At 70.9% G+C, this 41,576-nt stretch carries 42 protein-coding genes and 1 pseudogene (1 of these 43 running past the window's edge); 18 read left to right on the top strand and 25 right to left on the bottom strand.

The features are described from left to right. Nucleotides 1–60: 60 nt before the first annotated feature. The 5 genes from JW592_RS21510 to JW592_RS21490 form a co-directional block, all read right to left on the bottom strand. Nucleotides 61–1,653: a hypothetical protein gene (locus JW592_RS21510; RefSeq protein ID WP_209266825.1), complete on the bottom strand. Its 1,593-nt coding sequence runs from the start codon at nt 1,651–1,653 to the stop codon at nt 61–63. A gap of 52 nt (nt 1,654–1,705) precedes the next feature. Next, nucleotides 1,706–3,151 carry an ATP-binding protein gene (locus tag JW592_RS21505; protein WP_209266824.1) on the bottom strand — a complete coding sequence of 482 codons (1,446 nt, stop codon included), beginning with the start codon at nt 3,149–3,151 and terminating at the stop codon, nt 1,706–1,708. An 84-nt stretch (nt 3,152–3,235) separates the two neighbouring features. Then, the gene (locus JW592_RS21500; RefSeq protein ID WP_209266823.1) at nt 3,236–4,801 is read right to left on the bottom strand and encodes an SCO6880 family protein; all 1,566 of its coding nucleotides are present in this window, start codon (nt 4,799–4,801) and stop codon (nt 3,236–3,238) included. Next, nucleotides 4,798–6,153, bottom strand: coding sequence for a hypothetical protein (locus JW592_RS21495; protein WP_209266822.1), 1,356 nt, complete (start codon nt 6,151–6,153; stop codon nt 4,798–4,800). The genes JW592_RS21500 and JW592_RS21495 overlap by 4 nt, the downstream gene beginning before the upstream one ends. Next, nucleotides 6,143–7,015: a DUF8175 domain-containg protein gene (locus tag JW592_RS21490; RefSeq protein WP_209266818.1), complete on the bottom strand. Its 873-nt coding sequence runs from the start codon at nt 7,013–7,015 to the stop codon at nt 6,143–6,145. Before JW592_RS21490 ends, JW592_RS21495 begins: the two co-directional genes overlap by 11 nt. Nucleotides 7,016–7,356: 341 nt before the next feature. On the opposite strand from JW592_RS21490, the gene JW592_RS21485 reads away from it, so the two are divergent. Beyond that, the gene (locus JW592_RS21485; RefSeq protein ID WP_372446549.1) at nt 7,357–7,617 is read left to right on the top strand and encodes a YiaA/YiaB family inner membrane protein; all 261 of its coding nucleotides are present in this window, start codon (nt 7,357–7,359) and stop codon (nt 7,615–7,617) included. A gap of 349 nt (nt 7,618–7,966) precedes the next feature. Here the strand turns inward: JW592_RS21485 and JW592_RS21480 are convergent, their stop codons facing one another. Both JW592_RS21480 and JW592_RS21475 read right to left on the bottom strand, forming a co-directional pair. Beyond that, entirely contained in the window at nt 7,967–8,617 is a 651-nt protein-coding gene (locus tag JW592_RS21480; protein ID WP_209266815.1) for an O-methyltransferase, read from the bottom strand. A gap of 94 nt (nt 8,618–8,711) precedes the next feature. Then, nucleotides 8,712–9,020: a DUF8827 family protein gene (locus tag JW592_RS21475; protein WP_016472248.1), complete on the bottom strand. Its 309-nt coding sequence runs from the start codon at nt 9,018–9,020 to the stop codon at nt 8,712–8,714. A 364-nt stretch (nt 9,021–9,384) separates the two neighbouring features. Between JW592_RS21475 and JW592_RS21470 the strand changes: the two genes are divergently transcribed. Beyond that, the gene (locus JW592_RS21470) at nt 9,385–10,365 is read left to right on the top strand and encodes a C40 family peptidase (protein WP_307805493.1); all 981 of its coding nucleotides are present in this window, start codon (nt 9,385–9,387) and stop codon (nt 10,363–10,365) included. Between the two features lie 242 nt (nt 10,366–10,607). Continuing rightward, on the top strand, nt 10,608–11,327 hold the full coding sequence (locus JW592_RS21465) for a phosphatase PAP2 family protein (protein WP_209266811.1): 720 nt from the start codon (nt 10,608–10,610) through the stop codon (nt 11,325–11,327). Between the two features lie 16 nt (nt 11,328–11,343). On the opposite strand, the gene JW592_RS21460 is transcribed toward JW592_RS21465, so the two are convergent. Continuing rightward, entirely contained in the window at nt 11,344–11,607 is a 264-nt protein-coding gene (locus JW592_RS21460; RefSeq protein WP_209266834.1) for a hypothetical protein, read from the bottom strand. A 114-nt stretch (nt 11,608–11,721) separates the two neighbouring features. On the opposite strand from JW592_RS21460, the gene JW592_RS21455 reads away from it, so the two are divergent. Then, nucleotides 11,722–12,591 (top strand): SCO4651 family lipoprotein, encoded by an 870-nt coding sequence (locus JW592_RS21455; RefSeq protein WP_209266810.1) that lies wholly within the window; start codon nt 11,722–11,724, stop codon nt 12,589–12,591. A 166-nt stretch (nt 12,592–12,757) separates the two neighbouring features. Next, complete coding sequence (locus JW592_RS21450; protein ID WP_209266833.1) at nt 12,758–12,982, top strand: hypothetical protein; 225 nt, start codon at nt 12,758–12,760, stop codon at nt 12,980–12,982. Between the two features lie 95 nt (nt 12,983–13,077). Here JW592_RS21450 and JW592_RS21445 read toward each other — a convergent pair whose 3' ends face one another. Continuing rightward, nucleotides 13,078–13,446, bottom strand: a complete 369-nt coding sequence (locus tag JW592_RS21445) for a metal-sensitive transcriptional regulator (RefSeq protein WP_209266809.1) — start codon at nt 13,444–13,446, stop codon at nt 13,078–13,080. 207 nt (nt 13,447–13,653) lie between these two features. Here JW592_RS21445 and JW592_RS21440 point away from each other — a divergent pair, with 207 nt between their 5' ends. Continuing rightward, nucleotides 13,654–14,274, top strand: a complete 621-nt coding sequence (locus tag JW592_RS21440) for a DUF47 domain-containing protein (protein ID WP_026004259.1) — start codon at nt 13,654–13,656, stop codon at nt 14,272–14,274. A gap of 6 nt (nt 14,275–14,280) precedes the next feature. After that, complete coding sequence (locus JW592_RS21435; RefSeq protein WP_209266808.1) at nt 14,281–15,276, top strand: inorganic phosphate transporter; 996 nt, start codon at nt 14,281–14,283, stop codon at nt 15,274–15,276. 235 nt (nt 15,277–15,511) lie between these two features. On the opposite strand, the gene pstB is transcribed toward JW592_RS21435, so the two are convergent. The 4 genes from pstB to pstS all read right to left on the bottom strand — a co-directional run bounded on the left by pstB (nt 15,512) and on the right by pstS (nt 19,716). Next, the gene (pstB, locus tag JW592_RS21430; protein WP_209266807.1) at nt 15,512–16,288 is read right to left on the bottom strand and encodes a phosphate ABC transporter ATP-binding protein PstB; all 777 of its coding nucleotides are present in this window, start codon (nt 16,286–16,288) and stop codon (nt 15,512–15,514) included. Nucleotides 16,289–16,301: 13 nt separating this feature from the next. Next, nucleotides 16,302–17,375 (bottom strand): phosphate ABC transporter permease PstA, encoded by a 1,074-nt coding sequence (pstA, locus tag JW592_RS21425; protein ID WP_209266806.1) that lies wholly within the window; start codon nt 17,373–17,375, stop codon nt 16,302–16,304. After that, nucleotides 17,372–18,367, bottom strand: a complete 996-nt coding sequence (pstC, locus tag JW592_RS21420; RefSeq protein ID WP_209266805.1) for a phosphate ABC transporter permease subunit PstC — start codon at nt 18,365–18,367, stop codon at nt 17,372–17,374. The genes pstA and pstC overlap by 4 nt, the downstream gene beginning before the upstream one ends. A gap of 224 nt (nt 18,368–18,591) precedes the next feature. Then, the gene (pstS, locus tag JW592_RS21415) at nt 18,592–19,716 is read right to left on the bottom strand and encodes a phosphate ABC transporter substrate-binding protein PstS (protein WP_209266804.1); all 1,125 of its coding nucleotides are present in this window, start codon (nt 19,714–19,716) and stop codon (nt 18,592–18,594) included. Nucleotides 19,717–20,067: 351 nt separating this feature from the next. Here pstS and JW592_RS21410 point away from each other — a divergent pair, with 351 nt between their 5' ends. Next, the gene (locus JW592_RS21410; RefSeq protein WP_307805494.1) at nt 20,068–21,180 is read left to right on the top strand and encodes a C40 family peptidase; all 1,113 of its coding nucleotides are present in this window, start codon (nt 20,068–20,070) and stop codon (nt 21,178–21,180) included. 375 nt (nt 21,181–21,555) lie between these two features. Next, nucleotides 21,556–23,172 (top strand): fused response regulator/phosphatase, encoded by a 1,617-nt coding sequence (locus JW592_RS21405; protein ID WP_209266803.1) that lies wholly within the window; start codon nt 21,556–21,558, stop codon nt 23,170–23,172. Between the two features lie 64 nt (nt 23,173–23,236). Here JW592_RS21405 and JW592_RS21400 read toward each other — a convergent pair whose 3' ends face one another. From JW592_RS21400 to JW592_RS21385, 4 genes are all read right to left on the bottom strand, one after another. Then, nucleotides 23,237–23,584 (bottom strand): DUF2516 family protein, encoded by a 348-nt coding sequence (locus tag JW592_RS21400; RefSeq protein WP_209266831.1) that lies wholly within the window; start codon nt 23,582–23,584, stop codon nt 23,237–23,239. A gap of 196 nt (nt 23,585–23,780) precedes the next feature. Further along, entirely contained in the window at nt 23,781–24,446 is a 666-nt protein-coding gene (locus JW592_RS21395; RefSeq protein ID WP_209266802.1) for a hypothetical protein, read from the bottom strand. Between the two features lie 123 nt (nt 24,447–24,569). Further along, nucleotides 24,570–24,998, bottom strand: coding sequence for a helix-turn-helix domain-containing protein (locus JW592_RS21390; RefSeq protein WP_209266801.1), 429 nt, complete (start codon nt 24,996–24,998; stop codon nt 24,570–24,572). Nucleotides 24,999–25,230: 232 nt separating this feature from the next. Beyond that, a complete protein-coding gene (locus JW592_RS21385) occupies nt 25,231–25,647 on the bottom strand; it encodes a winged helix-turn-helix transcriptional regulator (RefSeq protein WP_209266800.1) in 417 nt (138 codons plus the stop codon). A 70-nt stretch (nt 25,648–25,717) separates the two neighbouring features. Between JW592_RS21385 and JW592_RS21380 the strand changes: the two genes are divergently transcribed. The 4 genes from JW592_RS21380 (at nt 25,718) to JW592_RS21365 (ending at nt 29,946) form a co-directional block, all read left to right on the top strand. Continuing rightward, entirely contained in the window at nt 25,718–26,656 is a 939-nt protein-coding gene (locus tag JW592_RS21380) for an NAD(P)-dependent oxidoreductase (RefSeq protein WP_209266799.1), read from the top strand. 191 nt (nt 26,657–26,847) lie between these two features. Continuing rightward, complete coding sequence (locus JW592_RS21375) at nt 26,848–28,083, top strand: MerR family transcriptional regulator (protein ID WP_209266798.1); 1,236 nt, start codon at nt 26,848–26,850, stop codon at nt 28,081–28,083. Between the two features lie 96 nt (nt 28,084–28,179). After that, nucleotides 28,180–29,064 carry a helix-turn-helix transcriptional regulator gene (locus tag JW592_RS21370; RefSeq protein WP_209266797.1) on the top strand — a complete coding sequence of 295 codons (885 nt, stop codon included), beginning with the start codon at nt 28,180–28,182 and terminating at the stop codon, nt 29,062–29,064. A gap of 120 nt (nt 29,065–29,184) precedes the next feature. Then, entirely contained in the window at nt 29,185–29,946 is a 762-nt protein-coding gene (locus JW592_RS21365) for an SDR family NAD(P)-dependent oxidoreductase (protein WP_209266796.1), read from the top strand. A gap of 23 nt (nt 29,947–29,969) precedes the next feature. Here the strand turns inward: JW592_RS21365 and JW592_RS21360 are convergent, their stop codons facing one another. Beyond that, nucleotides 29,970–30,689 carry a TetR/AcrR family transcriptional regulator gene (locus JW592_RS21360; RefSeq protein WP_307805491.1) on the bottom strand — a complete coding sequence of 240 codons (720 nt, stop codon included), beginning with the start codon at nt 30,687–30,689 and terminating at the stop codon, nt 29,970–29,972. Between the two features lie 258 nt (nt 30,690–30,947). Between JW592_RS21360 and abc-f the strand changes: the two genes are divergently transcribed. From abc-f to JW592_RS21345, 3 genes and pseudogenes are all read left to right on the top strand, one after another. Continuing rightward, nucleotides 30,948–32,609 carry a ribosomal protection-like ABC-F family protein gene (gene abc-f / locus JW592_RS21355; RefSeq protein ID WP_209266795.1) on the top strand — a complete coding sequence of 554 codons (1,662 nt, stop codon included), beginning with the start codon at nt 30,948–30,950 and terminating at the stop codon, nt 32,607–32,609. An 83-nt stretch (nt 32,610–32,692) separates the two neighbouring features. Continuing rightward, nucleotides 32,693–33,577 (top strand): Vgb family protein, encoded by an 885-nt coding sequence (locus tag JW592_RS21350; protein WP_209266829.1) that lies wholly within the window; start codon nt 32,693–32,695, stop codon nt 33,575–33,577. A gap of 91 nt (nt 33,578–33,668) precedes the next feature. Continuing rightward, nucleotides 33,669–33,806: pseudogene (locus JW592_RS21345) on the top strand (SAM-dependent methyltransferase); the annotation flags it as partial. 45 nt (nt 33,807–33,851) lie between these two features. Here the strand turns inward: JW592_RS21345 and JW592_RS21340 are convergent. The 4 genes from JW592_RS21340 to JW592_RS21325 all read right to left on the bottom strand — a co-directional run bounded on the left by JW592_RS21340 (nt 33,852) and on the right by JW592_RS21325 (nt 37,331). Next, nucleotides 33,852–34,271 (bottom strand): ankyrin repeat domain-containing protein, encoded by a 420-nt coding sequence (locus JW592_RS21340; RefSeq protein WP_209266794.1) that lies wholly within the window; start codon nt 34,269–34,271, stop codon nt 33,852–33,854. A 59-nt stretch (nt 34,272–34,330) separates the two neighbouring features. Beyond that, on the bottom strand, nt 34,331–35,056 hold the full coding sequence (locus JW592_RS21335; RefSeq protein WP_209266793.1) for an HAD family hydrolase: 726 nt from the start codon (nt 35,054–35,056) through the stop codon (nt 34,331–34,333). 112 nt (nt 35,057–35,168) lie between these two features. Then, the gene (locus JW592_RS21330; RefSeq protein WP_209266792.1) at nt 35,169–36,284 is read right to left on the bottom strand and encodes an aminoglycoside phosphotransferase family protein; all 1,116 of its coding nucleotides are present in this window, start codon (nt 36,282–36,284) and stop codon (nt 35,169–35,171) included. A 180-nt stretch (nt 36,285–36,464) separates the two neighbouring features. Continuing rightward, entirely contained in the window at nt 36,465–37,331 is an 867-nt protein-coding gene (locus JW592_RS21325) for a FadR/GntR family transcriptional regulator (protein WP_307805490.1), read from the bottom strand. Between the two features lie 246 nt (nt 37,332–37,577). On the opposite strand from JW592_RS21325, the gene JW592_RS21320 reads away from it, so the two are divergent. Both JW592_RS21320 and JW592_RS21315 read left to right on the top strand, forming a co-directional pair. Then, nucleotides 37,578–37,760 carry a hypothetical protein gene (locus JW592_RS21320; protein ID WP_209266790.1) on the top strand — a complete coding sequence of 61 codons (183 nt, stop codon included), beginning with the start codon at nt 37,578–37,580 and terminating at the stop codon, nt 37,758–37,760. Nucleotides 37,761–38,058: 298 nt separating this feature from the next. Further along, nucleotides 38,059–38,682, top strand: a complete 624-nt coding sequence (locus JW592_RS21315; protein ID WP_209266789.1) for a dihydrofolate reductase family protein — start codon at nt 38,059–38,061, stop codon at nt 38,680–38,682. Nucleotides 38,683–38,731: 49 nt separating this feature from the next. Here the strand turns inward: JW592_RS21315 and JW592_RS21310 are convergent, their stop codons facing one another. The 3 genes from JW592_RS21310 to JW592_RS21300 all read right to left on the bottom strand — a co-directional run. Beyond that, nucleotides 38,732–40,003: a GNAT family N-acetyltransferase gene (locus JW592_RS21310; RefSeq protein ID WP_209266788.1), complete on the bottom strand. Its 1,272-nt coding sequence runs from the start codon at nt 40,001–40,003 to the stop codon at nt 38,732–38,734. 64 nt (nt 40,004–40,067) lie between these two features. Beyond that, on the bottom strand, nt 40,068–41,018 hold the full coding sequence (locus JW592_RS21305) for an asparaginase (protein ID WP_209266787.1): 951 nt from the start codon (nt 41,016–41,018) through the stop codon (nt 40,068–40,070). Nucleotides 41,019–41,196: 178 nt separating this feature from the next. Continuing rightward, nucleotides 41,197–41,576, bottom strand: the 3' portion of a protein-coding gene (locus JW592_RS21300) for an RsiG family protein (RefSeq protein WP_209266786.1). It continues 172 nt past the right edge of the window; 380 of the gene's 552 nt are visible here — the last part of the coding sequence; its start codon lies off the right edge, out of view; it ends in the stop codon at nt 41,197–41,199.

The raw sequence follows: 41,576 nt of genomic DNA, 5'->3' as shown, positions 1-41,576 counted from the left end.
CCCGAAATCGATCATCCCGGATAGCCACTCACCCCTCGGGCCCTGACTCGTCAGGGAGCTTCACAGCTTCGCCGGCAGGTGGAGCACCGTCGTCAGTGGTGGGTCGAGCCGACCGTCAGATGACCGTGCGGCCATGCGGCGGCCGTGCTCGACCACGCTCTGGGTGAGCGCGTTGAGGAGCGGCAGCACATCCGGTTCCTCGCCCACTACATACAGCGTGCCCGCTTCGGCGATGAAGGATTCCAGCGCGAGGCGATCGGCTCGTTCGGCCGAGCACGCGTTGCGCACATGGAGCCGGCCGAGCGGCGCCAGGGCGCCTCGGATCAACGCGACGGCGTCGGCGCGGACCTGGGGATGCCCGGCGAGTGCGGCCTCCAGTTCACCGGCGGCGCCGGAGCTGGACTTGGGGTGCGTACGAAGGATCTGCACGGCGTCAGCCGTCTGGCCCGTGGTGGCGAGCGCCCAGCGGTGGACCTCGCGGAACGGCCGCTTCTCCAGCGCGGCGGCGTGCAGCCAGCAGCGGAGCACGGTCTCGGCCGTCGTATGCACGGTGGCGTCGATGGGACGGGGCGAGCGCAGCGGCGCCAGAAGAGCCGCGGCGCGGGACGCAGCCGTGGCGCGGTCGGCGCAGCCGTGGTGCGGGGACCAGCGCAGCCGGTCCGGGGTGTCGCAGGCGTGCGTCGGGTCGAAGAGGTGGACGGGGCCGAGCTTGGCGCGTGCCGTCTTGGTGGCTGCCCACAGCGCGGGTGTGGGCGCGCTGACGAGCGCGGCGCCCGGAGCCTCCAGAATGTGCGTCACCGGGTCGCCGTCCTCGTCCCGTTCGACCCGACCAGCGTACGTCGTCCCGTCGGCACGCCTATCGCTGCCGTGGTCGGCCATGGCAGCTGCCCCGGCCGCGCCGAGAAAGCCGGGAGCCAGCGGACTGAGGGAACTGGCGGGACCGCCGGGGCCGCGGGAAGTGCCGCTGGTGGGGCCGCCGGAAGTGGTGGGGCCGCCTGGGTTGCTGTTTGGCAGCTGTTCCGCCGGTGCGGGGGCCTCTTCCGGCTCGCCGCGGCCCACTCGCCCCCCGGGCTCCCCGTGCACCGGGCGTCCGGTCTCCGCCCCCGTGTGCTCCCGCAGCGCCTCGCCACGTCCGGCATCCTCCTCCTGACGCCGTTCCCCCTTCCGAAGCCGTTCGCCCTCCCGTCCGCTGTCCCGGCCCCAGCCCCCGTCCCGTTCGCGCAGGATGCGCCTGGCCCTTCGTACGGCCCTGGCGCGGGCGATCGTGCCCATCACAAAGATCGTGAGCACTATCAGGACCATCAGCTGACTGATGAAGATCCCCCAGAACAGGCCGTAGCCGGGCAGCTGTTCCGACGGGGTCGAGGGCCAGGCGCCGGTGATGTCATGGGGCTCGGTGACCAGTTCCCGTACGGCGAGCGGGGTCTTGCCGAAGGTGACATCGTCCGGCCAGGCACCGTGGGTGAGGAGGCCGGCCAGTCCCGTCGCCGTCCAGACGAAGACGGTGAGGCCCAGCAAGAAGGCCAGCACGCCCACCAGGAGGCCGTCGGGGATGCCGCCACCGCCCCCACCGGCGGTGCGGCCCTGCGGGTGCGGTTCACGGCCGGGGTGGTGGCCCGGGTGACGGTGGCGCTCGCTGTCGTCGTATGGCATCGGTACCGGTATTCAACCGACGCCGGGCGGTTGCGGCAAGATCCCCTCCAGGTCAGGCGACGCCCGAGCCGGGCGAGGCAGGGCCGGACGGTGCCCGTTCCATCGCCAGGGCCCGCGCTTCGGTCTCGGCTTCAAGGTCGGCCTCCAGCGCCGCCTCGAACGACGCCGCCTCCGCCATGTCGGCGTCCAAGGAGCTCTCCGTCATGGCGCGGTCGGTGAAGACGAGCGGCCGTTCGGCCTCGGTCACCAGGTGTTTGACGACCTGCACATTCCCGTTGACGTCCCAGACGGCGATGCCGGGGGAGAGGGTGGGGATGATCTCCACCGCCCAGCGTGGCAGGCCCAGGACCTTGCCCGTCGCGCGGGCCTCGTCCGCTTTCTGGGCGTAAATCGTTCTGGTGGAGGCCATCTTGAGGATCGCTGCGGCCTCGCGGGCCGCGGCGCCGTCGACCACGTCGGAGAGGTGGTGGACGACGGCGACGAAGGAGAGGCCGAGGCGGCGGCCGAACTTCAGCAGCCGCTGGAAGAGCTGGGCGACGAACGGGCTGTTGATGATGTGCCACGCCTCTTCCACCAGGAAGATGCGCTTGCGCCGGTCGGGGCGGATCCAGGTGTGCTCGAGCCAGACTCCGACGATCGCCATCAGAATCGGCATGGCGATGGAGTTGCGGTCGATGTGGGAGAGGTCGAAGACGATCAGCGGCGCGTCCAGGTCGATGCCGACCGTGGTGGGGCCGTCGAACATGCCGCGCAGGTCACCGTCGACCAGCCGGTCGAGCACGAGAGCCACGTCCAGGCCCCAGTCGCGTACGTCGTCCAGGGCGACGTTCATCGCCTCCGCCGACTCCGGCTTGGGATGGCGGAGCTGCTCGACGATGTCGGTGAGCTGCGGCTGGCGGTCGGTGATGGTGGAGTTGACGTAGGAGTGCGCGACCTTGAGGGCGAAGCCGGAGCGCTCGTCGAGGCCGTGGCCCATCGCGACCTCGATGATGGTGCGCAGCAGTGCGAGCTGGCCGGTGGTGGTGATGGCCGGGTCCAGCGGGTTGAGGCGGATGCCCTGGTCGAGCGCTGCGGTGGGGTCGAGGCGGATCGGGGTTATGCCCATCTCCTCCGCGATCAGGTTCCACTCGCCGACGCCGTCCTCGCCCTGCGCGTCCAGGACGACGACCTGGCGGTCCCGGAAGCGCAGTTGACGCAGCACATACGTCTTCTCCAGCGCCGACTTGCCGTTCCCGGATTCGCCGAGCACCAGCCAGTGCGGGGCGGGGAGTTGCTGCCCGTAGAGCTGGAAGGGGTCGTAGATGTAGCCCTTCCCGCTGTAGACCTCGCGGCCGATGATGACGCCGGAGTCGCCGAGCCCGGGTGCGGCCGTCGGCAGGTAGACGGCCTGCGCCTGGCCCGTGGACGTACGGACGGGCAGGCGGGTCGTCTCCGTCTTGCCGAACAGGAAGCTGGTGAACGCTTCGGTGATCGCGGACAGGGGGTCGAGCGCGGCCATGCTGGCTACCTCCGGCCTGGAGCGGCAGTGCGGGGGCGGAGCGGCGGAACGGCGACGGAACAGGTGGGGGTCACGGGGATCTCCTCAGTGCCGGATGCCGGTGGCGAAGGGGAGCGTGTTCACGAAGGCGCGGTGGTGCTCCCTGTCGCACCACTCCAGCTTCAGATAGCTCTTGCCCGCCGAGGCGCGGATCGTGCGCTTGTCCCGGGCCAGCGCCTCGGGGGAGCGGGACGACACGGTGAGGTAGCCGACGAGGTTGACGCCCGCAGCGCCGGAGGCCAGGTCCTCGCCGCGCTGGTCGACGCGGCCGTGCGCGGCGATGTCCCGCGGGTCGACGGTGCGGTTCATCTTCGCCGAACGGCTCGCCTCGGCCTCGTCGTTCGTCTTCTCCGTCAGCATCCGCTCGATGGCCAGCTCGGTCGGCTCCAGGTCCATCACCACGGCGACCGTACGGATCACGTCCGGGGTGTGTACCAGCAGCGGCGCCAGGAAGTTGACGCCCACCGGGGTCATCGGCCACTCCTTGACCCACGCCGTGGCGTGACACCAGGGCTCGCGGGTCGTCGACTCGCGGGTCTTGGCCTGGAGATACGTGGGCTCGACCGCGTCCAGCTCGGCCGGCCAGGCGTTGCGCTTGGACATGGCCTGGATGTGGTCGATGGGGTGGTCCGGGTCGTACATCGAGTGGATCAGCGAGGCGAGCCGGGCCTGGCCGAGCGGCTGCCGCACCCGGATGTCGGCCTCGGTGAGCCGGGCGCAGATGTCCGTCAGCTCGCGGGCCATCACTATGGCCAGGCCCTCGTCCCTGGTCAGCTTGCGGCCTGCGGTGCGCCGCGCCGCCTTGGCGATGGTGGAGCCTTCGGTGGCCAGTTCGCGGCCGTAGGGCATACAGGCGACCAGATAGGCGCGGTGCTGCTCGCTGGAGGTGGAGACCATCGACAGCAGCTGGTCGTAGGAGGAGCGCAGCCAGCCGGCGGCCCGCTCGTTGCCGCGCTGGGTCACGTCCTTGGCGTGGGCGTCCGGGTCGGCGGGCAGCGTACGGGCCAGCATCTGCAGCCGCGTCACGTAGCCGTCGCCGTTGGCCACATGCTTCAGCAGGGTGCCGAAGCGCTCGACCAGGGCCTCCTGGTCCTCGCTGTCGCGCAGCCCGACGCCTGGGCCCTCGATCTCGATGGCGGCGGTCACGGTGCGGCGGTCCGCGTGCAGCAGTACCGCGATCTCGTCCGGACCGAACGGCGCCGACAGCCAGTTGATACGGCCCACACCGGGCGGCGGGCCGATCTCCACCTCGCGACCGTCGAGCATGGTGCCCGCCTCGACAGCGTCCGAACGATATGTCGTACCGCGGCGCAGCAGCCGCTTGTAGGAGCGGTTGATCTCGAACCACCTGTAGAACGTCCGGCCCTTGTACGGCACGTAGACGGCGGCCAGCGCGAGCGCCGGGAAGCCGACCAGGGCGGGGATACGGAACGAGAGGACGGGGATGAGCAGGCCGCTCACCATGCCGAGGAAGGCACCGACGACGATCAGGGCGATCTCGCCCGTCTCGCGGTTCTTCCCGACGATGGCGTTGGGCCGGGCCCTGCCGATCATGTACGTACGGCGGGGCGAGCCCATCGAGGACCCTGCTGTGTGGGACGGGGTCGTCATCCGCGGTCACCTCCCGGACTGCCGGGCTGACGGGGTTGGGTCCGGCCCGAACCCGCGCCGGTCCGGCGGGGCGGGCGGGCCGAGTGGGGGGTCGTCGCGGCGGGCGCGGCCGGTGCGGCCTGCCGGGGTGGCGGCGCCTCGTCGGCGCCCCCACCGCCCGCGCGGGAGCTGTGCGCCGCCACGCCGCCGGTCACGGCCGAGCCGGCCGGTTTGCCGCCGCCGCTGTCGCTGGATGAGGCGGTCGCGGCGGCGCCGCCCTGGCCGCCGCCCCCTCGGCCGCCGTGGGTGTTGATGCCCTGGCGGACGAGCGCCGCCGGTGAGGAGACCACAGCGGCGGCGCCGCGGGAGGCCGTACGGGCAGCGTTGCGGTGGGAGGCGATGTCGTCACCGAAGCCCGGAACGAAGCGGTAGATCATCGCGCTGGCGAAGATCGCCAACAGAATGATGGCCAGCCCGGAGACGACCGCCGAGACGGAGTCCGGACCGTCGCCGCCCGCGAGCGCGCCCGCGAGGCCCAGCACGATCACGATCACGGGCTTCACGAGGATCACAGCGATCATGATGCCCGCCCAGCGGCGGACGTGTCCCCACAGATTCTTGTCCACCAGGCCCGCGTAGACGGCGGTGCCGAGGAGTGCCCCGACGTACAGCAGCGCGGCGCGTACCACCAGTTCGAGATAGAGCACGCCCGCCGCGATGATCGACACCAGCGAGACGACGATCAGCATGATCGGCCCGCCGCCGATGTCGTCGCCCTTCTTCAGCGCCTTGGAGAACGTGCCGAAGAACGCGTCGGTCTTGTCGGAGGTGCCCGACGCGATGACTTCCGTGACCTGGTCGGTCGCCGAGACGACCGTGTAGAGGATCAGCGGAGTGAAGGCCGACGCCAGCACCGTCAGCCAGAGGAAACCGATCGCCTCGGTGATCGCCTCCGTGAACGGCACCCCGCGCACGGCGCGTTTCGCCACGGCCAGCAGCCACAGGGTGAGCGTCAGAATCGTCGAAGCGGCGAACACGACGGCGTACTGGCGCAGGAACTCCGGGTTGGTGAAGTCCACCTTCGTGGTCGTATCCACGAGCTTCGCCAACTTCGAAACCGTCCAACTCGCCGCCTCGGCACAGCCTTTGGCCAGGGAGGAGAGGGGGTCGGTGGCGGCGGTCGGGTCATCCAACGGGTTGGAGGGAGATTCGCCGTCGCCTCGGTCGCAGTCCTCCTGCCAGGGGCCGGGAGCGTTGTTGCATTCGTCCTTCGGCTCGGCAAGCGCCCGGCTCGCGAAGAGGACAGCGGAAGTCTGCAGGGCCGCCATGAGCGAACCGACGGCAAGGAGACGGCGCTTGGGGTCAGCGGGCATACGTGAAGCCTCCGAACTTTTTCACGGCGTCGGAGATCTCCTCCGCCCCCGAGGCCCTGTTGTCGCCGTTCACGGGAGCAGGGCCTTGCTTCTGCGTGAAGTCCTGCACCTTCCAGTCCCCGTCGGTCCACGTGAGGTCGAGAGTGAGTGTGAACCAATCATTTCTGACGGGGTTGGTGGACTTCTCACCGGCGTTGCCGAAGACGCCCGTGCACCACACGTCGAGCTTCGCTGTGTTGTCGTCGTACTTGCGGACGTTGGTTCCCACGGGAACGGTGCGGGAGATGAATGTCGCACCCTTCGGGGGGTTGCCGTCCTCGTCGAGTCCCACGCTGGAGAGCAGCTTCGGCGAGTACGCCTTCTTCAGACGTTTGATGGTCGAGTCCACCTGATCCGGTGCGAACAGCTGCCGGACGATCTTCTGGCGTGCAGCGGGCTTCATCATGTCCGCGGACACCAACGCGACGGCGTAGTTGGCTGCGGCGCTTTGGGCGCCCTGCTTGGTGTGGGGGAAGCCGGAGGGGAGGGTGTCGCCGGTGGTCTTCACGGGTTTTTCACCGGTGGGGGCGGTCGGCTGGGCCTGGGCGGCGGCATCGTTCTTGCCGGAGGAGGCGGCGCCGCCACCCCCGCCTCCGCCACCATCACCGTCGCCGCGGTTGGCGAAGGCGATGGCCGCGATGAGGAGGACGACCACGGCGACGACCGTCACCAGGCTCCGGCCGGGCCGGGTGGGTGGACGGTTGCCCCCTTCGCTGCCGGGTAGCCGTGTTCGAGTCGTTGTCCGTGCGCCGTCCTGGGCGCCGGGCACGCCTTCGCTGGTACGAGTACGCGCGTCGTACTCGTCGCCGCCGCCGATGTTCATGCCCGTCTGGCCCCCTCGACCTCTGTCGCTCAACTGCCGTCACTGCATTGTCTCCTCAGATGACGGTAGCGGTGTCACACCGCGCATGTGCCGTGTGCAAGCCAGGTGCCCGGCAGCATTTCGAACGTCGCGCTGGTGCGCCGTCTGTGTTCTTGCCGCTCAGCGCTGGATTACGCGGCCGGGGTGGGCGGCAGCCGCGCACTGGTGCGCCCCCGGTGCTTCTCCCCGTCCCCGTGGGGAGGTTCAGGTATTTGAGTATCCGTACCCATGTGCGGGTGTCCGGGGCGCGGCAGGCTGCGGGTATGACTGATGTGACTCCTTCCGTCCAGAGACCTACCACCATGGCGTTCTTCGTGCAGTCGGCGGTTGCGTTCGGGGTGTCGCTGCTCGCGCTGCTCGTCGGGATCGCCCGGCTGCCGGTGGGCCAGTGGGAGCGCGGATATATCGGGCTCGGGCTCATCTTCGTGGTCTCCTCCGCGTTCACGCTGGCCAAGTGCGTGCGGGACCGGCAGGAGGTGTCGGAGGTGACGAACCGGGTGGACAAGGCACGGATCGACAAGCTGCTGACGGAGGTCGACCCGTTCGGCCAGGGCAAGGCGTGAGCCCGAGCCCGAGCCGGAACCCGAGCCGGGGCCCGAGCGCGGTGGGTCCGTGGCCTCACCGCGCGTCCCTCTGACGGCCTTCCCTTCGCGGGACCGGCCTCCCGGCCGGCCGACGACCGGCCGACGACGGACCTCAGGGGCGCTTCTGCGGCCCTGTGGCGGGCTCTTGAGCCTCCGGGTGGGTTGCGGTGGTTGCCCTGCTTCCTGGGCCTCGTACGGGTCCTCGGCTCTTCCTCGAGCCCCGGGACGGGACCCTGGCTCCGCTGGGCTCCTCTGGCAGACGGACCGCGGCCACGGCGCCACAGAGCCGGGCGGAGGCCATCGTTACCGTCCCGGCGCCGGGCGGAGCCTATTCGCGTTTGCGGGCCAGCGTCACGCCGTCGCGGAGGGGCAGCATGACGGATTGCATGCGGGGGTCCGCGGTGATGGTGTCGTTGATCTGGCGGATGGCGATGTCCGCCTCGTCCTGCGCGGCCGGGTCCACGACGCGGCCGCTGCGCAGCACATTGTCCAGCACGATCAGCCCGCCGGGCCGCAGCCGGGGCACCAGCGCTTCGTAGTACGCCGGGTAGCCGGCCTTGTCCGCGTCGATGAACGCGAAGTCCACGAACTCCTCCTGGGGCAGCTCGCCCAGTGTGGTGAGGGCGGGCGCGAGGCGGAGGTCGATGCGGTCGGTGAGGCCGGCGCGCTGCCAGTAGCGGCGGGCGATGGACGTCCACTCCTCCGAGACGTCGCAGGCGATCAGCCGCCCGTCCGAGGGGAGTCCGCGGGCGATGCAGATGGAGGAGTATCCGGTGAACACGCCGACCTCGACCGCGGTCCTGGCACCCGTCAGTCGGACCAGCATCGTGAGGAACTCGCCCTCGTCGTGCGTGATCTGCATGGTGGGGAATTCCGGCACGCGCTCGTGGGTCTCCTCGACGAGGTCGCGGAGGATCTCGTCGGCCGGCGTGCAGTGGGCCAGCAGATAGTCGTCGAGGGCGGGGTTCACGATGTCCATGGAGCTCCAGGTGAGCGGGCGCGGGTGGACGCGGGTGCGTCCGTGGGTCGACGGCGGGGCGGCAGCCCGTGGTGCGGCCTGCCGTTGCAGGTCGCTAGACCGCCATGCCGTAGACGATGGTGAACAGGGTGCCGAGCGAGCCGATGATGAACACGCCGGTCAGTCCGGCGACGATCAAACCTTTCCCCTGCTCGGCGCTGAAGGTGTCGCGGAGGGCCGTGGCGCCGATCCGCTGTTTGGCAGCGCCCCAGATGGCGATGCCGAGGCACAGCAGGATGGCCACGGCCATGATGACCTCGATCATCACTCTTGCCTCGTGGCCGAGGGAGCCGAACGGGCCCCAGTCCGGCGCGATGCCGCCGATGATGGTGGTGATATCGCCTTTGTCAGCCGCCAGGAACATGGTGAACTCACCGCCTAGTTTCAAGGTTTGTCTCTGACGGATTGTGCCACGGCCCGGTGACAACGGGGGCGTCCAGCTTGCCCGAAGTGGCCCCGGTTGGTGGACGGCCAGGGTGGGTTGATGGGTGTGATGAGGCTGTGTGCGATGAGGCCCCGGGCTTGGAGTCCGTGGGCCGGCGGCGCGGAGCATCCATTGCTCGGTCGTACCTCTGTGCGCCCCTGGTGAGCCTGGTGTGGAGCAGGGTGCGAGGCGGCGTTCACCCCCGCGCCCGCTGTCCGCCGTTCCGCTCCGGGGCGCGGCCTGGAATGATGGTGCCGTGTGGTCGGCGTGACCGAACTGGTGTCCTGTGGGGGAGGGTTGGGGAGTGCGCCGTAGAAGAGCGTGGCTGCTGGCGATCGGCGGCGGGCTGGGAGCCTTCTCCCTGTTCGTCGCGCTGCTCGTGGTGGGCACGTATGTGGCGTCCGCCAGCCTGCTGGGCGTGGGCGGCGGGGCCGTCGCGCTCGCCAAGGGCGCTGTGCCCGCTGCCTACGCGGGACTCATCCAGAAGGCCGGCAACATGTGCAAGGCACTCAACCCCGCGCTGCTGGCCGCACAGCTCAAGCAGGAGAGCGGCTTCAACCCCAAGGCGCAGAGTCCCGCCAAGGCGCAGGGCATAGCCCAGTTCATCCCCGCCACCTGGGCGACGCACGGTCTCGACGCGAACGGCGACGGCAAGAAGGACGTGCACGACCCGGAGGACGCCATTCCGTCCGCCGCGAGCTACGACTGCAAGCTGGCCGAGAACGTCAAGGGCGTGCCGGGCAATCTCACGGACAACATGCTCGCCGCCTACAACGCGGGCCCCTATGCCGTCATCAAGTACGGCGGGGTGCCGCCCTACAGCGAGACGAAGAACTATGTGGCCACCATCCGCAGGATGGAGCAGAGCTTCGCCGCGTCCACCGGGCGGCTGAGCCCGACCAAGCAGGGCGCGGGAGCCATCGCCTTCGCGCAGAGCAAGCTGGGCACCCCGTATCTGTGGGGCGGCAACGGTACGCCGGAGCAGGGTGGCCGGTTCGACTGCTCGGGTCTGACGAAGGCGGCGTACGCGAAGGTGGGCGTCAAGCTGCCGCGGGTGGCCAACGACCAGTACGACACCGGGCCGCATCCCAAGCGCGGTGAACTCCTGCCGGGGGATCTGGTGTTCTTCGCCCACGACCTCACCAACTCCCGGACCATCCACCATGTGGGCATCTATGTCGGGGGTGGCAAAATGATCAACGCTCCCTACACGGGAGCGAAGATCCGCTACGACCCCATCGACAGCCCTGACTACTTCGGGGCGACTCGGCCGTCTGCCAAGTGACCCGGGTGAGCTTGTGCGTGCAGCGCAGGGATTGCGTCAACAATCCGTGAGGCGTAGGCCCTGAGCTGCGGCTACGGGTCACCCTTGGGTAACGTCCTGGTGATCTTTCGGTAAGAACGGAACGGTTCACCTGACGCAGCGCGTTTTTCTCCACGGAATGGGACTTCCGCACCGCGACCACGGGGGGTCGTCAGCGCAGATCCAGCGATGAGCACACAGCCGAAGTGAGGGGCCGCACCGCGATGGCACTCTGGGACAACCCTGATGTCGAACTGCTCTACGAGATCAACGGGCTGGCCAAGGACGCACCCACCTGGGCCGACCGGGCCATGGAGTACATCGGGGAGTACGGCATCGCCGTGGGGCTCGTCGTACTGGCCCTGTGGGCCTGGTGGGGAGTCACCCGTAAGAGGGAGAGCCGGGACGAAGCGCTGAGCGGTTTCGCCGGGCTGGTCTGGGCCCCGCTGGCCGCGCTGATCGCACTGGCCGTCAACATCCCCATCCGGGGCTTTGTGGAGCGGCCGCGCCCCTTCCTGGAACACAAGGGCTTGGAGGTCCTCGTCGCAGGCAAGACGGACTTCTCCTTCGTCAGCGACCACGCCACGCTCACCATGGCCATCGCGGTCGGCATCTTCATGGTCCAGCGCAAGCCGGGGCTCATCGCCATCGGCCTGGCCGTGCTGGAGGGCTTCTGCCGCGTCTACATGGGAGTGCACTACCCCACCGATGTCGTCGGCGGGCTGGCGCTGGGCACCGCGGTGGCGCTGCTGCTGGCCCCCGTCGCGATGTGGGCGCTGACGCCGCTGGTGCGGGCCGTGGCCGGCAACGCACGCCTGGAGGCGCTGCTGTGGGCGGGCGCTGCCGCGGCCGCCGTCGGTGCGGCCGCCGCGGGCGGCGGGGCGAGGAGCGGGCGCGACGGCGGGGCGCGGCGCCGGACCGGGGACCGCGACCTGGCCGCGTGACGGCCGGTTCCGAGAGCTACAGCGCCCCCGCCGTACCCTCCGGCGGGGGCGTCGCCGTGTGGCCGCCGCCGTGCTCGTGCTGGTGATGGGCGTGGCCGTCCTCGCGGGCGCGGTCGCGGGCGCGCCGTGCCGGGCCTCGCCAGCCGCAGGTGCAGATCGCGGAGCAGAAGGAGCCCCGTTCCGTCAACGACGTTCCGGGCGGGGCCACATGAGCCACCTGGGACGGATGGGGCGTCGGGTGCGTCGGGTCCGGCTGGTGTTCGGGAACTCGCTCTCGCACGTGACCACCGTACTCGGGCCGTGACGGCGTTCACAGGGGCCTCGTTGAACCGTCGAATCCGCCACCGGCCCGCTCACCGGCCGGCGGCGACCGGCAGCGAGGGGTCGGCTGGAGATGGCAGTGCGGCGGCAGTCCCGAGGCGGCACGGTGCCCTTCCCACTCGTGGTGGTGACGCTCGGCGCGGTGCTGCTGTCGGTGGCCGGGTGCTCGGCCGAGAGCGGGGTGGTGACCGCACAGCCGCCCGCCGGGTCCGCGGGCCCCGGCCGGGCTGCCGTGCTCGCGGCGGCCGGTGAACTGGCCAGGGCCGGGACCGCGCGGGTGCGTACGGCCATGGAGATGGTCACCGGCCATACGCGGGTCACCATCGAGGGGCGCGGGGCCTTCGATCTGGCGGCCGGCACCGGGCGGCTGCGGGTCACACTGCCGCCCGGTGCCGACGGGACGCCTCCCGGGGAGCGCAGGCTGGTGCGCGAGCTGGTCACGCCGGGCGCGCTGTACATGCGCAACCGCGCGGGCGTGCCGGCCGACAAGTGGGTGCGGGTGGACACCACCGGGCTGCGGGACGGAAACCTGGTGACGGGCGGCGCCACCGACCCGGTCACCGCGGCGCAACTGTTGCGCGGGGCACGGCAGGTGGCGTACGAGGGCGTCACCGAGCTGGACGGCAGCCGGGTGTGGCACTACAGCGGCGTGGTGGACATCGAGCGCGCGGCGGCCGGTGCCCCACCGATGGCCCGGCGGCGGCTGGAGGCCGCGGAGAAAGGGTTCTCCGGGCATACGGTGCCGTTCGACGCCTACCTCGACGGGCAGGGGCGGCTGCGCAAGGTCCAGCACCGCTTCACCTTCGCCGCCGACCCGGACAGCCCGCCCGACGCCGACTACACGGTCTCCTCGACGACGCGGCTGTACGCCTTCGGTACCCGGGTGCGGATCAGGATGCCGGAGCCCGGCGACATCTGGACCGGGGAGATCGCCGCACCGTAGCGCCCCCCGATGCTGCCCTCAACGGCGTTCGACCGCCGTCTCGTGCGGTAAATGATTCGGAAGTGCCGTGCACGCGGGCGGCGGTCTCCCTAGGCTGGGAGGCTGGGCCAGGGCCCGACCGCGGCGCTCCGCCCGGGGGATCCGTGCAGCACGGGAGGTGATACGTGTGCCCGTACCGAAGCGTGACGGCAGGGGCGACGGCCGTGGGGGCCGCTGTCGGCGGCGTTCGCAGATGCAGGACCACGTCGCTCTCGCCGAGATCGAGCTGTGCGGCGAACTGATGATCGCCGCGTCCGCCGCCGAGGGGCCGCTGAGTGCGGCCCGTATCGATGAGGTGCTGCGGCGCGCGGCGGACGAACCGGACGATCTTCCCCGGTCCTCCGCCTGCTGACGTCCCCCGTCCCCCTCCGTCTGCTGACGCCCCGGTCCTCCGCCGTCTGCTGACGTCCCCGGTCCTTCGTCCGCCGAGGGGAGTTCTTGGCCGGGTCAGGTGCGCAGCAGGCGGGCGATGGCGGCGGTGGCCTCCTCGACCTTGGCGTCCATCTCGGCACCGCCGTCCAGCGCGGCGTGGGCCACGCAGTGCCGCAGATGCTCCTCCAGGAGTTGGAGCGCGAAGGACTGGAGGGCCTTGGTGGAAGCAGACACCTGGGTGAGTATGTCGATGCAGTAGACGTCCTCGTCCACCATCCGCTGGAGGCCGCGGATCTGGCCCTCGATCCGGCGCAGTCGCTTGACGTGAGCGTCCTTGTTCTTGGTGTAGCCGTGCTCGCCGGTGGCCGCGTGTGCCGAACAGCACTCCGAAGTGGCCTGGGCCACGGTTTCCGGCGTGTCCGGTGTGGTCTGCGGCGACGTCATGCGGTCCTCCCGGGTGGGTGGTGAGGGGCGGTCGGGGCGGTGGTACCGGGCCTTCGATACCCCTGACGGGTATATGATACCGGACTTCTCGGAGCCCGCTTCAGCAGGCGAGTCTCCATGGGTGACACTGGGGACGCCGGTTCGCTGTGGCCGGATGATGCGCCTAGCATCAACGAGACCGTCATCGATGCACCCCGAGGACCCCCAGTGCGCTTTCGTCTGACCCCCAGGGAGACGAGCTTCTACGACATGTTCGCGGCCTCCGCGGACAACATCGTGACCGGCTCGAAGCTCCTCATGGAACTGCTCGGCGCCGAATCCTCCGCGCGGACCGAGATCGCCGAACGGATGCGCGCGGCCGAGCACGCGGGGGACGACGCGACGCACGCGATCTTCCACCAGCTCAACTCCTCCTTCATCACGCCGTTCGACCGCGAGGACATCTACAACCTGGCGTCCTCCCTCGACGACATCATGGACTTCATGGAAGAGGCCGTCGACCTCGTCGTCCTCTACCAGATCGAGGAGCTCCCCAAGGGAGTGGAGCAGCAGATCGAGGTGCTGTCGCGGGCCGCCGAGCTGACCGCCGAGGCCATGCCGAACCTGCGGACCATGGACAACCTCACCGAGTACTGGATCGAGGTCAACCGGCTGGAGAACCAGGCCGACCAGATCCACCGCAAGCTGCTGGCCCACCTGTTCAACGGCAAGTACGACGCCATCGAGGTCATGAAGCTCAAGCAGGTCGTGGACGTGCTGGAGGAGGCCGCCGACGCGTTCGAGCACGTGGCCAACACCGTCGAGACCATCACGGTCAAGGAGTCCTGACGCTCCGTGGACACCTTCGCGCTGATCGTGACCGTCGGTGTCGCGCTCTTCTTCACGTATACGAACGGCTTCCACGACTCCGCGAACGCCATCGCGACGTCGGTCTCCACCCGGGCGCTGACTCCGCGTGCGGCTCTGGCCATGGCCGCGGTGATGAACCTCGCCGGGGCGTTCCTCGGCAGCGGTGTCGCCAAGACCGTGAGCGAGGGGCTGATCGCCACCCCGCACGGCCAAAGCGGCATGGCCGTCCTGTTCGCCGGGCTGGTCGGTGCCATCGTGTGGAACCTCATCACCTGGTACTTCGGGCTTCCCTCGTCCTCCAGCCACGCCCTCTTCGGCGGCCTGGTGGGCGCGGCGCTGGCCGGTGCCATCGCCGTCCACTGGTGGGGAGTGCTGGAGAAGATCGTCATCCCGATGATCCTCTCGCCGCTGGTGGGGATGCTGCTCGGCTATCTGGTGATGTGCGCCATCATGTGGCTCTTCCGCAGGTCGAACCCGCACCGTGCCAAGCGGGGCTTCCGGATCGCGCAGACCGTCTCGGCGGCCGGAATGGCGCTCGGGCACGGCCTCCAGGACGCGCAGAAGACCATGGGTGTCGTCGTCATGGCGCTGACCATCGCCGATGTGCAGCAGCACAACGAGATCCCCATCTGGGTCAAGGTGGCCAGCGCGGCCATGCTGTCGCTCGGCACCTACGCGGGTGGCTGGCGCATCATGCGCACCCTGGGGCGGCGCATCATCGAACTCGACCCTCCGCAGGGGTTCGCCGCCGAGACGACCGCGGCGTCCGTGATGTACACCACGTCCTTCATGTTCCACGCGCCCATCTCGACCACCCATGTGATCACTTCCGCGATCATGGGCGTCGGAGCCACCAAGCGGGTCAGCGCGGTGCGGTGGGGCGTCGCCAAGAACATCATCCTCGGCTGGTTCATCACCATGCCGGCCGCGGCCGTTATGGCGGCGCTCGTTTACGGGGCCATCAAGCTGGTCTTCGGCTGACGCGTCCCGTCAGGGGCGCGGGGAACCGCTCCCCCAGCCTCCGGCCGGGAGGTGCCCCCACAACCACAAACCAACCCGCAGCCCGCAGAAGTCGGTAAGCGGCACCCCCTCCCCGTAAATGACAGGGGAGGGGGCAACAAGGATGCCCGCGGTGGCACCGCCATGCAGCACCGCGGGCGGTCACAATGGGCCGGCTGTCAAAGGCCGGCCCGGCCCAGGGGTTCGGCCCGAGGGCTCAGCCGAAGCGGCCCGAGATGTAGTCCTCGGTGGCCTGGACCGACGGGTTGGAGAAGATGCGCTCGGTGTCGTCGATCTCGACGAGCTTCCCGGGGGCACCCACCTCGGCGAGGTTGAAGAACGCGGTGCGGTCGGAAACCCGCGCCGCCTGCTGCATGTTGTGCGTCACGATCACAATGGTGAAGCGCGACTTCAGCTCGCCGATCAGGTCCTCGATGGCGAGCGTGGAGATCGGGTCGAGCGCCGAGCAGGGCTCGTCCATCAGCAGCACCTGGGGTTCGACGGCGATGGCCCGGGCGATGCACAGCCGCTGCTGCTGACCGCCGGAGAGGCCGGAACCGGGCCTGTTGAGCCGGTCCTTGACCTCGTTCCACAGGTTGGCGCCCTTGAGGGAGCGCTCGACCACCTCGTCGAGGTCCTTCTTGCGGTGCTCGCCGTTCAGCCGCAGCCCCGCCGCGACGTTGTCGTAGATCGACATGGTCGGGAAGGGGTTGGGCCGCTGGAAGACCATGCCGATGGTGCGGCGTACGGAGACGGGGTCGACACCGGGTCCGTACAGGTCCTCGTCGTCCAGCATCACCTTGCCCTCGACGCGCCCGCCCGCGGTCACCTCGTGCATCCGGTTGAGGGTGCGCAGGAAGGTGGACTTGCCGCAGCCGGAGGGGCCGATGAAGGCGGTCACGGAGCGGGGCTCGACGGTCATGGATATGTCGTCGATGGCGCGGAAGTTGCCGTAGTAGGCGGTCAGGCCGCTGACGTCGATCCGCTTGGCCATGGGAATCACTCCCTTAGTGCTTGGGGGCCTTCCAGCGGGCGATGCCGCGGGCGACCAGGTTGAGGATCATGACGAAGGCGATCAGTACGAGGGCCGCTGCCCAGGCGCGGTCGTAGGACGGCTCGTTGCCGAGGGCCCACTGCTCGTAGATGTAGTACGGCAGCGAGGACTGCGCGCCTTCGAAGGGGTTGTTGTTGATCTCGGCCGAGCCGAAGACCAGCAGCAGGATGGGCGCCGACTCACCGGCGATGCGGGCGACGGCGAGCATGATGCCGGTGGTGATACCGCCGACCGCGGTCGGCAGGACGACCTTGAGGATCGTCTTCCACTTCGGCACGCCCAGCGCCAGCGACGCTTCCCGCAGCTCGTTGGGGACGAGCTTGAGCATCTCCTCCGTCGAGCGCACGACGATCGGCATCATCAGGATCGCCAGCGCCATGGCGCCCGCGAATCCGGAGTAGCCGAAGCCCAGAATGATGATCCAGAACGAGAGGATGAACAGACCGGCGACGATCGAGGGGATGCCGGTCATCACGTCCACGAAGAAGGTGACGGCCTTGGCGAGCCGGCCCCTGCCGTACTCGACCAGGTAGATCGCAGTCAGCAGGCCGATCGGGGCCGCGATCAGGGTGGCCAGGCCGACCTGCTCCAGGGTGCCGATCAGCGCGTGGTAGATACCGCCGCCCGGCTCCATGGTGATCACGCCGCTCATGGAGTGGGTGAGGAAGTAGCCGTCGAGGACCTTGACCCCGCGCGCGGCCGTCTCCCACAGCAGGGAGGCCAGCGGTACGACGGCCAGCAGGAAGCAGACCCAGATGGCACTGGTCGCCAGCCGGTCCTTGGCCTGCCTGGTGCCCTCGACGGAACCGGCGAGCACCGCGGTGATGCCGAGGTAGAGCACGGCGGCGATCAGGCCCCACTGGATACGGCTGTCCAGTCCGGCCACCACACCGATCCCGCTGCCCAGCGCGGCGGAGACGAGGGCCAGGACGAACGGGGCCCAGCGCGGCAGCCGGGGCTGCTTCAGCGACGGAAGGGGCGGCGCCGCGCCCTCGACGGGGGCGTCGGCCACAGCTGTCTGGCTCATGCGTTCGCTCCCGAGTACTCCTTGCGGCGCGCGATGATCAGCCGGGCCGCGCCGTTGACCAGCAGGGTGATGACGAAGAGGACCAGGCCGGAGGCGATCAGCGCGTCCCGGCCCATGCCCCCGGCCTCCTTGAAGCCCGCGGCGATGTTCTGCGCGAACGTGCCGCCGCCCGGCTGCAGCAGGCTGGCCTTGATCAGGAAGCTGGGGGAGAGGACCGTGGCGACGGCCATCGTCTCGCCCAGCGCGCGGCCCAGGCCCAGCATGGAGGCGCTGATGACGCCGGAGCGGCCGAAGGGCAGCACCGACATGCGGATGACCTCCCAGCGGGTGGCGCCCAGTGCGAGGGCCGCCTCCTCCTGCATCTTCGGCGACTGCCGGAAGACCTCGCGGGAGACGTTGGTGACGATCGGCAGAATCATGATTGCGAGCAGGATGCCGACCGTGAACAGGGAGCGAGCGGCGCCGCCCTCGTACCTGAAGATGTGCGTCCAGCCGAGGTATTCGTCCAGCCAGGTGTAGAGCCCGGTCAGGTGCGGGACGAGGAAGAGCGCACCCCACAGGCCGTACACGATGGAGGGGACGGCGGCCAGCAGGTCGATGACGTAGCCGAGCGGGGTCGCCAGCTTGCGCGGCGCGTAGTGCGAGATGAACAGCGCGATACCGACGGCGACCGGCACCGCGAGCACCATCGCGATGATGGAGCTGACGACGGTGCCGAAGGCGAGGACCGCGATGCCGAAACGGGGCGGTGTCGCGTTGGCGTCCCACTCGAAGCTGGTGAGGAAGCTGGCCTCGTCGGCGCTGATGGCGAGCGCTGCTCGCCAGGTGAGGAAGACGGCGATGGCCGCCATGATCACCAGCAGGGTGATCCCGGAACCCCTGGAGAGGCCCAGGAATATTCGGTCACCCTTGCGAGTGGCGCCCTTCGCGGAGGCCGGGGAGGCCGGGGGCCCGGTGGGGCCCGCTGTCGCGGACGGGGTTTCGATAGCCATGGTTTCTCCGGTCTGACGGTGCGGGTCGCCGCGCGCTCGGCGTCGGTGCGCGGGCGGCCCTTTGGCGGTGCACCGGAAGGTTCTGGCAGCCCCTCACTCGGTGAGGTCCGGGGCGCCGTTTACAGATGGGGGTGGGTGGCGGTGCGCTCGGCACCGCCGGCCCACGCCGTCCGGATGTTCGCCGCCGCGGCCGGCATCGTCTGCCTGCCGCGGCGGCGAGAAGATCAGCTCAGGCCGTCGATGGTGGAGCGGACCTTGGTGATGATCTCGTCGGGGATCGGGGCGTAGCCCTTCTCCTTGAGGGCCTTCTGGCCGTCCTCGCTCGCGGTGAACTTCAGGAAGGACTTCGTCGCGGCCAGCGACTCCTTCTTGTTGCCCTTGTCGCAGGCGATCTCGTAGGTGACCAGGACGATCGGGTAGGCACCCGCGGACTTGGTCTTGTAGTTCAGCTCCAGGGAGAGGTCCTTGCCCTGGCCGACGACCTTGGCGTCCGCGATCGCCTTGGAGGCGTTGTCAGCGGTGGCCTCGACCGGCTCCTGGGCACCGGTGTCCAGCTTGACCGTGTCGAGGTCGTTGCCTGTGGCGTAGGAGAGCTCGGCGTAGCCGATGGAGCCGTCGTTCTGCTTGACGTTCGTGGCGATGCCGGAGGAGCCGTCGGCGCCCTGGCCGCCCTTGCCCGCCCATGCCTTCTCCGGCTCGTGCTTCCAGGAGGAGGGCGCGGCGGAGTTGAGGTACTTGGTGAAGTTGTCCGTGGTGCCCGACTCGTCGGAGCGGTGGAACGCCTGGATCTTCTTGCCCGGCAGCTTCGCGTCCGGGTTGAGCTTCTTGATCGCCGGGTCGTTCCACTTGGTGATCTTCGAGTCGAAGATCTTGGCCAGCGTGTCGGCGTCCAGCACCAGGTCGTCGACGCCCTCGAGGTTGTAGGTGACGGCGATCGGGCCGCCGACCATCGGCAGGTCGATGCCCTGACCGCCCTTGCACACCTTCTTGGACTTGGCGACCTCTTCGGGCTTGAGCGCCGAGTCGGAGCCGGCGAAGGCCGTCTTGCCCTGGAGGAACTCCTGGATGCCCGCGCCCGAGCCGGTCGGCTTGTAGTTGATCTTCGTGCTGCCGCAGGCCGACTGGTAGGTCTGCGTCCAGATGTCCATCGCGTTCTTCTGGGCGCTGGAGCCGGAGGCGAGCAGGTTCTCCTCGCCCTCACACTTGATCTTGCTGGCTGCCTTGGACGTGTCGCTGCCCGAACCGCCGGAGTTGTCGTCCGAGCCGCAGGCGCTCAGGGCCAGGGCGCCGCAGATCGTGAGAGCGCCCACAGCTGCGGTGCGGAGCCGGATCGTGCGCTGAAGCTTCACTTTCGTTCAGTTCCTTCCTGGGCCCGGGAGCGACGACCGGCCGGCCGTCGGATTCTCTGGCGTATGGGGCGCAGTCCCTGTCTCGGGGGGTGCCGCGCTCTTCGTAAGGCTGAAATTAGACAGATCAGGTGAAGCGGCCGACGGAGCTGAGTGAACGCGGAGTGAACCTCGGCCGTCAGCCCGGTGCTCCCGGGAGGCGGTGTCCGGTGCTCCCCCAGGGGGAGTGTCCGGGGGAGACTTCCGGGTGGGCGCCGTTGATACTCGTCAGTACGTCCCTCTGTTGTCTTGCGGTCAGGCATGGCACTATCCGCTGCGTCGGCCAAAGTTGACCACAATCAGGGGGTGGCCCGGGTGCGACGGCCGCAGAGCAGCTCGACTCTCCCGTCCGGCAGGCGCGGCACGCTCGTGATGGTCTGCGCCATGGCGCTGCTCGCGGGGCCGGCGCTGGGTACGGCGTACGCCGTCGAGCCGGGAAGGCCGGACCCGGGCGGCACCAGGTCCGGAACCGGCGAGAGCTCCGGAACCCGCAAGCCCGGCCTCGAGCAGATCCGCAAGCAGATCGAGCGGCTGCACGACCGGGCCGGTTCGGCGACGGACGCCTACAACGCGGCCGAGGACGCCGTCAAGAAGCAGCAGAAGCACATCGTCAAGCTCGCCAAGCGTATCGACACCACCCAGGACAAGCTGGACGCGCTCAACAACTCGGCCGGTGCCATGGCCCGTGCGCAGTACCGCAGCGGCGGCATGCCGGACGCGGCCAAGCTGATGCTTGGTGACGACCCGGAGAAGTTCCTGCACGGCGTCTCGCTGGCGCGCAAGGGGCAGCAGGCCACCCGTGGCTTGATCGGTTCCCTCACCAGGACGCGTGCCGAGCTTCGGGGTTACGCCAAGGACGCCACCGCCGAGTGGAAGAAGCTGGAGAAGACCCGCAAGAAGAAGGCCGCGGCGAAGAAGAAGATCACCGCGCAGCTGAAGCAGGCCAAGAAGATCGAATCCGGTCTCAAGGCGGAGGAGCGGGAGCGGCTGCGCGAGCTGCAGGAGCAGGCGGCGAAGGCGCGGCAGGCCAAATGGCTCGAATCCGGCGTACTGAAGGGGCTCAAGGGCAAGGCTTCCCCAGAGGGCCGCCGTGCCATCGAGTGGGCCACCGAGCAGCTCGGCAAGGACTACGTGTGGGGCGCCGAGGGCCCCGAGACCTTCGACTGCTCGGGGCTGACGATGCGCGCCTGGGAGGCGGCTGGATACCACATTCCGCGCACCTCGCAGGAGCAGTGGAAACGGCTGCCGCGTGTTCCGGTCGGGAAGATGCGCCCGGGTGACCTGATCATTTACAAGAAGGACGCCAGCCACGTGGGGATCTACATCGGCGACGGTGCGCTGCTGCACGCCCCGCGTACCGGTCGGCAGATCACGGTCGAGGGCGCGGGAACGATGCCGATTCTGGGGGTCGTACGCCCGGACAAGTAGGCGGCGGGCCCATAGCGGGCACGTCCGCGGGGGCGAGCGAGGGTGCGCGAGGATGATCGGGGGCGATCGGTGGAATCTCGGGCGGATTTCGTCCCGCGTGCGCGCTTTTCCGGTTTCCCGCGCGTGAGCTTGGTCATGTGAAGACCGGAGAAAAGGGCCGTATAACGCCGTGAATTCCCGTTCTGGCGTGGGCATATGACAGGGGCGGATTATCGTCGGCCATTCCGTCCATCCGCACAGGGGCGCTAAGGTCCTTGTCCGAAAGCCCGGGATGACGAGCGCCCGACCACCGCGCGCCGTTCCGGGCTCAGCCATGGTGTCCGCCGCTCGGCGTGCACACCACACCCGCCCTCGGGGGAGGGAGAGGTTTTCAGCATGCCCGTAAGCGCGCCCCTGGCCGGGGCGGCGGCACAGTCCGCCGACGCGCCGGCCCGGCAGGCCGCGCAGGGACCCGGCAGCAGCCTGACCCTGCTGGTCATCGAGGACGATCCGGCCGGTGCGCTGAGCGTGCCCCGCATGCTCGACGCGTACGGCAGGCCGGTGCGGGTCCGTACGGCCCGCAACCTCACCGAGGCCGCACGGCTGCTCACGGACGATGTCCACTGCATCCTGCTGGACCTCGCACTGCCGTACGAGGTGCGGGGGGACAGCGAGGAGGCACCGTCCGAGGGATTTCCCGCGGAGCTGCCGGAGGTCGCGCCCCCGGGTGCGATACCCGGGATCGGCGGCGTCCCGGGCACCGCGGCTGCTGCGGCTCCCGCCGCCGGTGCCGTCCCCCAGCCGGGCTCCGGCGACCTCGCCGGTCCGGGTTCGGGCTCCGGCTCGGGCTCCGGTTCGGCGTCCGGCTCCGGTTCGGGATCGGGCTCCGGTGCCGGCTCGGCTTCGGACGCCGCAGCCGCGCCCGTCCCGGCGCCCGGCTCCGACGAACTGCAGATCCTGCGCCGCGTCCTGCGGATGGCGCCCCGGCACGCCGTGCTGGCGCTCACCGACGGCAGCGACGCCGAGCGCGCCGCGGAAGCCGTACGCGTCGGAGCACAGGACTATCTGTTCCGCGACGAGCTGGACGGAAGGCTGCTGATGCGCGCCATCCGGTACGCCGTCGAGCGAAAACGCGCCGACCTCGCCCAGCGCCAGCTCACCGAGACCCGTCTGCGCGCCCAGGAGAACGCCCGGCTGGAGCGCGGACTTCTGCCCCGGCCCCTGCTGGAGGGCAGCGAGCTGCGGTTCGCCGCGCGGTACCGGCCCGGTCGCTCCCGCGCCCTGCTGGGCGGCGACTTCTACGACACCGTCCGCACCTCGGACGGTGTGGTCCACGCCATGATCGGCGACGTGTGCGGCCACGGCCCCGACGAGGCGGCCCTCGGCGTGGAACTGCGCATCGCCTGGCGCGCCCTGACCTTCGCGGGGCTGAGCGGCGACGCGCTGCTGAGCACGCTGCAGAAGGTGCTGGAGAACGAGCGGGCCAGCGAGGAGATCTTCGCGACGCTGTGCACCGTCGACATCGCCGCCGACGGCCGCAGCGCGGGCGTCTGTCTGGCCGGTCACCCCTCCCCGCTGTTCGCGGGCGACAGGACGGGGACCGAGCCCCGGCTGCTGCCCGAGGACGAGAGCGGCCCCGCGCTGGGTCTGCTGCCGCAGGCACGCTGGCCGCGCCGCCAGGTCACGCTGGGGCCGTCCTGGAGCCTGCTGATGTACACGGACGGGCTGATCGAGGGCCGCGTGGATGAGGGCCGCGTGGATGAGGGCCGGGCCGACGAGGGCCCCGTGGAGAAGGGCCGTAGGCCGAGCCGGGAGCGGCTCGGACAGCAGGGCATGCTCGACATCGTCGCCGCCCGGATGGCCGAGGGCGCTCAGGGCGAGCGGCTGCTGGACGAGACGATGGACGAGGTGCGCCGCCTCAACGGAGGCGAGCTGACCGACGACGTGGCGGTCCTGCTGCTGGACAGGGGCCTGGGCCGGGGCCTGGAGCAGGACCTGGACAGGGACCGCTGAACCGGGCCCACGGGCGGGCCCAGGGGTCCCAGAGGTCACACGGACGAGCCGGGGGAGGAAGCTGTCACCGGCCGTTGAACGGCCCGTACGGACCGTCGCTGCTGCTCCCACCGCGCGGACGGCGGCCGCCGCGGCCGTTGCCCATGATCTCCTTGAGAGCCGGGCGGACGTCCACGATGTAGACGATCGTGGCGATGAGCCCGATGATCTTCAGCAGGAACATCGGCACCAGCAGATTCACCAGCACGGTGATGCCAAGGATGATCAGCCAGAACTGCTTGTTCTGCTTGTCGGTGGCCCGGTAGGCATCCTCCCGCCGCAGGGCGGCGTCCACGAAGGCGAACAGGGCCAGGGCGAGCAGCGCAACGGTGATCAGCCCGATGACTGTGGCCTGAAAGCCCGCGAACAGCATGGTGCTCACACTCCCGGTCGGTGTCGGTCCGTGGCTCGGTCGCCTCGGTTGGTGCCTCGGGTGTCGCCTTGTCGGGTGACGCGGTCTGGCAGGGGCTTTGCCGCAACCGTACCGCAGCACTGGTGGAACGGGCCGGGCCCGCGAAGGGTGCCCGGCCCGTTCCCCGCTCTGCTTCCCCCGTGGCGTCGCACGCGGATCAGGAGTCGGTCTTGGGAGCCGACTTCCGGGTGGAGGAGGTGGAGGAGGTGCTGGTCGACTTCCGCGTGGCGGCCGTCTTCTTGGCGCCGGAGGTGCCGGACGCGCTGGAGGCGGTACGGGAAGTGGCCTTGGTGCCGTTGCCGCCGGCGCTCTTGGTCGTACCGGCGGTCTTACCGGCGGTCTTACCGGCGCCGCTCTTGCCGGCTGCGCCGGTGTCGGCCTTGCCCGTCTCCTCGGCCGGCGGCTCGGCGATCTTCACCGGCTGGGCGGGCTCGCGCTCCACGGTCACCTCGGGGGAGTCGTCGTCGCTCTCGCCGCGCCAGTTCTTGACCGCCTCGCGGCCGCGCACCGCCAGCTCGTCGTACGCCTCCCGGGCCTTGATCGCGTACTCCGCCGCGACGCCGACGCTCTGCAGCGCCAGGTGCTGCGCCTGCTCGCGGAGCTTCTTGATGTCGGTGTCCAGCCCGGTCAGGGTCTCGTTCACCTTGGCCTGGGTCTCCTTGGCCTGCTGGGTGAGCCTCGCCTGGACCTCCTTGGGGTCCGCCTCCCGGACCGCGGCGAGGGCCTGCGGCGCCTCTTCGCGGATCTTGTCGACGACGCCCGCCGCGACGTAGAGGGGCTTGGTGTCGGTGAGGGTCTTGCGCAGGTCGTTCGCGATGGGCATGAGGGTTCGCCTTTCGTGGCTCAACTCGCCTGTCAGGGCCGCCTGTCGCGGCGCGCCGGGCACATCCGGCGCGGTGCGGCGACGCGGTACCGGTGGCGTGGACCGCCGCGGCCCCTGTTGTCCTTACTCCGCTTGTCGTCCTTGCTCCGCCGCCCGGGAGTCCTCGGCCGGCGGGTCCGCCGCGTCGTGGTCGGTCGCCCGCTGCGCGTTGTTCTCCTTGCGGAACGACTCGTAGATCTGGAGCAGCGCCTGCTTCTGCTGCTCGTTGATCGAGGGGTCCGCGAGGATCGCGGCGGGGACCTGCAGCAGGTCCTGCCGGTCCCGCTCGTCGAGAATCCCGGCCTGCACGTAGAGCGTCTCCGCCGAGATCCGCAGCGCCCTTGCCAGCTGCTGCAGGATCTCCGCGCTCGGCTTGCGCAGGCCGCGCTCGATCTGGCTCAGATACGGGTTCGAGACCCCGGCGGCCTCCGCGAGCTGCCGCAGCGACAGCTTCGCGGTCCGCCGTTGTTCCCGCAGGAACTCGCCGAGGTTCCCGACATTGAGCGAGGCCATGCCTCCAGAGTGCACCCGATTGCTAACTATTGCAAGCAACCCGCTTGCAAGTGTGTCCCTCCGGGCGTGTGAGCGTGGGCGACGGCCACTTTTTTGTGGGTACTTGGCAGGGGGCGGGGGCCGGGTGAGTCTGTTGGTGGCCGGTCGGGGGACCGGCCGGGTCGGCCCGGAAGGGGCGGGCAGCGGAAGGTGAGCCGGGGAGGTGGCGGGGGTGCGAAGGGCGGGCGGACAGTCAGTTGACCGGTTCCGGCCGGACGGCTCCCGGTGCCGTCGGTGCCGCCGGTGCCGTCACCGCCACCGTCGCGGACGCCGACGTTCCGGTGAGCCGTTCCAGACGGCGATGGCCCCAGTCCGACAGTGGGGCCAGTGCCTCGGCGAGGTCGCGGCCGAACGGGGTCAGCGAGTACTCGGTCTTCAACGGCAGCACGTCGTACACCTCACGGTGCACCAGGCCGTCCGTCGCCATTTCGCGGAGGGCATGAGTCAGCACCTTCTCGGTGAGGCCCGGCAGGTTTCTGCGGAGTTCGCCGGGGCGGCGCGGGCCTGACTCCAACTGCCAGAGCAGGGCGGTCTTCCACTTGCCGTCGATCACGGCGATCGCGGCGGTCACTCCGCAGACGTTGGTGTCCTGTGCACGGCTGCGCGTCATCGTCGTGCCCCTTTTATCGGCGATTGTCGCTTCATTTTGCTGTTCATCGTATTCACATGGGAGTTGAAGCATGTCCACGTCCACCCAACACGAACACGCCACCGCGCGGCTGTCTTCCGACGGCGGGCCGGAGGCAGAAGCCAATGCCGTCACCGTGCTCGGGCTCGGCCCGATGGGGCAGGAGCTGGCCGGTGCGTTCCTGGCAGCAGGGGTGCGGACGACCGTCTGGAACCGGACCCCGGGCAAGGAGAAGGAACTGGTCGAACGGGGCGCTGTGCGTGCGGCCTCGGCCGAGGAAGCCGTCGCCGCCTCGGAACTGACCGTCGTCTGCGTGGTCAACTACGACGCCTCGGACGCGATCCTGCGCCGCGACGCCGTCACCGACGCGCTCAAGGGCCGGACGGTGGTGAACCTCAGCGCGGACACCCCGGCGCGTGCCCGCGACACCGCGGAGTGGGCGGACCGGCACGGCATCCAGTACCTGGACGGCGCGATCATGACACCCGCCCCGTCCATCGGCACCCCCGACGCCGTCTTTCTGCACAGCGGCCCGCGCGAGCTGTACGAGCGGCACCTGCCCGTGCTCGAGGCGTTGGGCGGAACCCACACCCACGTCGGTTCCGAGATCAATCGCGCGGCGGCCTTCGACGTCGCCCTGCTCGACATCTTCTGGACGGCGATGGCCGGCTACGCGCACGCCGTCGCGCTGGCCCGCGCGGAGGGCATCGGGGCGCGCGAACTGGCGCCGTTCGCCCAGGGGATCGCCGCCATTCTCCCGCCGCTCTTCGAGGAGTGGGCGGGCGACGCGGACGACGGCACCTTCTCGGGCCGGATCAACCCGCTCACCTCGGGCGCCTCTTCCATGGCGCACATCGTGCACGCCTCGGAGGAGCACGGCATCGACGCCGGAGTGATGCGGGCGGTCGAGGGCTGGGCGCGGCGCACCATCGGGCTGGGGCACGGCGCGGAGGGGTTCATCCGTGTCGCGGAGGTACTGGGACGTCACTGAGCACTGCCCTCGGCCCAGCCGGGGCCCGCGCGGTGCCGCCGAGCGTTTGCCGGCCATGCCCCGACGGCACGGTGACCGTGCCGTCGGGGCATGGTGACCGTGCCGTCGGGCCCACGGTTGACCTTCCCCTTCGGGGAAGCCGCAGCATCGGCGGTGCCGTGCGGAGAGCCCGGTGAGGAGGGAGGCCGGGCATGGGTGTGGGCACGAACGCGAGTGCGGACGGCGCGGGTCGGGGTGCCGGCGGCGCGGAAGCCGGTACTCGTACGGGTGACGGCTGGTTGACCATCGGGGCCTTCGCGAAGGCGTCGCGGCTCTCGCCCAAGGCCCTGCGGCTGTACGACGAACTCGGTCTGCTGACGCCCGCCCGCGTCGATCCGGCGAGCGGCTACCGCCACTACGCCCCCGAGCAGCTCGACCGCGCCCGGCTGGTGGCCTGGCTGCGCCGCCTGGGCATGCCGCTCGCCCGCATCCGGCACGTGTGCGACCTCGCGTCGTCGGCGCCGGGCGCGGCGGCCGCCCGGGAAGTGAGGGCGTACTGGGCGGAGGCCGAGGCGGAGGTCGCCGCGCGGCGGGACCTGGTCACCTTCCTCGTCGACCATCTCTCACGGGAGGACGTGGCCCCTGTGTCCCACACTCCGAACGCACCTTTGAGCATCCGTTACGCCGCCCACTCCGACACGGGGCGTATCCGCGAGAACAACCAGGACACCGCGTACGCCGACGCGCGGTTGCTGGCCGTCGCCGACGGGTTCGGGCGCGCGGGAGGCGACGCGAGCGCCGCGGCCGTCGGCGCGCTCCGACGGCTGCGGACCGACGGGATCGCAGCGCTGCCGGCCGGTGAACTCCTCAATGCCCTGGAGAACGCCGTCGAGGAGGCGGGGCGCGCCGTCCGCGGCCTCGCGGACGCGGACGAGGCGGGCACGACCCTCACCGCGCTGCTGTGGACCGGCTCCCGGCTCGCTCTCGTCCACGTCGGGGACTCCCGCGCCTATCTGCTCCGCGACGGCGAACTCTTTCAGCTCACCGACGACCACACGCTGGTGCGCAAGCTGCTCGACGAGGGGCGGCTGAGTCCCGCTGAGGCCGACTCGTACCCGCAGCCCGCGCTGCTGGCCCGCGCGTTGACGGGCAGCGGCGGCACGCGAGCGGGCGGCACGCGAGCGCACGGCAGGCGGGCGGGCACGGCGGCCGGCGGCGCCGCCGATATGAAGCTGCGCGAAGCACGCGCGGGGGACCGGTACCTGCTCTGCTCCGACGGCCTGTCCGCGATCGTGCCGACGGCGGAGATCCGCCGGGCCGTCACCACGGTGGCCAATCCGGCGCAGGCGGTACGGGCGCTGGTCGACCTGGCCAACCAGGCCGGCGGCCCGGACAACGTGAGCTGCGTGGTCGCCGATGTGGTGGGTGCCGACGAAGTCTCACGTTGAACCGCGCCCGCCGCGCGTGCCGGGCCGTATCCGGGAGCCCCGTCCCCCGCTGTCGGCGGGACGGGGCTCCGAGGGCGGCGGTTCTAGCATGGACGGATGGAGATCTCGAAGCTGCCCGCGGAGGCGCGGAAGCGGCGCAGTGCGGAGATTCGGGCGTTCCTGCGGTCGCGGCGGGCCCGGGTGACGCCCGCGGACGTGGGTATGGCGGCCGGGAGCGGGCGGCGTACGCCGGGCCTGCGGCGGGAGGAGGTCGCGGTGCTCGCCGGAGTGGGGGTCTCCTGGTACACGTGGCTGGAGCAGGGGCGGGACATCAACGTCTCGGCCGAGGTGCTGGACGCGATCGCGCGGGTGCTGCGGCTGGACGCCGCCGAGCGCGAGCACCTGTATCTGCTGGCCGGGCTGAATCCGCCGACGGCGCTGCCCGCCGACCGGTCGGTCCCGGCCGGAATCCGCCGGGTCATCGACGGCTGGCTGCCGCGCCCCGCCTACGTCATCGACCGGCACTGGAAGCTGGTGGCCGTCAACCGGGCGGCCGGGTTGGTGTTCGGCTATGGGGAGCGCGACCACAGCTGCCTGGTCAGCTTCTTCACCAACATCCACTTCCGCGCCTCTCTCTGCGGCTGGGAGGACGCGGCACGGCAGATCGTCGGCCTCTTCCGCGCCGACGCGGCGCGCTACCCCGACGACCCGGAGTTCGGCCGGATCGCCGAGGACATGTGCGCCGTCAGCCCCACCTTCGCCACCGTCTGGGCCGAGCACCCGGTGGGGAGCGCGACCGAGGGCGTCAAGTCCCTGGTGCACCCCGCGGCGGGGGAGCTGACCTTCGACTACACGATGCTGCCGGTCGCCGACCTGCCGGGCGCGCGGCTGCTGCTGTACACCCCCGCCGAAGGGACGCCGACGCAGGAGCGGGTGGCCGCGCTGCTGGCCGGGGCACGGGACGAATCGGAGCCCGAACCGGAACCCGAACCGGTGCCGTAGCCGGCGCGGCCGATGTCTTCGGCACGGCCCCGCGCCGGGCCCGACAGCGAGGGTGGTGGTGTCGGACCCAGGCTCAGCCGGCACTGCTGCGCACGCGCGCGCCGGTCGAGGATCGTCGGCATGCAGCGATTCACGAACAGGACAGTCCTGATCACCGGCGGCACCAGCGGCATGGGGTTCGCCGCGGCACGACGACTGCTCGACGAGGGCGCCTATGTCGTCCTCACCGGACGTGACAAGGCGCGTCTGGACGCGGCGGTCGAGCGGCTCGGCGCGGCGGACGGCAGGGTTCTCGCTGTTCCGGCCGACGCCGCCTCGCTCAGCGACACCGACGCGCTGATGCGCCGTGTCGAGACCTGGCGCGGCAGCCTGGACGCGGTCTTCGCCAACGCGGGGATCGGCGTCTTCAAGCCGACCACCGAGATCACCGAGGACGACTTCGACCGGACCGTGGACGTCAACTTCAAGGGCGTCTTCTTCACCGTGCAGAAGGCGCTCCGGCTGATGCCGCAGGGCGGCGCCGTCGTCATCAACGCCTCCTGGACCCTGCACCGCGGGCTGCCCGTCGCGGCCGCCTACTCGGCCAGCAAGGCCGCGGTCCACAACCTGGCCCGGACCCTGGGCTCCGATCTGGCCCCGCGTGGCATCCGCGTCAACTCCGTCAGTCCCGGCTACATCGACACCCGCATGTGGCGGGAGGCCAACACCGACCCGGAGGCCGAGGTCCGCAACTCGGCCGAGGTGGCGCTGGGCACCCTCGGCCACCCGGACGACGTGGCGGCGGCCGTCGCCTTCCTCGCCTCCGACGACGCCGCGTACATCACCGGTCAGGACCTGATCGTGGACGGCGGCCTCGTCGGCTCGGTCCCCTCGGGAGCCTGACGGTCCGTGGCCTGCCGGCCGGGCTACGGCTCGGCTCGCGCGCCGGTGAACGCTCCGGCCCGTGCGGCGAGCGCGGCCGCGCGGGCCGCCTCGGCGGGCAGTTCCGGGTCGGGCTCGGCGTGCAGCAGCACCCGATGGTGGTAGACGGGTGCCGTCGAACTCACCACGAGTTTCCGCGCGTCCACCGGAGGGCTCAGCTCGCCGCGTCGCACCGCCCGGTCCACGACCACCTCGCAGCGCGCGTACCGCTCCTCCCAGAAGCGGCGCAGCGCCCGTGCTGCCTCCTCGGAGCGGAAGGAGGCCGCGATCAGGGCGAGCGCGAGGGACGGCTCCTCCGTCAGCGCCTGCTGCACCTCTTCGTTGAGCGCCAGCAGGTCGCCCTCCAGGGAGCCGGTGTCGGCCGGGCGCCAGTCGTCGTCGCCCGCCGCGTCGAGTACGTCGGCGAGCAGCCCGCCCACGTCCCGCCAGCGGCGGTAGACCGTCGCGCGGTGCACGCCCGATCGTGCGGCGACGGCATCGACGGTCAGGCCGTCGTAGCCATGTTCCACCAGCAGCGGGCCGACGGCCTCCAGCACCTGCTCGCGGACGCGTGCCGTACGGCCGCCGGGCCGCCGCGAGCCGGGCCGCCGGGAGCCGGGCCGCCGCGAGCCGGTCGGCGGGGGCCCGGCCGCCTCCTCTTGGCTGTCTTCGCTGTCTTGGCCGTCTTCGCTCTCTTCGCTGTGCCCGGTCTTCACCGCAGTCACGTTCCGTCCCTCTCCGCTTTCCACCCCATCCGATCCCACCCCACCCCGCCTCGTCCCCGCACTGCGAAATCCCTCTTGCCGTGGCGGCGGCACCGTGTCACTATCTTAACGCGACAGGCGTCGCTGTAAAGGTCGCCGGTCGCGCCCAGCAGAGAAGTTGCACCGACGTGGAAGAGGAACTGCCGATGCTCAACCAGAGCGTTCACCCGGTCCTGCGGTCCCTGACCGCCTCACCCTCGATCGCTTTGGAGAGCACCTGTGCCTACCCAGATCACGGCCGCGGCCGTCACGAAGTCGTACGAAGGCCGGACGGTTCTGGACGGCGTGAGCTGCGCGCTCTCCGCAGGTGAGCGGGCCGGGATCGTCGGAGAGAACGGCTCCGGCAAGACGACGCTGTTGCGCCTGTTCGCCGGGGACGAGAAGCCGGACAGCGGAGAGATCGTCCTGCACGCCGAGGGCGGTGTCGGCTACCTCCCCCAGGAAGAGACGCTGCTTCCCGAGCTGACCGTGCAGCAGGTGGTCGACGGTGCGATGAGCGAGCTGCGCGCCATGGAACAGCGCCTCCGCGCGCTGGAAGCGGCGATGGCGGAAGGCGACACCTCGGCTCTGCGGGAGTACGGCGAGTTGCTGACCGCCTTCGAACTGCGCGGGGGGTACGACGCGGAGGCCCGCGTCGAGCGCGCCCTGCACGGCCTCGGGCTGGGGCTGCTTCCCCGTGGACGAACGGTGGGCGGCCTCTCCGGCGGTGAACGGGTGCGGCTCCGGCTGGCCGCACTGCTGGCCGCGAGCCCGGAGGTCCTGCTGCTGGACGAGCCGACCAACCATCTCGACGGTGCGGCACTGCGCTGGCTCGAAGAGCATCTACGGTCCCGTCGCGGCACGACGATCGCCGTCTCGCACGACCGCACCTTCCTGGAGCGCGTGACGACGACGCTGCTGGAGGTGGATGCCGACCGCCGCCAAATCGTCCGCTACGGCAACGGGTACGCGGGCTATCTCGCCGAGAAGGCCGCGGCGCGCCGGCGCTGGGCCGAGGCGCACGAGCGCTGGCGGGCCGAGACGGAGCGGCTGCGCGAGACCGCGGCCACCACGGCGCGGCGAGTGGCGCCCGGCAGGGCGATGAAGGACGGCAACAAGATGGCGTACGACCGGGCGGCCGGACGCGTCCAGCAGTCCCTCGCCGGCCGGGTGCGCAACGCCGAGGAGCGGCTGCGCCGCATGCTGGCGGAGCCTGTGCCGCCCCCGCCCGAACCACTGCGCTTCGCACCGCCCCTGCGCGGCGCCGGGCTGCGCGGCACGGTGCTGGACGCCGAGGGGATCGGGGTCCGGGGCAGGCTGCCCCGTACGGGGCTGACCGTGGCGGCCGGCGAGCGACTGCTGGTGACGGGGCCGAACGGGGCGGGCAAGAGCACCCTGCTGGGCGTCCTGGCCGGAGAGCTGGCACCCGACACCGGCCGGGTCTCGCGCCGGGGGCGTATCGGATACCTGTCCCAGGAGCCCGAGTTCGCCGCCGAGGTCGGCGAGGGCGGGGCGACGCTGCTGGAGGCGTACGCACACGGCCGTCCCGGCTCGCTGGAGGAGCACGCCCAGCGGCTGCTGTCATTGGGGCTGTTCGCCGCCGAGCGGCTGGCCGTTCCCGTCTCGCGGCTCTCCACAGGCCAGCGGCAGCGCCTCGCGCTGGCCCGGCTGGTGACCGAACCGGCCGATGTCCTGCTGCTGGACGAGCCGACCAACCACCTCTCGCCCGCCCTGGTCGAGGAGTTGGAGGCGGCTTTGGAGGCGTACGACGGAGCGTTGGTCGTCGTCAGCCACGACCGCAGGCTGCGGCAGCGCTGGCGAGGCGCGCAGCTCGCCCTGGAGGCACCGGAAGCGTCGCTCCCCGAGACCGAGGGGACGGCCCAGGAGAGGAGCCGTTTGTGAACCCGAACCGACACGACCCCGAGACATCCACAGCCGCGCCCGCGCCGAAGGCGCCGAGTGAAGCAGCGCCGAAGGCGCCGGAAGTGGCTGTGACCACGGCGGCCGCCTTCGGTTCCGAAGCGGGCCCCTACGACGTCGTCACAGGACCGGACGGCGCGCTGTGGGTGACGCTCGTGGCGGCGGGCGCCATCGCCCGCGTCGCCCCGGACGGCAGGACGACGACGTATGCGCTGGACGCCCCCGGCTGCGGCCCCACGGTGATCACACCGGGGCCGGACGGCGCCCTGTGGTTCACCCGCACCAAGGACCACCGTATCGGCCGGATCACGGTGGCGGGCCGGGCCGAGTCCTTCGCGCTGCCGACGCCGGAGTGCGGCCCGTTCGGTATCGCGGCGGGCGCGGATGGTGCGCTCTGGTTCACCGAGACCAGCGCTCACCGCGTCGGCCGTATCACCATCGAGGGAGAGGTCACCGAGTTCCCGCTGCCGGTCGCCGAGTGCTTCCCCTCCGCCCTGGTGGCGGGACCCGACGGCGCACTGTGGTGCACGCTGAACCAGGCCGACGCGATCGCCCGGGTGGCGCTCGACGGCAGCGTCACCCTGCATCGCCTGCCCACCAAGGGCGCTGCCCCGGTGGGGATCGCCTGTGGTGAGCGGGAGCTGTGGTTCGTGGAGATCGGCGCAGGGCAACTGGGCCGGATCACCCCGGACGGCCGTATCGACGAATTCCCGCTGCCCGACCGCGAGTCCAGACCGCACGCGGTGGCCGTGGCGCCGGACGGCACCTGCTGGATCACCGAGTGGGCCGGGAACCGGGTCGCCCGCCGCGACCCGTCCGGCCATATCTCGGAGCACCCGCTGCCCGTACCGGGATCGGAGCCGCACGGCCTGACCGTGGGGCCGGACGGGACGCTCCATGTCGCCCTGGAGCTGGGGGAGGTGGTCAGGATCGGCACGGGGACCCCGTAGCGGGCTCCGGGGCGAGGGGCCATTCCCGGGCCGGCGGAAATCGGCTGGCCCGGCCGGGACGGGTTCGTCAGGGTGGAGGGATGACACGCTCGTTCGCTGGACGGTCCCGGGCTTCACCGTGGAGCGCTACCGCGACCGCCTGCGGGAGCTGCACGACCGGATCGGGGCCGAGGGCCCGTTCGTCGCGCACTCGGCGCGCTTCCTCATCGAGGCGCGCAAGCCGGCCTGATCCGGCGCCGACCCGGCCGCGTTCGTTCCCGCGCGGGTCCGTGGCTCACTCCGCGCCGAAGAGCGCCAGCAGCTCCTGCTTCTCGAACATCCGGGCCGTCTCCACGGCGGAGGGCGTGCCCGCCTGCGGGTCGGCGCCCGCCTCGACCAGAATCCGCACCACCTCGTCCTCGCCCTTGAAGACCGCGCCGGCGAGCGGGGACTGGCCCCGGTCGTTGACGCGGTCGGGGTCGGCGCCCTGCGCGAGGAGGGCGCGGACGGTCTCCGGACGGCCGTGGTAGGCGGCCAGCATCAGAAGGGTGTCGCCCTTGTCGTTGCTCAGGTTCGCCGGGACGCCCGCCTTGACGTAGGCGGCGACGGTGTCCGTGTCGCCGTGCCGGGCCAGGTCGAACACCTTCTGGGCCAGTTCCAGGACCTCGGGGTCGTGTGCGGGTTCGTCGCTCGCGGGGGTGGGTGCGTCACTCATGGGGCCAGCGTACGGAGGGAGGACGGCCGAAGGCTGCTTTGGCCGGTGTCCGGTAGGGCTCACACATGGGCCAGGGGGTCGACCGTGAGCAGTATGTCGCGTAGCGAGGCCACCACCCACTCGGCGCCGGCGCGGCGCAGCTCCCGCCCCTTGCGTTCGTTGCGTGCATAGCCCACGAAGCCGACTCCGGCGGCCCGCGCCGCCGCGACATCCCGCTCGGAGTCCCCGATCATCACCGTTTCGGCGGCCTCGGTGCCCGCCGATTCCAGGGCCCGCAGCACACAGTCCGGGTCGGGCTTCAGCTTGAGCGCGGCTCCGTCGCACACCCGGCCGCACACCCGGCTGGGGGCACTTCCCGGCCGCCGAGCGGGGGAGAATGCCTCCAGCAGCGAGCGTCCGGCGAGATAGCGCTCGACGGCCTCGGCGGAGTTGTCGGTGGCGACGGCGACCCTACGTCCCGTGGCGCACAGGGTACGTACGAGCGTGTCGGCGTATCCGGTGGGGAAGGCCACCTCGGCGGCGGCGACCTCTTCCCGCGTCAGGGACCGTTCCATCCGCTGTGCGCTCTGCGGCTCCAGCAGCGTCGGGTCGTCGAAGGCGGCGGTCAGCAGCCGCAGGGGGTCGGTGGTCTCGGGCCAGGACCCGGCGGAGCCGTCGGAGGTGGCCGCGTACGCGGCGCGGAGCCGACCGGCGACCGAGGCGGCGGTGCGCCTGGCGAAGAGGTGGCACAACGGTCCGTCGAAGTCGAATATCACGCACTGCGCCGAGCTGATCTGACGCTCCACTGCCGCCACCATCCTCTGTGTCCCCGTTCGTCGGCCGACGGGCGTACCGCCCGTACCGGCCCAGTGCCTTCGGCCAGGCAGGCAGTGATTGTCGCAGGCTCGGCCCGCGCGGTCAGCGGCTGTCGGGCCCCGATCGGCGGTCCGTGGACGCGGCGCGGAGGTCCGACCCGGCGCAGAAATCCGCGTATGCCAGTTCGACGGCGCCCGGGCTCGGTACGTCGCTCAGCTCCAGCGGCTCGGCGGCCCGTACCAGCACGTCGTGCACCAGCTTGGCCGACTGCCCCAGTTGACCGGCGAAGGCGGGCGAGTCGACGGCGTCGGCGACCGCGACAGCCTGCCGCACCACATCGGTGAAGACGGACTGGGCCCGCTTGTAGTCGAGGTAGCGCGGCAGGTCCTCGGCCAGCCGCGCGTCGGCTCCGGGCAGCAGCGGGGCGACGGTCCGCTGCCATTCCTCGACCACGCGGGCCTGCTGGGAGGCGGGGTAGCCCATCAGATACAGGTGCGTCGCCAGGTCGTAGAGCGGGTCCCCGAAGGAGGCCAGCTCCCAGTCGATGGTCCACAGCGCGTCGGCGTGATCGACGATGAAGTTGGCCCGGTGCAGGTCACCGTGGAGAAGGCAGACGGGACGGGCGCTCATCCGTGCTGCCTCTGCCGCCAGCCGCGAGCCGGGCCCCAGCGCGTCGGGCGGGATGCCGAGGCGGGCGAAGAGCGGGCCGAAGCGCGGGAGGCGTGCGCGGTAGGCGCGCTCGCGGGTGAAGTCGAGCAGCACACGCGGAAACCCGGCACTGTCGCGCTCGCCACCGCGCTCGCCGACCGTGAGCCGGCGGGCCCGTACGTCGCCGGGGCGCAGCCGGCTCAGCGAGGCGAACCGTTCCATGATCTGCCGCAGATGGACGGGTGCGACGGGCCGCCCACAGGGGGAGAGCGCCGCAAGCGTGCGGCCCTCGATGAAGCCGTGGAAGACGGTCCCGGTCGAGTGGACCCGGTGGACCGGCGGCACGCGCGGTACGCCGAGCCGGGCGAGCTCCAGCAGCAGCTCGTCCTCGGAGGCGAAGTAGCGCCGGTCGAACCAGAGGGCTCCCTGCCGGGGTTCTCCGATCTTCACCCGTCCCAGCCGGGTCAGCTCGCCCTCGGGCCGGACGACGTACCACTCGCGGTGGTAGCCGGCCAGCGGCCCGTCCACGGCGCCGACGGCTGTGGCCTGTTGCAGGGCGGGTGAGGTCATCGGCGCTGTCCTCGGGGCGGGTGGGCTGGGCCACGGAGATCACCGGGGTGCGGGAACTGTACCGGCTGCCGCCCGCCCGCCTCTCGCGGCTCCCTATCCGGTCACCCGAAGGGAAGGCATGTCACCCGAAGGCATGTCACCCGTAGGTCTGTCACCCGTAGGTCTGTCATCCGAAGGCTGTCATCCGAAGGGAACGGCGATGGTGGTCCAGAGCGAGTCGAAGAACTCCTGCGACTCCTCGACGAAGCTCGCCTCCTGTTCGTCCCGTGCTTCGGGGCCCCGGACGGAGCGGAAGAGTTTGGCGGTCAGCCCGAGGACGTCATAGAGGGCGAGCTGCTCTCCTTCGAAGGCGGCCTCCTCGTTCTTGACCACCTGGTAGTAGCCGATGAGGGCCTCGTCGCGGTTGAGCAGGTAGAGCTTGTGGGTGGGGGTGAGGGGCACCGCGCGGACGGTCAGCGAGACGTCGGTGCCGAACTGGGAGAGGGAGCTGAGGGAGTTTCTGAGGGCGTTGACGTAGGTGGTCTGTATCTGGTGCAGCCGCTCTCTGGGCTTGGGGTCTTCCGGGTCGTCTATCAGACGGGGCAGGGCCAGCCGCGCTCCGAGGCTGGGGATCAGGACGCGGGCCGTGACCGAGCGGGGGGTGAGCTGGCGGTCCATGACCTGCCGTACGGGCCAGGCCAGGGCGTTGTTGAGGGTCTCGGTGGTGAGCGAGAAGGCGTCGATGACGACGGTCTCGGACTGAAATGCCGCGTGGAGGCGGTCCGTCAGCTCCACACCGGCGCTACGGGGGGCGTCCGCGTGGTGGGTGGGTTCGGCGACGGTCGGTGAGGCGCCCCGGCCCACATGTTCCAGGAGGCCCTCCTGGGCGAGCGCGGAGAGGGCCTCGCGTACGGCGCTGCGGCCTACGGAGAACTCGGCCTCCAGCTCACGCTGGGTGGGCAGGCGGGTACCGGGCTGGAGTTCCCCGCTCCGGATGCGCTCACGGAGAGTGTCGGCGACCACGTCGCGCGGGCGGCGTCCGCTTGCGGAGGTCGGCTTCCTGGTCACAGCGATGACCATACAACTTCCGGTCATCGGCCGTCAGTTGTCAGAGAGATGTTTTCGAATGGCGGACAAGTGGGCATGTAGTAATCGAGTTGGTCACCAACTTCTGAACCTGGCAGCCAGGTTCACCAACCAGTTCCGTTCTGCTCCTTGGTCGGCCCTGAGCCATCCGCCCGTCCGATGTCGCATGGGCGAACTCCGCATTCCCAGCACAGCCGTTCCTCTCGTGCCTGAGAAGGAGGGACCGCCATGCCACTCCTCGCGCTCGCCGTAGCCGTAGCCGTCGTCGCCTTCGAACAGCTCCTCCAGGTGCGCTACGGGGTCCTCGGCCTCGTGGGCTTTCTGCTGCTGAGCATCGGCATCAAGGCCCGGCACACCGGATGCAGCACCGCCGGAGCCCTGGTGATAGCCACCTTGCTGCTCCATCCCTGACCGCACGGGGCGCTCGCCCCGGCCACGGGGGCCGCTGTCATGCCGCCTTCCCCTCCCATCAACCCACGCCACGGGGAAGGCGGCTTGACGACGGCATCCGACGATTTCACCGGCTGATCCGGTGATCGGCACCACCCGAGGTCCACGCACGAGCGAAGCCTGAGGCTGCGGAGTGTGAGGGCTGTGAGAGCTGCCGGGGCTGCGGGGACTGCGGCGGCAACCGATGAGTTCTCATGGGCCGGGTGGTCTCCACTGAGCCGGGGCGGCACGCGTCTCGGCTGAGGAAAGGCAGTGCACCGTGAAGTTGGTTCTGCAGGAGTTCCTGTCGCTGGACGGCGTGGCGCAAGGTCCCGGGTCCCCGGAGGAGGACCCCAGTGACGGGTTCACGCGGGGAGGTTGGCTCGTGCCGCATCTGGACGAGGCGTTCATGCGGATCACCACGGGCTGGCTCGACGAGGTGGACGCGTTCCTGTTCGGTCGCCATACCTATGACAACTTCGCGCGCGACTGGCCGACGATGGACGATCCGGACGACCCGGCCGCCGCCAAACTCAACGGCTTGCCGAAGTATGTGGCCACACACCGTCCGATCAAGGCCGACTGGAAGCCGACCACGGTCCTGGCCGGCGACGTGCCGGCGCAGGTCGCCGAACTCAAACGGCAACCCGGGCGGGAGGTGCAGATCCACGGCAGTGCCCGGCTCGGTGCGTCGCTGCTGGCCGCCGGGCTGGTCGACGAGTTGCGGCTGATGGTCGCGCCGGTCGTCGTGGGTAGCGGCCGGCGGCTGTTTCCGGAGGAGGGTGTTCCGGCCGGTCTGCGGCTGCTGAACTGCGAGACGACACCGAGCGGAGTCACGGCGCAGGTGTACGAGTCGACCGGACTTCCTCAGTACGGGACGTACGAGGCCGGCGCGCAGTCCTGAGAACTCGGCCGTGCGAGGCGGGCGGCTTTCCGGGTGGTCGGGCTGCCTCCTAGAACACGTCCGGGCACCATGGCCGTCGGGCCGTGCGGAAAAGGACCTCCGCACGCTGTGCGGCACCCTCGCGGTGCTCGGTCAGCCGGCTCAGCGCCGCCAGCCGCATGGGCGATTCGTCCCCCAGGAACAGCGCACCGAGTTCGGAGACGTCCAGCGAGAGTTCGGGGTCTTCCGTCGTGGCCGCGCACCGCGCCCCGCCGCGCGGTCCGTCCGCCTCCAGCTTGAAGCACCCGGCCGCGTAGCCGTCCTTGTCCCGCACCTGGAGCACCAGCGAGCCCTCGACGGGGTAGCTGCGGGCGGTCAGCATGCGCGGAACGTCCAGCGGCCGTATCCACAGCCAGTCGGCGTGGGCGACGGTGCGCGCGGCGCGCGGGTCCGGCAGCAGCAGCGGCAGGACGTCGTCCGGGGCGCGCAGACCTGTCCGTACCCGCTGCACCCAGTCCATCGCCAGGACGAACCGCCACAGCGCCGCCTCCCCGGCGGCCGTGGTGGCGAACAGGTCCCGCACTGTCACGGTCTGCTCGGGCTGCTTGGCCTGCCATACGTCATCGGAGGTGTAGGACACCCCGCCCTGCGGCTGCCCGTCGGCGTCGCGGTAGACGGCGTGGAAGGCGGGCGTGTAGCCGTCGTCGGGGAAGCGCAGGTCGCCGGTGGCCAGCCGCCACCACTTCTCGTCGCGGTCGACGGCGCCCTGCCGCTGCGGCCCGGTACGGAACCGCTCGTGCACGGCGGGCAGCAGCTTCCGGAACTCGGCGGCGTCCACCAACTCGACTCGTCCGCCGTCCCCCAGGTCGGCCGGGCCGGCGTAGCGCCGGTCCAGGCCCGTACGGGAGGTCAGCACCTCCCACTCGGTGGTCCAGGCCGCCGGGCCGAAGCCGTACCGTCCGTAGATCGGGTACTCGGCCGCGATCAGGCTGGCGATCGCGTCCCCGCGCTCCTTGGCCGCGCTCAGCGCGTTCGCCATCATCCCGGTCAGCAGTCCGCGCCGCCGGTGGGTGGGAGAGACGGTGACGGCGGTGACCGCGCACGCGTCCTGCGTCGCCCCGCCGGGAACGGTCATCGCCTGCGGCATCGTCCGGAAGGTGGCCACGCATCGGCCACCGTCGAAGGCGCCCTGGACCCGGGCCAGGTCGGTGCCAAGTGCACGGACCTGCGCTTCCTCGTCGGTGACGGCCGGACCGCGGAAGAACCCGGTGGAGACGGCGCGCAGCCACTCGGGGTACTCCTCGGAACCAGCCAGAGTGCGGATCTCGACACGGTTCACCATGCGATCACGCTAGGCGCACGCCCGGGCCGGGCGCACCTTGATTTTCCCGGTTCCGCAGGTGTCCTCAGAACGCCGCGCGGACCTCGCCGACCCGCACGCCGCCGCCCAGGACCGGAACCGTCCCGATCCGCTCCAGCACCGGTGAGCTCACCCCCAGGTGGACGGAGAGCGCCCGGGCCAGCACGGGGCCCAGCGCCCGCCCTGCGCCGTCCTCGATCTTGAGCGCGAGGGCGCGCCCGTCCGGCAGCGCGAACCCCTGCACCGCCTCGGCACCCATCTTGCTGACCGCGCCGGGCAGTTCCCGCATCAGCCAGCTGTCGTGCCGGCGGGTGCCGCCCACGTACTCGGGGTGGGCGCGCATCGCCTCGGCGACCCGCCCCTCGGGGGTCTGCGGCGAGGCCAGGGCCAGCGCACGGTAGCCGCGTGCGAGGCCGGTCAGCGAGACGGCCATCAGCGGGGCACCGCAGCCGTCCACACCCGTGTGCGCCACGGGGTCGCCGGTGCTCTCCTCCAGCGTCTCGCGGACCAGCTTCTGCAGCGGGTGGTCGGGGTCGAGATAGCTGTCCACGGGCCAGCCGCCTGCCCGGCAGGCGGCGAGCATCGCGGCGTGCTTGCCGGAGCAGTCCATGGCCAGCGGGGTGCGGGTGGAGCCGGCAGCCAGGAACGCCTCCGCCTCCTCCTCGTCCAGCGGGAGGGAGGCGGGGCACTTCAGATGGGACTCGGCCAGCCCGTGCTCGGCGAGCATCGTGCGGACCAGGTCGAGCTGGAAGCCCTCCCCGGAGTGACTCGCGGCAGCCAGCGCCAGCCGTTCGCCGGCCAGCTCGAGCCCCGAGCGCAGCACAGCCGACGCCTGGAACGGCTTGTTCGCCGAGCGGGGGAAGACGGGCGCCTCCGGGTCGCCCAGCGCGCAGATGACACTTCCGTCGGCCGCCAGCACCACCAGCGAGCCCCGGTGCTGCCCCTCGGTGAAGCCGGACCTGACGACCTCGGCGAGCACGGGGAGTATCTCGGGCATCTCGGGACCTTCCAGTGGTGAACGCCGGGGTGCGGCGTACGGGGCAGACGGATGTGACCCTTCACCGTAACCGGACTCGCGACGGCGCAGAACGGACACCCCTCCCCGAACCGCACGGACGTCCCCGCCCCGAACCGCTCCGACGGCTCCCGCAGCCGCTGCGCATGCCTCTCCCCGCCTACGGCAGCAGGTCGTCCACCTGTGCCTCTCCCTCCCGGTACCGGCGGGCGATCTCCGTGCTGCACTCATCGGCCGTGTGCTGGAGGGACTGGCGGCGGCGGGAGACCTGTTGCTCGTAGCGCACGAGCCGGGCCATCGCGTCGTGCAGCTCGCCGTCGGTGCGGGCCTCGAGGTCGCTCAGCTCCACCTCGGCCAGCATCTCCTCGGCCAGCGTGCGGTACTCCTCGCTGCGCGGTGCGGCGAGTGTCACATGCCGCGCCGAGGAGCGGTGGCTGGGCGGGCCGTCGGCGAGGATCTGCGGCAGCAGGTCGAGCAGCGGTGACCCTGCCGAGCTGCGCCGGGCCACCTCGGCACGGAGGATGTCGATACGCCCCTGGA

The organism is Streptomyces spirodelae (genome assembly GCF_017676385.1).
GTDB classification, from domain to species: Bacteria; Actinomycetota; Actinomycetes; order Streptomycetales; family Streptomycetaceae; genus Streptomyces; species Streptomyces spirodelae.
This window is presented reverse-complemented; position numbering and strand designations above follow the sequence as displayed.

Coding starts and splice junctions, on each gene's coding strand:
- JW592_RS21510 (WP_209266825.1), bottom strand. CDS start 1,653: ATGCCATACGACGACAGCGAGCGCCACCGTCACCCGGGCCACCACCCC.
- JW592_RS21505 (WP_209266824.1), bottom strand. CDS start 3,151: ATGGCCGCGCTCGACCCCCTGTCCGCGATCACCGAAGCGTTCACCAGC.
- JW592_RS21500 (WP_209266823.1), bottom strand. CDS start 4,801: ATGACGACCCCGTCCCACACAGCAGGGTCCTCGATGGGCTCGCCCCGC.
- JW592_RS21495 (WP_209266822.1), bottom strand. CDS start 6,153: ATGCCCGCTGACCCCAAGCGCCGTCTCCTTGCCGTCGGTTCGCTCATG.
- JW592_RS21490 (WP_209266818.1), bottom strand. CDS start 7,015: ATGAACATCGGCGGCGGCGACGAGTACGACGCGCGTACTCGTACCAGC.
- JW592_RS21485 (WP_372446549.1), top strand. CDS start 7,357: ATGGCGTTCTTCGTGCAGTCGGCGGTTGCGTTCGGGGTGTCGCTGCTC.
- JW592_RS21480 (WP_209266815.1), bottom strand. CDS start 8,617: ATGGACATCGTGAACCCCGCCCTCGACGACTATCTGCTGGCCCACTGC.
- JW592_RS21475 (WP_016472248.1), bottom strand. CDS start 9,020: ATGTTCCTGGCGGCTGACAAAGGCGATATCACCACCATCATCGGCGGC.
- JW592_RS21465 (WP_209266811.1), top strand. CDS start 10,608: ATGGCACTCTGGGACAACCCTGATGTCGAACTGCTCTACGAGATCAAC.
- JW592_RS21455 (WP_209266810.1), top strand. CDS start 11,722: ATGGCAGTGCGGCGGCAGTCCCGAGGCGGCACGGTGCCCTTCCCACTC.
- JW592_RS21445 (WP_209266809.1), bottom strand. CDS start 13,446: ATGACGTCGCCGCAGACCACACCGGACACGCCGGAAACCGTGGCCCAG.
- pstB (WP_209266807.1), bottom strand. CDS start 16,288: ATGGCCAAGCGGATCGACGTCAGCGGCCTGACCGCCTACTACGGCAAC.
- pstA (WP_209266806.1), bottom strand. CDS start 17,375: ATGAGCCAGACAGCTGTGGCCGACGCCCCCGTCGAGGGCGCGGCGCCG.
- pstC (WP_209266805.1), bottom strand. CDS start 18,367: ATGGCTATCGAAACCCCGTCCGCGACAGCGGGCCCCACCGGGCCCCCG.
- JW592_RS21405 (WP_209266803.1), top strand. CDS start 21,556: ATGCCCGTAAGCGCGCCCCTGGCCGGGGCGGCGGCACAGTCCGCCGAC.
- JW592_RS21400 (WP_209266831.1), bottom strand. CDS start 23,584: ATGCTGTTCGCGGGCTTTCAGGCCACAGTCATCGGGCTGATCACCGTT.
- JW592_RS21395 (WP_209266802.1), bottom strand. CDS start 24,446: ATGCCCATCGCGAACGACCTGCGCAAGACCCTCACCGACACCAAGCCC.
- JW592_RS21390 (WP_209266801.1), bottom strand. CDS start 24,998: ATGGCCTCGCTCAATGTCGGGAACCTCGGCGAGTTCCTGCGGGAACAA.
- JW592_RS21385 (WP_209266800.1), bottom strand. CDS start 25,647: ATGACGCGCAGCCGTGCACAGGACACCAACGTCTGCGGAGTGACCGCC.
- JW592_RS21380 (WP_209266799.1), top strand. CDS start 25,718: ATGTCCACGTCCACCCAACACGAACACGCCACCGCGCGGCTGTCTTCC.
- JW592_RS21375 (WP_209266798.1), top strand. CDS start 26,848: ATGGGTGTGGGCACGAACGCGAGTGCGGACGGCGCGGGTCGGGGTGCC.
- JW592_RS21370 (WP_209266797.1), top strand. CDS start 28,180: ATGGAGATCTCGAAGCTGCCCGCGGAGGCGCGGAAGCGGCGCAGTGCG.
- JW592_RS21365 (WP_209266796.1), top strand. CDS start 29,185: ATGCAGCGATTCACGAACAGGACAGTCCTGATCACCGGCGGCACCAGC.
- JW592_RS21340 (WP_209266794.1), bottom strand. CDS start 34,271: ATGAGTGACGCACCCACCCCCGCGAGCGACGAACCCGCACACGACCCC.
- JW592_RS21330 (WP_209266792.1), bottom strand. CDS start 36,284: ATGACCTCACCCGCCCTGCAACAGGCCACAGCCGTCGGCGCCGTGGAC.
- JW592_RS21320 (WP_209266790.1), top strand. CDS start 37,578: ATGCCACTCCTCGCGCTCGCCGTAGCCGTAGCCGTCGTCGCCTTCGAA.
- JW592_RS21310 (WP_209266788.1), bottom strand. CDS start 40,003: ATGGTGAACCGTGTCGAGATCCGCACTCTGGCTGGTTCCGAGGAGTAC.
- JW592_RS21305 (WP_209266787.1), bottom strand. CDS start 41,018: ATGCCCGAGATACTCCCCGTGCTCGCCGAGGTCGTCAGGTCCGGCTTC.